44 protein-coding genes and 1 tRNA gene (2 of these 45 running past the window's edge) are annotated in these 57671 nt (G+C 66.8%); 22 read left to right on the forward strand and 23 right to left on the reverse strand.

The genetic code is table 11. The annotated features are described in order from the left end of the window. From AS850_RS05820 to AS850_RS05840, 5 genes are all read right to left on the reverse strand, one after another. On the reverse strand, positions 1-1056 hold the 5' portion of the coding sequence (locus AS850_RS05820; protein WP_216819859.1) for a glycosyltransferase family 2 protein. The gene continues 366 nt to the left of window position 1, outside the view; the window shows 1056 of its 1422 coding nt (coding positions 1-1056); it begins with the start codon at positions 1054-1056; its stop codon lies beyond the left edge, outside the window. A gap of 26 nt (positions 1057-1082) precedes the next feature. Next, positions 1083-2201, reverse strand: a complete 1119-nt coding sequence (locus tag AS850_RS05825; protein WP_119868263.1) for an NAD-dependent epimerase/dehydratase family protein — start codon at positions 2199-2201, stop codon at positions 1083-1085. After that, positions 2198-3583 (reverse strand): UDP-glucose dehydrogenase family protein, encoded by a 1386-nt coding sequence (locus AS850_RS05830; protein ID WP_119868264.1) that lies wholly within the window; start codon positions 3581-3583, stop codon positions 2198-2200. The genes AS850_RS05825 and AS850_RS05830 overlap by 4 nt, the downstream gene beginning before the upstream one ends. After that, a complete protein-coding gene (locus tag AS850_RS05835; protein ID WP_335589185.1) occupies positions 3583-4647 on the reverse strand; it encodes a UDP-glucuronic acid decarboxylase family protein in 1065 nt (354 codons plus the stop codon). Before AS850_RS05835 ends, AS850_RS05830 begins: the two co-directional genes overlap by 1 nt. 406 nt (positions 4648-5053) lie before the next feature. Beyond that, a complete protein-coding gene (locus AS850_RS05840) occupies positions 5054-5512 on the reverse strand; it encodes a winged helix-turn-helix transcriptional regulator (RefSeq protein ID WP_119868266.1) in 459 nt (152 codons plus the stop codon). A 53-nt stretch (positions 5513-5565) separates the two neighbouring features. Between AS850_RS05840 and AS850_RS05845 the strand changes: the two genes are divergently transcribed. Continuing rightward, entirely contained in the window at positions 5566-6786 is a 1221-nt protein-coding gene (locus AS850_RS05845) for an MFS transporter (protein ID WP_119868267.1), read from the forward strand. Between the two features lie 66 nt (positions 6787-6852). On the opposite strand, the gene AS850_RS05850 is transcribed toward AS850_RS05845, so the two are convergent. Both AS850_RS05850 and AS850_RS17035 read right to left on the reverse strand, forming a co-directional pair. Next, a complete protein-coding gene (locus tag AS850_RS05850) occupies positions 6853-7557 on the reverse strand; it encodes a dienelactone hydrolase family protein (protein WP_442856909.1) in 705 nt (234 codons plus the stop codon). After that, on the reverse strand, positions 7503-7682 hold the full coding sequence (locus tag AS850_RS17035) for a hypothetical protein (protein ID WP_442856905.1): 180 nt from the start codon (positions 7680-7682) through the stop codon (positions 7503-7505). The genes AS850_RS05850 and AS850_RS17035 overlap by 55 nt, the downstream gene beginning before the upstream one ends. Positions 7683-7772: 90 nt before the next feature. Between AS850_RS17035 and AS850_RS05855 the strand changes: the two genes are divergently transcribed. Next, on the forward strand, positions 7773-9782 hold the full coding sequence (locus AS850_RS05855) for a primary-amine oxidase (RefSeq protein WP_119868269.1): 2010 nt from the start codon (positions 7773-7775) through the stop codon (positions 9780-9782). Between the two features lie 199 nt (positions 9783-9981). Here AS850_RS05855 and AS850_RS05860 read toward each other — a convergent pair whose 3' ends face one another. Then, positions 9982-10335, reverse strand: a complete 354-nt coding sequence (locus AS850_RS05860) for a hypothetical protein (protein WP_119868270.1) — start codon at positions 10333-10335, stop codon at positions 9982-9984. Between the two features lie 253 nt (positions 10336-10588). On the opposite strand from AS850_RS05860, the gene AS850_RS05870 reads away from it, so the two are divergent. Further along, positions 10589-10662 (forward strand) — tRNA-Pro (locus tag AS850_RS05870). Positions 10663-10858: 196 nt separating this feature from the next. On the opposite strand, the gene AS850_RS05875 is transcribed toward AS850_RS05870, so the two are convergent. Beyond that, complete coding sequence (locus AS850_RS05875; protein ID WP_119868271.1) at positions 10859-12013, reverse strand: tyrosine-type recombinase/integrase; 1155 nt, start codon at positions 12011-12013, stop codon at positions 10859-10861. Between the two features lie 48 nt (positions 12014-12061). Between AS850_RS05875 and AS850_RS05880 the strand changes: the two genes are divergently transcribed. Beyond that, positions 12062-12313, forward strand: a complete 252-nt coding sequence (locus tag AS850_RS05880) for a sulfate permease (protein ID WP_335589186.1) — start codon at positions 12062-12064, stop codon at positions 12311-12313. 313 nt (positions 12314-12626) lie between these two features. On the opposite strand, the gene AS850_RS05885 is transcribed toward AS850_RS05880, so the two are convergent. From AS850_RS05885 to AS850_RS05900, 4 genes are all read right to left on the reverse strand, one after another. Continuing rightward, a complete protein-coding gene (locus AS850_RS05885; protein WP_119868273.1) occupies positions 12627-16121 on the reverse strand; it encodes a DEAD/DEAH box helicase in 3495 nt (1164 codons plus the stop codon). Next, positions 16105-16857: a Hachiman antiphage defense system protein HamA gene (locus tag AS850_RS05890; RefSeq protein ID WP_236940847.1), complete on the reverse strand. Its 753-nt coding sequence runs from the start codon at positions 16855-16857 to the stop codon at positions 16105-16107. Before AS850_RS05890 ends, AS850_RS05885 begins: the two co-directional genes overlap by 17 nt. Before the next feature lie 133 nt (positions 16858-16990). Beyond that, complete coding sequence (locus AS850_RS05895; RefSeq protein ID WP_119868274.1) at positions 16991-18106, reverse strand: helix-turn-helix domain-containing protein; 1116 nt, start codon at positions 18104-18106, stop codon at positions 16991-16993. Between the two features lie 18 nt (positions 18107-18124). After that, the gene (locus tag AS850_RS05900; protein ID WP_123955456.1) at positions 18125-18760 is read right to left on the reverse strand and encodes a hypothetical protein; all 636 of its coding nucleotides are present in this window, start codon (positions 18758-18760) and stop codon (positions 18125-18127) included. A gap of 419 nt (positions 18761-19179) precedes the next feature. Here AS850_RS05900 and AS850_RS05905 point away from each other — a divergent pair, with 419 nt between their 5' ends. The 5 genes from AS850_RS05905 to AS850_RS05925 all read left to right on the forward strand — a co-directional run bounded on the left by AS850_RS05905 (position 19180) and on the right by AS850_RS05925 (position 27279). Further along, positions 19180-19890, forward strand: a complete 711-nt coding sequence (locus AS850_RS05905; RefSeq protein ID WP_119868276.1) for a hypothetical protein — start codon at positions 19180-19182, stop codon at positions 19888-19890. 289 nt (positions 19891-20179) lie between these two features. Continuing rightward, a complete protein-coding gene (locus AS850_RS05910; RefSeq protein ID WP_164088398.1) occupies positions 20180-21730 on the forward strand; it encodes a DUF3375 domain-containing protein in 1551 nt (516 codons plus the stop codon). Continuing rightward, positions 21727-22353: a DUF4194 domain-containing protein gene (locus tag AS850_RS05915; RefSeq protein WP_119868278.1), complete on the forward strand. Its 627-nt coding sequence runs from the start codon at positions 21727-21729 to the stop codon at positions 22351-22353. Before AS850_RS05910 ends, AS850_RS05915 begins: the two co-directional genes overlap by 4 nt. Beyond that, positions 22340-25936, forward strand: a complete 3597-nt coding sequence (locus tag AS850_RS05920; RefSeq protein ID WP_119868279.1) for an ATP-binding protein — start codon at positions 22340-22342, stop codon at positions 25934-25936. The genes AS850_RS05915 and AS850_RS05920 overlap by 14 nt, the downstream gene beginning before the upstream one ends. A gap of 56 nt (positions 25937-25992) precedes the next feature. Further along, complete coding sequence (locus AS850_RS05925; RefSeq protein WP_164088399.1) at positions 25993-27279, forward strand: Wadjet anti-phage system protein JetD domain-containing protein; 1287 nt, start codon at positions 25993-25995, stop codon at positions 27277-27279. A 698-nt stretch (positions 27280-27977) separates the two neighbouring features. On the opposite strand, the gene AS850_RS05930 is transcribed toward AS850_RS05925, so the two are convergent. After that, a protein-coding gene (locus AS850_RS05930) for an IS3 family transposase (protein WP_119870161.1) occupies positions 27978-29125 on the reverse strand; the annotation gives its coding sequence in 2 pieces (ribosomal slippage) (positions 27978-28858 and positions 28858-29125; 1149 coding nt in all). A 41-nt stretch (positions 29126-29166) separates the two neighbouring features. Here AS850_RS05930 and AS850_RS05935 point away from each other — a divergent pair. Then, entirely contained in the window at positions 29167-29664 is a 498-nt protein-coding gene (locus AS850_RS05935; RefSeq protein ID WP_123955457.1) for a hypothetical protein, read from the forward strand. Between the two features lie 542 nt (positions 29665-30206). Here AS850_RS05935 and AS850_RS05940 read toward each other — a convergent pair. The 3 genes from AS850_RS05940 to AS850_RS05950 all read right to left on the reverse strand — a co-directional run bounded on the left by AS850_RS05940 (position 30207) and on the right by AS850_RS05950 (position 36434). Continuing rightward, positions 30207-32114: an ABC transporter ATP-binding protein gene (locus tag AS850_RS05940; protein WP_119868282.1), complete on the reverse strand. Its 1908-nt coding sequence runs from the start codon at positions 32112-32114 to the stop codon at positions 30207-30209. 153 nt (positions 32115-32267) lie between these two features. Next, the gene (locus AS850_RS05945) at positions 32268-32852 is read right to left on the reverse strand and encodes a hypothetical protein (RefSeq protein ID WP_123955458.1); all 585 of its coding nucleotides are present in this window, start codon (positions 32850-32852) and stop codon (positions 32268-32270) included. A gap of 711 nt (positions 32853-33563) precedes the next feature. Beyond that, positions 33564-36434, reverse strand: coding sequence for an LPXTG cell wall anchor domain-containing protein (locus AS850_RS05950; protein ID WP_164088400.1), 2871 nt, complete (start codon positions 36432-36434; stop codon positions 33564-33566). A gap of 419 nt (positions 36435-36853) precedes the next feature. Between AS850_RS05950 and AS850_RS05955 the strand changes: the two genes are divergently transcribed. The 3 genes from AS850_RS05955 (at position 36854) to AS850_RS16275 (ending at position 41813) form a co-directional block, all read left to right on the forward strand. Continuing rightward, positions 36854-37636, forward strand: coding sequence for a DUF5819 family protein (locus AS850_RS05955; protein WP_123955460.1), 783 nt, complete (start codon positions 36854-36856; stop codon positions 37634-37636). 35 nt (positions 37637-37671) lie between these two features. Then, positions 37672-38814 carry an HTTM domain-containing protein gene (locus AS850_RS05960; protein ID WP_164088401.1) on the forward strand — a complete coding sequence of 381 codons (1143 nt, stop codon included), beginning with the start codon at positions 37672-37674 and terminating at the stop codon, positions 38812-38814. Positions 38815-38927: 113 nt separating this feature from the next. Then, complete coding sequence (locus AS850_RS16275; protein WP_123955461.1) at positions 38928-41813, forward strand: hypothetical protein; 2886 nt, start codon at positions 38928-38930, stop codon at positions 41811-41813. 381 nt (positions 41814-42194) lie between these two features. Here AS850_RS16275 and AS850_RS05975 read toward each other — a convergent pair whose 3' ends face one another. Together AS850_RS05975 and AS850_RS05980 are read right to left on the reverse strand one after the other, a co-directional pair. Beyond that, positions 42195-43004: a formate/nitrite transporter family protein gene (locus AS850_RS05975; protein ID WP_119868289.1), complete on the reverse strand. Its 810-nt coding sequence runs from the start codon at positions 43002-43004 to the stop codon at positions 42195-42197. A gap of 55 nt (positions 43005-43059) precedes the next feature. Next, positions 43060-44259 carry a DUF2254 domain-containing protein gene (locus AS850_RS05980; RefSeq protein WP_119868290.1) on the reverse strand — a complete coding sequence of 400 codons (1200 nt, stop codon included), beginning with the start codon at positions 44257-44259 and terminating at the stop codon, positions 43060-43062. 198 nt (positions 44260-44457) lie between these two features. Here AS850_RS05980 and AS850_RS05985 point away from each other — a divergent pair, with 198 nt between their 5' ends. The 4 genes from AS850_RS05985 to AS850_RS06000 all read left to right on the forward strand — a co-directional run bounded on the left by AS850_RS05985 (position 44458) and on the right by AS850_RS06000 (position 49347). Further along, a complete protein-coding gene (locus AS850_RS05985; protein WP_119868291.1) occupies positions 44458-45405 on the forward strand; it encodes an AraC family transcriptional regulator in 948 nt (315 codons plus the stop codon). Positions 45406-45522: 117 nt separating this feature from the next. Then, positions 45523-47331, forward strand: a complete 1809-nt coding sequence (locus tag AS850_RS05990) for an FAD-dependent oxidoreductase (protein WP_119868292.1) — start codon at positions 45523-45525, stop codon at positions 47329-47331. Beyond that, on the forward strand, positions 47328-48431 hold the full coding sequence (locus AS850_RS05995; RefSeq protein ID WP_119868293.1) for a maleylacetate reductase: 1104 nt from the start codon (positions 47328-47330) through the stop codon (positions 48429-48431). Before AS850_RS05990 ends, AS850_RS05995 begins: the two co-directional genes overlap by 4 nt. A gap of 16 nt (positions 48432-48447) precedes the next feature. After that, positions 48448-49347 carry an intradiol ring-cleavage dioxygenase gene (locus AS850_RS06000; protein ID WP_119868294.1) on the forward strand — a complete coding sequence of 300 codons (900 nt, stop codon included), beginning with the start codon at positions 48448-48450 and terminating at the stop codon, positions 49345-49347. On the opposite strand, the gene AS850_RS06005 is transcribed toward AS850_RS06000, so the two are convergent. The 4 genes from AS850_RS06005 to AS850_RS06020 are packed head-to-tail and all read right to left on the reverse strand — an operon-like array spanning position 49344 to position 52693. Beyond that, entirely contained in the window at positions 49344-50120 is a 777-nt protein-coding gene (locus tag AS850_RS06005) for an IclR family transcriptional regulator domain-containing protein (RefSeq protein ID WP_119868295.1), read from the reverse strand. The two genes, AS850_RS06000 and AS850_RS06005, sit on opposite strands and share 4 nt — an antisense overlap. Before the next feature lie 10 nt (positions 50121-50130). Next, positions 50131-51300, reverse strand: coding sequence for a thiolase family protein (locus tag AS850_RS06010; RefSeq protein ID WP_119868296.1), 1170 nt, complete (start codon positions 51298-51300; stop codon positions 50131-50133). Further along, positions 51297-51971 (reverse strand): 3-oxoacid CoA-transferase subunit B, encoded by a 675-nt coding sequence (locus AS850_RS06015; protein ID WP_119868297.1) that lies wholly within the window; start codon positions 51969-51971, stop codon positions 51297-51299. Before AS850_RS06015 ends, AS850_RS06010 begins: the two co-directional genes overlap by 4 nt. After that, positions 51968-52693, reverse strand: coding sequence for a 3-oxoacid CoA-transferase subunit A (locus AS850_RS06020; protein WP_119868298.1), 726 nt, complete (start codon positions 52691-52693; stop codon positions 51968-51970). Before AS850_RS06020 ends, AS850_RS06015 begins: the two co-directional genes overlap by 4 nt. A 152-nt stretch (positions 52694-52845) precedes the next feature. Between AS850_RS06020 and AS850_RS06025 the strand changes: the two genes are divergently transcribed. From AS850_RS06025 to AS850_RS06045, 5 genes are all read left to right on the forward strand, one after another. Next, the gene (locus AS850_RS06025; RefSeq protein ID WP_119868299.1) at positions 52846-54135 is read left to right on the forward strand and encodes a M20/M25/M40 family metallo-hydrolase; all 1290 of its coding nucleotides are present in this window, start codon (positions 52846-52848) and stop codon (positions 54133-54135) included. Beyond that, positions 54132-54935 (forward strand): FadR/GntR family transcriptional regulator, encoded by an 804-nt coding sequence (locus AS850_RS06030; protein ID WP_119868300.1) that lies wholly within the window; start codon positions 54132-54134, stop codon positions 54933-54935. The genes AS850_RS06025 and AS850_RS06030 overlap by 4 nt, the downstream gene beginning before the upstream one ends. Beyond that, on the forward strand, positions 54935-55744 hold the full coding sequence (locus AS850_RS06035) for an alpha/beta fold hydrolase (RefSeq protein WP_119868301.1): 810 nt from the start codon (positions 54935-54937) through the stop codon (positions 55742-55744). The genes AS850_RS06030 and AS850_RS06035 overlap by 1 nt, the downstream gene beginning before the upstream one ends. Beyond that, entirely contained in the window at positions 55741-57225 is a 1485-nt protein-coding gene (locus tag AS850_RS06040; RefSeq protein WP_119868302.1) for an APC family permease, read from the forward strand. The genes AS850_RS06035 and AS850_RS06040 overlap by 4 nt, the downstream gene beginning before the upstream one ends. Before the next feature lie 78 nt (positions 57226-57303). After that, positions 57304-57671, forward strand: the 5' portion of a protein-coding gene (locus AS850_RS06045; RefSeq protein ID WP_119868303.1) for an SOUL family heme-binding protein. The gene runs 193 nt beyond the window's last position; only the first 368 of its 561 coding nucleotides appear in the window; the start codon lies at positions 57304-57306; its stop codon lies off the right edge, out of view.

Genomic DNA, 57671 nt, shown 5'->3' on the forward strand with positions numbered 1-57671 from the left:
GGGGCCGTTGATGCCGAGATCGACGAGTGCGAGGATCCCCACGGTGAAACCGATGGGGTTGAACGCAAGCGACAGACACGGCACGAAGTTGAGCCGGGCCCGGAATCGCTGACCGGGCGTCATCCCCATGCGAGTCAGGGGAGTGGAGAGGCTCTGGAAGAATCCGGCTACCCAGCGCTTCCGCTGCGTGACGCCCTGGCTCCAGGTCGCGGGGACCTCCTCGATCAAAGGCGATTCCACGACTCCCAACCGTCGGCCGTTCGTCCACATGCGCATACCGATCTCCGGGTCCTCGATCGTCAGCCAGGGATGGAACCCCCCGACTTCGAGGAGATCGCCGAATCGGAAGAAGAGACCCTTGCCGAGCACATAGAACGGATGCTTGCCGTGGGCGGACATGTGCTTGTAGAGCGAGGAATCCCACGCGATGTGGTCCATGCCATAGAACGAGGCGGGCCAGCTGCCGAGGAGGTTTCCCGTGATGTTGGTGTTCTGGACGACGTCGTACGACTCCATCCCGATCGCCGCCGTCTGCCAGAAATCAGCCGGCACGACGCTGTCGGCGTCGATGTAGGAGAGGAGCGCGTCTTCGTTGCCGGGCGCGACCTGGTACATGGCCCAGATGAGCTGCCGCGTCTTCTTCGGCGGCAGGGATCGGTCGCCGGCACGCTTGTCCTGGTGCCACCAGTAAGCCTTGGGATTTGCGTCCCAGGCGTTCCAGACGCTGTCCCAACTCGGATCGGTCGTGGCCGGAACGGGGAGCACCTCAAGGAAGGAGAACTCCTCCTGCAGCCGCCGGAGCGACGCGATCGTGTCCGGGTCGTTGTCGTTCGGGATCGAGATGACCCTCAGGAGTTCCTTCGGGTAGTCGGCACGCTGCATCCCCGTGAAGGTCGTCCTCATGGTCGCTTCCAGTTCGTGGAGGACGGGGTAGAAGAGAACGATCTTGGGAAGGGGACGCTGCGGGCGAGCTGCGCGATCGACGAGGTCGACGGGAAGGGAGTAGAACCACAGGGTGACCAGGATGCCGACGAGGTAGACACCCTGGACGACCACCAACGTCCACGAAAGAACATCTCCGTTCATACGGTCAGCCCTCGCTTCTTGAGCTCTTCGTTCGCAGCGCCGACACGATCGACCGCGGTCTGCTCGCTCACCCAGGCGACGAGCTCCTGCACGCCCTGGTCACGGAACCGGTACTCCGGCTCGAAGCCCAGGATCTCCTTGGCGAGCGTCGGATCCGCCCAGCAGTGCCGGATGTCACCGGCTCGATACTCTCCAGTGACGATGGGCTCGATCTCCTCGCGGCCGAGGGCCTTCGCCAGCAGCGTCGCCACCTCCTTGATGCTGATGGGATCACCGATGCCGATGTTGATCGCCTGACCGTTCGCCTTCGCGGCCGTGAGCGCCAGGACCGTGGCGCGCGCCACATCCTTGACGTGAATGAAATCGCGTTTCTGGTTCCCGTCCTCCATGATCACCGGCGGCTGACCATTGAGGAGGCGGCCGCTGAAGATCGCCGCCACACCCGTGTAGGGATTCGACAGAGCCTGGCGCGGTCCGTACGCGTTGAAATAGCGCACCGCCGTGACGTCGATGCCGTAGGCCGCTCCGACCGACAGCACGAGAAGCTCCTGATCCATCTTGGAGATCGCGTACACCGAGGTCGGGAAGAGGGGCTTGCTCTCCGCCGTCGGGACGGGCGAGAGCGCCTTCCCGCAGACGGGGCACTTCGGCTCCCACTCCCGGGCGACCAACTGGTCCTCGGAGCGCAGGCGCGGAGCGACGTCGCCGTGATCGTCGCAGTGGTAGGAGCCCTCACCGTAGATGGACATCGACGAGGCCACCACGATCTTCTTCACGGCGAAGTCGCCGTTGACGAGGATGTCGAGCAGGAGCGCCGTTCCGCCGGTGTTGGCCTCAACGTAGCGAGAGATCTCGTACATGGACTGGCCCACGCCCACCTCCGCGGCGAGGTGGACGATCTGTTCGATGCCGATCAGGGCCTCAGACAGGGCGGTGCGATCGTTCATGTCGCCCAGGACGAATTCCGCCTGTTCCGAGACGTGCTTCGGACCCGCACCGTTGTGGACCTGGTCGACCAGCTTGTCGTAGACGCGGACGTCGTGACCCTGGCCGAGAAGGATGTCGACGACGTGCGAACCGATGAAGCCGGCTCCGCCGGTGACGAGGATTTTCATGCGACTGCTTCTTTCTCGGCCGAGAGGGCGGCCATGTCAAGGGAGGAGGGGGTGTTCCAGGCGGGAGCCGGTGCACGACCGAGCGCGTGAACGGACCATCCGGCCGCGTTCCAGGCATCGACGTCGAGCTGATTGCGGCCGTCGATGACGAGGCGCGCCGAGACGAGGTCGTTCAGGATGCTCGGGTCGAGTTCTCGGTATTCGTCCCACTCGGTGAGATGAACGAGGAGCTCGGCTCCGATGCTCGCCTGCACAGTGGACTGCGCGTAGCTGAGGTGCGGCGCGATCCTGCGCGCGTTCTCGACGGCCGCGGGATCGTGGACGGTGACAAGGGCTCCGCGATCATGGAGGGCCCTCGCGACGAACAGCGCGGGGGAGTCGCGGACGTCATCGCTGTTGGGTTTGAACGCGGCGCCGAGAATGGTGATGCGCCGCCCGCGGACGTCGCCGCCCAGGAGTTCCGCCGCGAGTTCGAGGACTCGATTCCGACGACGCTGATTGACCGCGTCGACGGTGCCGAGGAACTCCAGAGCCTTGCCGACGCCGAGTTCTTCACCGCGAGCCCGGAATGCGCGGATGTCCTTGCCGAGGCAGCCTCCACCGAAGCCGACACCGGCGTTGAGGAAGCGACGACCGATGCGGGCATCCTGCCCGATGGCGTCGGCCAGGGTCGTGACGTCGGCGCCGACGGTCTCGCAGACCTCTGCCATCGCGTTGATGAAGGAGATCTTCATCGCGAGGAAGGAGTTGGCCGCCACCTTGACGAGTTCGGCCGTCTCGAGATCCGTCGTGAAGCTCGGGGTACCCCCGTCGAGAATCGAGGAGTACACGGCACGCAGGATGCCCTCCGAGTCGGCATCGTCGACTCCGAAGACGAGACGATCCGGCGAGAGGGTGTCCTCGACGGCGAAGCCCTCTCGGAGGAATTCCGGATTCCATGCGACCCGGACGTCGACGCCCGTCGGCGCCAGCTCCTGCGCCAGCTCGCGGAGTCTGCGCGCCGTCCCCACGGGGACGGTCGACTTGCCGACGATCAGGCTTCCAGGTGTGAGCCCCCTCGCCAGTTCGGCCACGACGGCATCGACGAACCGCATGTCCGCGGAGTCGGAATCGGCCTTCTGAGGAGTGCCGACGCAGACGAAGTGAACCTCCCCGAACGCGGCCGCCTGAGCTATCGACGTCGTGAAACGCAGCCTGCCGGAGGCCACCGTCTCGTGGAGCAGCTCGGGGAGGCCGGGCTCGAAGAAGGGCGCGTGTCCCTGCTGGAGAGCGGCGATCTTCGACGGATCCGAGTCGACACCGAGGACGTCGTGTCCGAGCGCCGCCATCCCGGCCGCATGGACTGCGCCGAGGTACCCGGTGCCGATGACCGTGATGCGCATCAGGCGGCCGGCTTCGCGAAGTGCCGGTCGACGGAGGATTCGTCGCCCATCTGGCCGCCCTGAAGCGCCGAGGAGGCCTCGTGGACCTCGCCCGGTCGGCTGGCGAACCAGTCGATGGTCCGTTTGAGTCCCTCGAGGATGTTGACGCGCGGAGTCCAGGAGAGATGCCTGAAGGCGAGCTCGATGTTGGGGCGCCGACGAGTCGGGTCGTCCTGTGGCAGTGGGAAGTACTCGATCTCCGACGACGAGCCGGAGAGCGCGATCACGAGTTCGGCGAGGCTGGAGACGGTGCGCTCGGCGGGGTTTCCGATGTTGATCGGACCCGTCTCCCGCGAGTCGAGCATTGCGACGAGTCCGCGGATCAGGTCGTCGACGTAGCAGAAGCTCCGCGTCTGACTGCCGTCGCCGTAGATCGTGATCGCATCATCATTGAGAGCCTGCGCGATGAACGAAGTGACGACCCGACCGTCGTTGGCACGCATGCGAGGACCGTAGGTGTTGAAGATCCGGACGATTCCGACGTTCGTACCACGGGTCCTGGAGTAGGCCATCGACACGGCTTCGGCGTAGCGCTTCGCCTCGTCGTAGACGCTGCGCGGTCCGACCGGGTTCACGTGCCCCCAGTAGTCCTCGCGCTGCGGATGGACATGGGGATCGCCGTAGACCTCGCTCGTCGATGCAACGATGAAACGGGCGCCGTGCGAATCCGCGAGCTCCAGCATTCTCTCCGTACCGCGACTGCCCACCAGGAGCGTCTCGAGTGGCATGCGGTGATAATCGGGCGGTGATGCGGCACTGGCCAGGTGAGCCACGGCGTCGACGTGCCGGCTCGGGGCGACCCAGGTGGTGACATCCTCTTCGACGATGGTGAAATCCGGGTGGTCCAGGAGAGCGGTCAGATTCTCGAGACGTCCGGTCGACAGATTGTCGACGCAGGTGACCGAGTCGCCACGGGCTATGAGGGCTTCGCAGAGATGGGATCCTAGGAATCCCGCTCCGCCGGACACGACAACATGCACAGCTGTACCTCTTCTTCGGGGGAGAGTTCGCGGAAAACGAGACACCAGCCGAAGCGAGGAAGAGTGGGTGTCTCGACCTGGGATCCGCGTCGCTGATGATCGTGAGGCGAGACTAATTGACGCGCGGATTCGTGTGAGAAAAAATCAGGTCGCCGGACACCGAGCGCGTCCGGCCTCACCCGTTTGATGATTTCGACGATTCCGGGTGAAAGTAACCGAACGAACAGGTTCGTCTACTGTTGGACGCCCTGGACACGACGCATCATTCGCCCTGTCCCCTCGAAGGGGGACATTTTCGACAGTTTTCGACGGACGATGGTCGAAATGGACAGATCTTCGGCAGGCGCTGGAAATCCGTACGAAACACTTGGCCCGACCTTATCGGGTGAGGTGGCCATACCGTCGACGGGAAAATCACCCTCGGCGGCGCGAGGCGGCGGCACGGCACTGATCAGACCGCGGCTCCTGCGCTCCGCGTCATCGTCACGTCGCCGGGGGAGACCTCGCGCCCGTCGGCGGTGACGAAGGCGAGACGGACGGCATCGCCGGAGCCGCCGTCGCGGTAGGCGGCGCGGGGCCCGGCTTCGACGGGACGGTGCTTGCCCCCCCAGGAGCCGAGGGCCGCGAGAACGGGGACGAGCTCGCGGCCGGCCTCGGTCAGGAGGTACTCGTCGCGCTCGCGCTCGCCGGGCTCCCGGTAAGAGCGCCGCTCGAAGACACCGACCTCGACGAGGGACGCGAGGCGCGCCGCCAGGACGTCGGGGGAGACGCCGAGCGACGCGCGGAAGTCGGAGAACCGCGTGGTGCCGAAGAAGGCGTCGCGGACGACGAGGAGCGCCCACCGCTCGCCGAGGACGTCGAGGCTGCGGGCGATGCCGCAGGTGGGGTCCGGGCAGGATCGGGGTGCCATGGCACCAGCGTACCTCGGTTGGCAATTCCTATCCAGAGGGGTAGGGTCGCCGCATGCCCGCTCGGAACCGCCTCGCCTTCTGGACCTGCGCCGCCGTCCTCGCCCTCGCGCTGTGGACGAGCGGCGCCGCGACACCGGTCTACCCGCTCTACTCCGCCGACTGGCATCTCACGCCGATCCTCACGACGTCGATCTTCGCCGTGTATCCGCTCGTGCTCGTCGTCGTGCTGCTCGTGTTCGGCGACCTCAGCGACACGGTCGGCAGGAGGGCGAGCATCCTGCTGGGAGTCGCCGCTCAGATCGTGGGGGTCGTGCTCTTCGCGGTCGCGCCCGACGTGGTGTGGGTACTCGTCGGCCGGGCCTTCATGGGGCTGGGCGTCGGCCTCGCGCTCAGCCCCGCGACGGCCAAGATGATCGACATCGCCGGGCCCGCTGCCTCGGCGCGGACGGGCGCGATCAGCACCGCCTCCACCGCCACCGGACTCGTGTTCGCGACCCTCGTCGGAGGCGCGCTCGTGCAGTACGCGCCGTTCCCGCTGCATCTGACCTATTGGGTCCTGCTCGGGGCGGAGCTCGTCGTGCTGGTGCTCGTCTGGCGGCTCGATCGCGACCGTGACCCGGCGGCAGGCCGCTGGCGGCCGCGCGGCATCTCCGTGCCGCGCTCGCTCTGGGGCGCCGTCGTCGCGGCAGCGGTCTGCGTCAGCGCCTCGTACGCGCTCGGTGGCGTCGTGATGTCGCTGGGAGCGTCGATCGGCAAGCAGCTGATCGGCACGGACGACGCCTTCGTCACCGGGTCGATCCTGGCCCTGTCGATGGTCGTGATCGGCGTCGTGGCGCTGGTGTCGCGCCGCATCCCGCTCGTCGTGGCCACGCCCATCGCCCTCGTGGCCACGGGGCTGGCCTTCACGGCCCTCGTCGCGGCGGCGAGCACGCGCTCACTTGCGCTGTTCCTGGTGTTCTGCGTGTTCGCGGGGGTCGGCTACAGCCTCTTCTTCGCCGCCGGGCTCCAGATCGTCGGCCGCTTCGCCCCGGCGCACCACCGCGCCGGGACGCTGTCCGCCGTCTACCTCGCCGCCTACCTCGTCCAGGGGGCGTCGGCTCTGTGGCTCGGGGCGGAGGCGACCGCCGGCGGTCTGCAGCGCGCCGTGGACCTCGGCGCGCCCGTCATCGTGGCGCTCGCGGCGGTGGCCCTCGTGTTCGTGCTGCTCCTCGCCCGCTCGTCGCGCGGCGGGGCGGCCTCCTCCGCCGCGGGAGAGGCCGCCTCCGAGGCGTGACGCCGGTGGGTGCCGACGTGACGTCGCGGCGTGCGGACGTGACGCCGGCGCGTGCGGGCGTGCCGGCTAAGCGACGTGCTCGTCGAGGAACGCCAGGGTGGCCCGCCAGGCGTCGGCCGCGTACCCGGCGTCGTAGGCGTGCGGGTTGCGGTCGTTGAAGAAGGCGTGGCCCGTGCCCGCGTAGACGGTCGGGGTGAAGTCGACCCCCGCCTTCGTCATCGCCGCGGTGACCTCGGGCAGCCCGTCGATCAGGCGTTCGTCCTGATCGCCGTAGAACGCCAGGATCGGGGCGGTGACGTCGCCGAGGGTCGTCTCCTCCGGGGGTGCGCCGTAGAACGGGACCGCGGCCCGGATCCGGGGGTCGGCCGCGGCCAGGGCGAAGCTGTAGGTCCCGCCGAAGCAGAACCCGGTCACCGCGGGTCGTCCGTCGACGCCGGGCTGCGACTCCAGCAGGTCGAGCGTCTTCCGGAGCGACGGGATCGCCCACCGGGCGTACTCGGGCGAGCGGATGGGGGACGCGGCCTCCCGCATCCGAGGCTGGACGGTGCTCTTCGCCTCGTCGTCCTCGCCCGCCATGATCGCGAGGAGCTCCTCGCCGAGGGCGGGTTGCATGCCGCCGCGGCTGAGGATGTCGGGGGCCGCCGCCACCCAGCCCTCGAGGGCGAACCGGTCGGCGATGTCGCGGATGTGGTCGACGAGGCCCCAGATCTCGTGGATCACGACGAGCCCGCCCTTGACGGCGACGCCGTCCGGGGGAGTCGCGAGGTGCACGTCGAAGGGGCCGTCGTTGTCGAGCTGGACCGTCTCTGCCATGTCTCGAGCCAAGCACGCGAGGCTCTCGACGGTCTGGGCTGCGGGGTGCGCTCCGGGCAGCGGACCACGACCGGGGGCCGCATCGGCAGATCCCCGCTCGACGCGCGCCACTCCGGCACGGCCTCCGTCGGAGGTGCCCGCTACGGTCGAGTCACCGTCATCCAAGGAGCCCCATGTCGACGCATCCTCTCGAGCCCCTGTCCGCCTCCGAGCTGGAGCGGGTCGCGGCCGTCCTGAAGCGCGATCGCGGTCTGCGCGACACCGCGCGGTTCGTCTTCATCGAGCTCCACGAGCCGCCGAAGGCCGACGTGCTGGCCTGGACGCCGGGCGAGCCGTTCGAGCGGCGCGGGTTCGCCATCCTGCGCGAGCGGGCGGAGCGGGCCACCTACGAGGCCGTCGTATCGCTGACGAGCGACGCCGTCGTGTCGTTCGAGCGCATCGACGACGTCCAGCCGCCCATCACCGTCGAGGAGTTCGACATCGCGGAGGAGCTCGTCCGGAAAGACGAGCGCTGGCGCGACGCGCTCCGGCTCCGCGGAGTCACCGACTTCGACCTGCCCATGATCGACAAGTGGTCGTCGGGCTACACCGGGGAGTCCGACTCGACCGAGCGGCGTCTCGCTCGGCTGCTCACCTTCGTGAGGAGCGGCGAGCACGAGAACGGCTACGCGCGCCCGGTCGAAGGGCTCATCGTCACGATCGACATGGACACCTGGGAGGTGCTCGACGTCACCGACCACGGGGTCGTCCCGCTGCCCCCGTCGACCGGGAACTTCGAGGCGGAGTTCTTCTCCCGCGAGGGCAACTACCCGCTGATCGAGGGCTACCGCGAGGCGATGAAGCCGATCGAGATCAGCCAGCCGCAGGGCTCGAGCGTCTCGATCGACGGTCACTCCCTCTCGTGGGGTCCCTGGCGCCTCGAGATCGGCTACACGCCCCGCGAGGGCGTCGTGCTGCACGACGTCCGCTACGTCGACAAGGGGAAGACGCGGCCGATCCTCTACCGCGGCTCCCTCGCCGAGATGTACGTCCCCTACGGCGACCCCGCGGCCACGCACTGGAACAAGAACGTCTTCGACGAGGGCGAGTACGGCCTCGGCGTCCTGGCCAACTCGCTCGAGCTCGGCTGCGACTGCGTGGGCGAGATCCTCTACCTCGACGCCGTGGTCAACGACCAGGACGGCGGGGCGATCACCATCCCCAACGGCATCTGCGTGCACGAGGAGGACGCCGGGATCGGCTGGAAGCACACCGAGTACCGCGACGGCCGAGGCGAGGTGCGCCGCAACCGCCGCCTGGTCATCTCGTTCTTCGTCACCGTCGGCAACTACGACTACGGCTTCTACTGGAACCTGCACCTCGACGGCTCCATCGAGCTCGAGGTGAAGCTCACCGGCATCATCTCGACCGGGGCGCTCCTGCCCGGCAGTCTGCAGCCCGGCGACGAGCCCGGCCACGGCACGATCGTCGCCCCGCAGCTCTACGGTCCGCACCACCAGCACTTCTTCAGCGTCCGCCTCGACATGCAGGTCGACGGCCAGCGCAACACCGTGGAGGAGCTCAACTCGGAGGCCGTCCCGGCCGGGCCCGACAACCCGTGGGGCAGCGCCTGGCGGGTCACGAAGACGCCGATCGAGTCGGAGGCCATGTCGGCCAGAGACGCCTCGCCGTCGACGGCGCGCAACTGGCTGGTCACCTCGTCCGACACGGTCAACGGCGTCGGCGGCAGGCCGGCCTACCTGATCGAGCCGGGAGCCGCCGCTCCGTTCTTCGCGCAGGAGGGGTCGCAGCAGCTCAACCGCGGTCGGTTCGCCACGAAGCAGCTCTGGGTGACGAAGTACGACCCGGCCGAGCGCTACGCGGCGGGCGACTACATCGCGCAGGAGCCCGTCGCCGGCGGCGTCTCGCGCTTCGTCGAGGCCGGGCGACCCCTCGTCGACGAGGACGTCGTCTGCTGGTACACCGTCGGGGTGCACCACGTCGTGCGCCCGGAGGACTGGCCGGTCATGCCGGTCGCGCGCGCCGGCTTCCACCTCAAGCCGGTCGGCTTCTTCGACGGCAACCCGATGCTCGACCTGCCGCCGGAGCCGATGGGCGACCACTGCTCGCACCATGGCGGCGGCGGCGGTGTCGGTGACGCCGGCGATCCGCACGAGCACGGGAGCGACGCGCACCACGGGTAGGGGTGGGCTCGGGCATCCTGCGGGCGGCCTCGCGGTTTTCAGGAGTTCGCCGCGGCGGCTCCTGAAGTGCGCGCCGGGCGGGGCTCGATCGCCTGAGGAATGTGTCCCGCAGGGGGCGTGCTCCTGAGTTGCGTTTTTCAGTCCTGAGTTGCGGCGCGGGGCCCGTCGCGGCGCTCGACGGTGCGGCGCGCGTGCGGGGCTAGTGCGAGCCCGGTACGCGCTTCAGGGTGACGAAGGTCGTGGCTCCTGCGGAGAGGGCGATCGTGGTGCCGTCGTCGGAGAAGCGCGCGGTGTACTTCTGGCTGTAGGGCTTCTGCACCACCTGGAGGGTGTACGTGTCGCCGCTCCGGCCGATGATGTGGCACATGCCCGGGGTCCGGCTGGTGACGATCTTCGAATCGCGGTAGAGCATGTTGGTGCAGTTGCCGACGTCGCTGATCGTCTTGTCGCTGGAGCCGTCCGAGGCGGTCCAGACGCCGGCGAGGTTCGGGAAGCTCGGGCTGCACCCGCTGAGCAGGGCGGCGCAGGAGGCGGCTATCGCAACGGCGACCACAGGACGGGCGGACTTCTTCACGGGGCGGCTTTCGTTTCGCGAACTGACCTCCAGCCTAGCGAGCGTCGCCCCGCCATTCGGCTGGTCCGCCGGGCCCCTCCCGGTCGGGTATGCTGTTCAGGTTGCTCCGGTCGAGCAACACCAAGAGCCCTTGCGGGCTCTCGGGCTGTGGCGCAGCTTGGTAGCTCACTTGACTGGGGGTTAAGTGGTTTACCGCTCTCCGGTCGGCCCGAACAACTGAAAAACAATGCCACGGGCTGTGGCGCAGCTTGGTAGCGCACTTGACTGGGGGTCAAGGGGTCGCAGGTTCAAATCCTGTCAGCCCGACAGAAAATCCCTGATGAGAAGCAATTTTCATCAGGGATTTGTTGTTTCTGAACGTCGTTTTCTCTGGTCCCCCTCTGGTCCCCCTGGACAGGCAGGCGTGGTCGACCTGTGGATGACAGAATCCGTCGCGATGCCCTGTCTGTGGATAAGGGGACCAAAAGGGGACCAGAACGGTGGAAACTCACGACTGAGCCGCTCACAGTCCGCGTCCGGTGACTTGCCGTGGCCGTCCTGAAGTGTTCGGGCGGGCGTCTCTGCTGAGGAAGGCGTTGGCTTGTTCTGCGGCGGATGCGAGGTGGCGGTCATCGGGGTGGAGGTAGCCGCGTGTTGTCTCGATTGAGGCATGTCCGAGGATCTCTTGGAGGACGTGGAGGGGGACTCCGGCGTCGGCGAGCCAGGTGGCACCGGTGTGTCGGAGGCCGTGTCGGGTGAGGTTGGGCAGGCCGAGGTCAGCAACGACCTGGTCCCAGCTGGTGGCGTCGCGAACGGTGGCCGTCGTGAGGAAGCCGCCACGCGGACCGACGAGGAGTGGTTCGTCCGATTGCTTGAACGCGCAGAGTCTTTTCAGGACCGGCCGGAGTGGGTCGCGAATCGGCACGCGACGCTCTTTGCGGCTTTTGGTTGGTTTGGTGATGAGGCCGCCCCTGCCAGGGAAGACTTGTCGTCTGATGATGACGAGGTTCTTTGTGAAGTCCACGTCTCCGACTTGGAGTCCGGAGACTTCGGAAGAACGTGCTGCCAGCAGAGCTGCGAGCATCACGAAGTCTGAATAGGACTGATGGACGGTGCCGCAGGCGGAGGCGAGCTGGTTCAGCTTCTGCAGGTCAGGGATCGCGTGCGCGCGCGGGGCAGCATCTTCGGCCGGTTGAACTCGGAAGGCGTTCCGATGGAGACTCCGCTTCGCATGGTGCTTGGCGGGATTGATTGTGATCAGGCCGTCGCGAACGGCTTCGTCGAGCACCCGCACGAGTGGTGGGATGGTGTTCTTGATCGTCGATGCGCCGTACTGCTTCTCCCAGTGATCGATCGTGCGGTCGATCATTCCAGCGGTGATCTGCGTGACGGGCAGATGGCCGAGCGCCGGGAGTACTCGGAGCCGAAGACCATACCGGTAGTTGTCGCCGGTGGAGGTCATATCGAGGCCGCGGGCCCATCGATCGTCGATCGAGGTGAAGAACTCCAGGAGCGTCATGGAGACGTCCATTCCCTTGACCGAAGAATTACGGAGCGTTTCGAAGAATGCCCGTGCGGTTGCCTCGTCCTTCATGATCTCGGTACGGATCACGCGCTGCTTGGTGAGCGGATCGGTCCAGCGTGCCCGCGCTCGGATTCCGTAGGAGCGTCGTTCCATGTCATCTGGGTTATCAGCATCCACCTCCGCAACTTCATGCGCAGGTACATGCCCACCAACATCCTGCTCGACGCGATTCGAACCCGCCGCGGGCTCAAGTGGGGCGTGCCCGCGATGCTCCTCGCAATCCCGTACCTTCTCGCCGCGAGCATCTGCACGGATCTGATCGACGGGGGAGCGTCCCGCTGGCTCTACGTCGTTGCCCTTGTCTGCATCTGGAACGCGCTGAAGTTCATCGTGATCGGTCCGATATGCGTTGGCCTGCTCGTTCAGACGCGGGCAGCGGAATATCGAGAGTGACCGAGCAGAGGTGGGAGCTCAACGATTTCAATGACCTCGCGGCGTTGCCTGTCGCGGCGGTGTATTGAGACGTGGTTGTGACTGAGAAGCTATGGGTCCACTGGCTGCAGCAAGGCAAGGTCGATGAGCGCTACAAGACGAAATTGCTTCGCGATGCAGCGGGGCTGGTCGCCGTCCTGGGTGGTTCCAGTTCGTAACGAGCGATCCATCAAGCTGTCCTGCTCGCCTTGAGGCTTACCTACTGGGCAGTGACCGATCCATAGCCAGAAGATACTAGGGCGACGCGGACAGGAGTTGCAGGTGGAGCGAGTGTTTAGGCAAGAAGATCGGACGGCCCCAGGTAGTCAAGCTCGACGACGTCTCCTGCTCCGATCGCGGTGACTTTCAGCAGGCCCTGACGGCGCGGGTTCAGGCGCGTAGTCAGTACCCCGACTCGCTGGGCATCTGCTGCCTCGAGCACGGTTGTTTCGTCGGAGTGGGAGATCGCTCGGTATGGCTCACCGGGGGTGGTCTGATAGCCAGGCATCCAACTCACCGAAGTCTCGTGCACTTCATGGATCCACGTTCGCTGACGGAGGGCGACAGTGCGGGTGGCGAAGCTCATCCAGAGCTCTCGGGTGGCCGGTGTAGGCCAGGACGCGTCTCTCGTTGCGATTTTTGTTGCCTCGGAGATCATCCACTCGTGTAGCCCGGCTGGGGTCGTGAATGCAGCTTCGGTTGACTCCACCGCGACGAGCGCTCCCGACCTAGAGGCGAAGCCTGCTCGCATCAGCGTCGACGCAGCCCTGTTAAGGGTGCCGGCTTCCACAGCAGCGACGCTCAGTCCGGTCTCCGGACTGGATAGGTCCCAAGGGAATGCGTCGGGGTTGGGGTGCGCTGCAGCTCGGACACGGACGGCTTCGAGTGCCCACGGGAGTCGGTACGCCAGGGTTTCTTCGATGAACTCAACCGTTTCGAGGCTATCGTCGGCCGCGATTTCCGCGACTGGACGCCCTCGCAGCCACCCGACCAGGATCTCTTCCCAATTGTCTGGTTGAGACTTGGGAGTGAAGGGGAAGATCTCGAACACGATATTGGCAAAATGGACTATGGCGTTGATCGCTTCGTCGTTCATGCCGAGTTGGATGGCCGCTTCGGCGGTTTGCAGGTGACGGTTGAGTTGCTCAGCATTCGAATCGAGTTCCCGGCCGGTCGCGAGGCCAACGCCAGCCAGGTAATAGCCACGCCGCTGATCTGGTGTCGTGCTCCGCCAGATAACTCCAGCTCGGGCCACGAGACCTGTCCGCAGGGCGTTGCGCACTGGTTCTTGGTGGCGAGCGATTGTTCGTGCCCACAGCGATGAAGCGAGAACTGCATCGAGCGCGGCGCCGAGATCCTGCTCCGCGACAGAGGAGTCGCTGAGCAGTCCGAGGATCGCGCAGTCCAGGCTCGCGAGTTGGCCCGGCCAGAGCTTCATGGCTTCGCTCGCGGTCTCTTCGTCTTCGGTGGCAATCGCGAGGAAGGGCCAGTCGGCAAGCCCAGTGACGTACTCGGTGAAGTCGTCCCGGTCGACCTCGCCGAGACTGTCGGACATCCTCTGGAGCATGGTGGTGAGGAGTCGGACGAGTCCGCTCTGCATGTCCCGCAGCTGCGAATCTTCGACGAGCCGCTCCCAGTTCTGTCGTGTTCGACGGCTGGGCTCGAACATGGGATGCACCACGAGTCCGGACGAATCGACGAAGGCTCGTCCAGCTCGGCCCACGATGTTGCGGAACTCGGCGGCATCGATGATCTTCCGGTTTCGCCACAGACTATGGACCACTAGCGAACTCGCCGACAGGTTCAATCCCTGCGCCAGCGTGGGGGAGGAGACCGTAATTTTCAGCGCTCCCTGTTGCAGGAGATTCTCTACTTCTTTCCGGTAGGGCCCGGGCAGAGAGCCGTGATGGATGGCGACGCCCATGCGTAGGCAGGCTAGGAGAGGATGGTCGGCCCCGAACCATTCTTGGCCGATGCTGAGGGCGGTGTTCAGGACGGTCGGGTCGCCGTCAAAGACGCTGCGGAGCGCGCCTTGCCGGGCCAGCTTGACGATCAGTTTGGCAAATGCGTTGACCGAGCTCTTCAGCGGGCAGAACACCAGGACGGTCTGGCCGTCATCGACGAGGCGCCAGGCGGTGGCCAGCGTGAGCTCTTGAGCATCTTTCGGGAATGGGAGCTTGCGTTGCTTGCTGGGGACTGTCTCCGCGGTGAGGAACCGGGGGACATACGGTTCTTCACCGCCGACAGTGATGTTCAGCCTGGCGTTGTTATCGCGCCAGACGACTTCTCCGTATCGGAGGACGGTGGGGCGCCAGTCACTGCTGATCAGCCCATCGGGTTCGTCGTCTGTGAGCCAATCGACGAAATCCTTGACCTCGTCGCCCTCGGGCAGGATCGCTGAGAGACAGATGATGCGCCGAGTCTTAGCGTCGGGGCGGCGAAGGAGTCGCTGAATCTGGACTTCGTACCGCACCTCCCGCTCGTTCGCTCCGATCATGTGTCCCTCGTCGAGCACGATCAGTCCGACGTCATTGAGTAGATCCGGATCGTTGCGGAGGGCGAAGTCGAGCTTCTCGGGAGTCGAGACGACAATGTCGCGGTCCTGGAGGATGCTCTCGTCGACATCGCTAACCCCGGTGGTGCCGTACAAGGATGAGATGGTCTTGCCGAGAGGGACGAAGGTGCGTTCCAGAGCGGTCTCGGTCTGTGCGGAGAGCGCGCGGAGCGGGGTGACGAACACCACCCGTTTTCCTTCGGCCAGGGTCGCGAGGATGCATAGTTCTGCGATGCGAGTCTTGCCTGCGCTCGTGGGCAGGGAGAGTACGAGGTTGTCTTGCGTATTGAGCACTCGTGAAGCGGCTTCCAATTGGGAGGGCCAGAGGTCGATCTCGGAGCGTCGTCGGCGGAAGAGCGAGGCGATGAATGTGGCGCGTAGGCGATCCCAGTCGCCAGCGTCCCCGCTTTCCGGACCCGTCGGCAGGACCACATGGAAGCTGGAATCCCAGAGGCCCCGCAGCAGGTGAATCGCCAGCCGATGACACCACCACTGCGGCACCATGCTCAGGGCGGCCGCGCCGCGCATACCCACCTCGAGTCGTGCAATGGCGTCCGTGAGGAGAGTCGGCTCGCCACGTTCGAACGCCAGCATGGCCACGCTGATCGCACCCATGAACGCATCCGTCAATGCCGCATCGACGACATCCAGGACATCGGCCCCGTCCCCGAGGTCGTCGTTGCCGTCATCCGGGGCAAGCGTCGAACGCAACTCCTCGGCAAGGCTCGCGTCCGCGGCCCGTTCGTCCGCGCGGCTTCCGGAGACGAGCATTGTCAGGCCATCCAGGTCGCGGAGCATGAGTAGCACCAGGCATCTCTCGGTGGGGGAGATGTTTTGATCGTTGCGCGTCGCCGTCAGAAGGGAATAGGCCCGCGCTGAGAATCGAGCGAGATGAAAGCTAGCTGCGGCTACCACCCGGTGAAAGCCCAATTCCGGTGTCACCTCTCCTCGGGCGATGACTGATTCGATCGCTGTCGCCGCGTTCTCGAATGCCCGTCGAGATACCTCGGCAGATCCCTCTAGATCGCTCAGCTCCAGTCCGTGCTCCAGAAGCGCATACCCGTAGGAGAGGAGGTCGTGGCTCAGTAGAACGTCAAATGGGGGAGCGTCCTCTGGGAGTACACCTTCGCGCCATATCATTGCGCGTGCCTCTCCGCGCGCAAGAAGCCGCTCACGAAAGCCTGACGTCGTTGCTCGACCGATCGCGGTTTCGAGATCCTCAACGCGTGCGGGCATCGCGGCTCACCTTCTCGAAGACTCGACGGATGAACGCCTGGTGCTCTGGGATCTGCAGCCCCACACCGAGTCGCCGGATTTTGCCCTTATAGGCCTTGGTGTGATTGCGGAGCAACCCGAGAGGGTTGTTGCCAGACAACGTGAACAGCAGGTGCAGTACATCGCCGGGTCGGATACGTCCACGAAGCTGAGCGGCGAGGATCTTGACGTGCAGCTTCGTCTCACCCATTTCGCGCAGACGCGCGGCGACGAACATCAGCGCGTGGGGTGTCGGCAGGCCGTGATCGCTCAGCAAGGCTGTTTCCGCCTCGTCCAGTGTCGAAGTCGAGAGGCTCGCGCGACTTTTCGCCTCGCCCTTGAGGAACTCGAGCTTGTCATCGTCCACCATGCGAACGCCGAGGAGATCGTCGCCGCGCATGGGCATCTCGCGGCTGTCCTTCCACCGCAGGCGTGCGATCATGCGGTAGCCGAGTTCTCGCGCCACATACTGGGTGGCGAGGACCTCTCCGAGTTCGCCCGACCGGGTCCGCTTGCTGACCGGTAGCTTTCCGCTGAGAACCTCTGCCGCCTCCGGCTTGCCGAGCTCGCGTAACACTGCCGCGATCTCATCCGCAGACACATAGTGACGAGGTACAGCGGCAGCGGCCCATTTCACCCCAGCATCAACCGCGACCTCGTCGGCTGGCACCATCCGCACAACCTTGTGAGAACCAATGTTCTCCCGGGTGGTGGTCACCCACGTCTTAATCCGAGCCATCCGAACAATCCTCCAAAATTCGCCAGGTCAAAACGAGTCGTCTGGCCTGTGATCGTCCGAGGCCGGCCGCCGGTAGAGCGGACTGCTCATTCAAGTTCCCACCGTTCATAGGTCAGACCGCCCGCAGGTTCGCTTGGCTGCGTAACCGAGCTTGTGCATCCCCTTCGAGAGAGAACGTCACAAGCCCGAGCATGAGATCCCGCACGTCCTGTGCGCGCACGTCGAGCGCTCGCGCGATCTCGAAGAATCCTGCGCCTTGGCCACGCATATCGTTCATGACCTGCGTTAGGAGGCTGGAGCTTTCGGCGAGTAGGTCGGAGCCGGGCTCGCTTCGTCGGAAGCCGGCCATTGAGAGTTGCTTCGCCAGTGTGCTGTAGGTCCAGTCTGAGATGACGCCTAGTCGATGCGCACGCAGGTTGAGCGCCATTGCACTCACATGCCAGCGTCTCTTGAGCATCAGGATGTCCTCGAGCATCAAGTTGCCGCGGATCGCGCCAAGGACGTCGGCGCGCGGCATTAAGAAGGAACTGGCAAAGTCGTTCGCTGCCTGCTCCTTTTCCTTTCCTGGTTCAACGTGCAATGACCCGCCGTGCATGACGAGGTGCCCGAGTTCGTGGGCGAGGTCGAAACGTAGTCGTTCGGCGGACTTATGCACGTTCAGGAAGATCACCGGTGTCGCCCCGTGCCGGAACGAAAAAGCGTCGATGGCTTGCAGCGGCCCGCCGGCCGAGTAGACCTTCGCGCCCTTGGATTCGAGAAGCTGCAGAAGGTTCTTGATCGGTGCGACGCCAAGACCCCATGCGCCGCGCAGAGCCTCGGCAGCTTGCTCGGGAGGAAGCTCGTCGTCGGAGTCGAGGATGTCCTGGAGCTCTGGAACCTCGGGAGCTGGTGCCCTATATGTCGCCTCAATCCAGTCCGACAGTTCGATCGCCAGCGTTGACAGGCTTCGTGCTGTCGCTTCGTCCTTCTTCGCGAGTCGCGATGTCGCTCGGAAATGGAAAGCATCCGACGGGGGGAGCGCCTTGACTGGGCGATAGAAGAAGTCGACCGGGAAGTTGAGGACGCGGGCGAATTCACGGATAAGCTCGGGACTCGGTGTCTTCTTGGTGTTCTCGGCTTGAGATACCCAGGGCGCGGTCGTGCCCGCTTCCGTGGCGAGCGCGGTTGCGGTCATCTGTCGGATGGCGCGCGCCATCTCAAGGCGTGCGGGAATGAAGGTGGTGCTCATCGCGGGGAACCCGGCGCCTTAGCGCCGTGCGACGGTGAAGCCGAAGCCCTCGTCTTCTTCGGTGTCTTCCTCGAACGAGAACGCACCGAGCGCCAGGTCGAACGGAGGGAAAATGATCCGCTCCGACCAGCTGTCGATCTGCTTACCGGCCATCGAGGTCGGACGGGATAGCTCCAGAAAAACCATGCCGTCACGCTCGTTGTAGAGCAGGATCCAGAGGTACTTGACGTCGATCTCGCCACCGTCGTCGGTCGGCTGGCCGAACATAGCCATCTGGCCGTTCTCGTCGACGCGGCGCGCGAAGGCCGAGCCCTTCGGGTTCTTGGTGCTCGGTGTGCCCCAGGCGATACCAGTGAACTCGTCGCCGCTGCTGGTGATCAGCCCGAGGTTGAGGTCAGTCTGAGAGAAGTAAGGCAGGTTCTGCGGGTCCGAGCGCTTCCAGTCGAGTTGCAGCAGCATGAGTTGCTCGTGAATGACCTCGACGGTGCGGTACCAGCGTGTCATGTTGGGTGCCGATTTCGGCGCACCATTCGAGTAGGTGCGACTCTCCGCAGCGCCCACCGCGACAGCTCGCTCGAAGACAGTCGCTTGGAGACGCATTGGGGACAGGTGGCGCGCGAGATCCTCGCGGGTCTTGGGGGTGTGAATCGCCATGACGGTTCCTCTCTCGCGGCCGGTGGTGAGTCCCACTCTAGCGGGGGAGTGAAAGAATTACCACATCAAGTCAGGTGCGGCGTGTCGAAGCGTTCAGTTCGGAAACGAAGGCTCCTCGCCCAATATCGCAGCAGGAACTGCGTTCACCACGGCAAGCCCGACTCGGGGTCCGGCGATCGTTGGACTCAAGACGCGGGCAGAGTCAATGGTTCGGTACACCACGCGGTCGCCGTCGATCGTGCCCGCGTACTGACCGGAGGTGTGGAAGACGTACCGGCCCTGGATCGTTCCCAAGTAGCTTCCCGATCTGGCAAACAACTGGTTACCGTCTCGTTGCAACGGACGGCCATTCTATGTGTAGAGCTGAGGCATGTTGGCATTCTCCGTCAGGCCTCCGACATTGCGACTGGAGGATTGGTATGCCGTTCACCGAGGAACAGAAGGTTGAACGAGCGCAGAAGCGTCGCATGACGAACGCACTCAAGGAAGAGGCACGCGCGCATCGTGACGAGGCGAGGCGGCAGGAATGGCGCGAAAAGGGGATGTATCTCACTCGCGAGCAGGCGACCGCAGGTGAGATATGTCGTGGCTGCGGACTACCGGTCATCGACAACCTCGGCAGCTGGCCGGGGACGATGTACCTCACGGACGAACAGCGCATCATCTACGACGCGGACCACGAGCGCTACCGCGAGATGCATCCGAACTGTGATGCGCACCGCTGGAGCATGGCCGGTTCACGTGCGACGCATTGTGGCCACTGCTGTCCGCCGATCCCGATGTCGCGCGAGCAGGCAGAGAACATCCAGCGCATCTTTGCCACCGTCTCCGAGCGTCGGGAGGAAGAACTCGATATCTGGGCTCGAACCCTGACATGTGGGCACAGGGTCGAGCAGAGCGTCCACCACACCAACCGGGAGCCGAGCTTCTCGACGCAGTGGTGCCCGGAGTGTGAGATCACCCGAGGCGTCGTGACGTCGGAGAAGGTGGTCGAAGCTGCGGCGCGGATGGCGGAAGCGAACCGCAGGCGCGACGAAAAGGTTGCGCGCGCGGAGCGTGAAGTGAAGGAGGCGGAGAAGGCGGCTGCTGCGGCCCGTAAAAAGCTTGCCGAGGTTCAGGCTGAGCGCTGAGCGGTGGAATCAATAGTTCGGAATCGCGGCCGCTTTTTGTCAGGTGTCGATGCGGATGCTGCGTTCGCCTGACTGTCGACGGTATTGATCAACGCTGCAGTCGGCGAAATAAGGCTGAAGTGGTCGCGCGCCTCCGCGGTTGTGGGCATTGTCCACGCGTCACAGCCAAGCGAACTCGTGACACTCCGTACTTAAGGCCCATTCTTAGGCCGAATTGTCGGTGCCTTACAGCAGACTGGACTTTGAACCTGGGCGTGTCCGATCGCCACCGGACGACGAAGGGGTGCCAGTGACCATCCAGCAACGTCACGATGAACTCCTCAATCTGCGCCGCAACCATCCAGCATGGCGGCTTCTGGCCGCAGACAACGCCGGACTCGTTCTTGGTTTCTGCGATCAGGTTTTCCTCGAACCAAACGTTCGTCAACTTCCCGGACCGATTCTTCTCGAGAAGCTGGATGACCACCTTCATGAACTCCGCAAGCTCGACGGTGACGGAGCCACCACCTACCCGCGCGCTCCCGAGGCGTATCTCGCCGAGTGGGCCGATCCGCAAACCGGGTGGCTGCGCCGGACGTATCCAACCCGCGGGACGGGGAGTGCCCGCGATGCTGTGGACGCCGACATCCCGCACTATGAGCCGACCTCCGCTGTCGAAACTGCGTCGGAGTTTCTGCGCAGCCTCGGCCGACGAGAATTTCTCGGCACCGCCAGTCGCCTTCTTACGGTGCGTGATCTGCTGCGTCAGATCGCCGCCGGTGCTGCTACAGACCCTGAAGTTCGACTCGCCGCGCTGCACCGGCAACGTGCGGAGATAGACGCGCAGATTGCTGACATTGACGCTGGCAACGCGCCGAGTCTGGACCCCACGGCGATCAGGGAACGATACGCCCAAGCCGTTGGTACTGCCCGTGAGCTACTCACCGACCTCCGGGAGGTTGAAGAGAACTTCCGCAGCCTCGATCGCGATGTTCGCCGCCGCGCGACAACCTGGGACGGGCCGCGGGGTGAGTTCCTCGCCACTGTCTTTGGTTCCACTGCCGAGATCGGCGCGTCCGATCAGGGCCGTTCGTGGAAGGCATTTTGGGAGCATCTACTCTCTGCGCGACAGCAAGCGGAACTGCGCGAACTGCTCGTTCTATTGCCCACGATTGATGCGCTGACGGGTGATGACATTTTTCGTCCTGGGCAGCTTGACGACCTCCTTCGCATCGACATCATGATCGCTGCTGATTCCACCCAGTCCACCGTCGCTTCTCTGTCGGCGCAATTGCGCCGCTTCCTCGATGAGCAGACTTGGAGCGAGGGGCGAAGAATCAACGAGGCTATCCGCACGAGCCTCTCCTTGGCACTTGATCTGCGCGATGACTCCACTCGCCCTGGCTATGCTGTTGTGGAACTTCGTCCTGACATTTCGATGCCGACCGAACGCCCGTTGTATACGTTGCGTGAAGCGGTTGCCATTGATTCCACCACCGACGATGTCGAATCCGACTCCGACGATCTCGGCGAGTTGGCCGATCTCCTCGATCTCTCGTGGATCGATATGGAAGCGCTCCGGGTGCACATCTCATCGGTACGCGAAGCCCACGGCGGGACCGCTACGCTGCGGCAGGTGATCAAGGACCATCCTCTCGACGATGGCCTTGCTGAGCTCGTCGGGTACCTGCAGATCGCCGATACTGATGCCCGCGTCATTACCGACCGTGACGAGCTTGTCGACTGGATCGATCAGGGTGGGCGACACCGTGAGGCTCGAGTCCCGCTTGTCCTGTTTGGCCTCACCGACCACCCTGCTGACTCGTCGGATGAGATACACGAGGAGAGGAACAGGCGATGACGGAAAACGCCGAAGTCTCCGTCGCGCTTGCCCACCTGCTTGGCGGGGTCTTATACGCGGAGGACCAGCCCGCCGTGTGGGCGACCGTGTCCACCAAGACCGCACAGTTGCGTGACCACCTTGCCCCCTTCGGGCTGCGCCTTCTCATCGATGATGTCGAGAGCTACGCCTTTTTACGCACCATCGATGAGCTGCCTGAAGGCATGCCGCGCCTGTTTCGTCGTCACAGGCTCACGTTTGGCGCCACCATCCTGTTGATCTTGCTGAGACGGCACCTGACTACTGCGGAGTCGGACGCCACAGCATCTCGGATTGTTGTCACCACCGCTGAGATGGTCGAGTGGCTCCAGCTCTACCACCCCGACGGCACGACCACGGAGAGGATCTCCGGCGACATTCTCGGTGTTGAGCGGCTCGGCTACCTGCGCCGTTTGCGTGGGCACGATGATACCTACGAGATCCGCCGCATCGTCAAGGCGATAGTCACGTCCGACTGGATAGCCGCATATGGCAATCGACTCTTAGTACACGCGTCGGGCGGTGATCCGGCTACAAACCCCGACGAGTTCTCAGGCTCGGACACTCACACTCTGACAATCCGGGGGAGCGATGACGACGACTGAGCGGCGCCTTGACGCATTCAACGAGCAGCCTTCCGAAATTCGTGACCAGGCGAAGTCCAACGCCTCCGCCGCTTCAAACGAAGACCCTTCGGACGGGTTCACGGGGCCGACCGTGGGGGACGCTCACCCAGGGCCCGTCGCTATACAACCGCGCGATGGCATCCGGCTCGAGCAATTTCAGATGCTCAACTGGGGTACGTTCGACCGTTCCGTACAGCGACTGAAGATGTTCTCCGGAAGCACCCTTCTTACCGGCCAGATCGGAGCCGGCAAGTCCACCGTCGTCGACGGCCTCACGACGCTCTTCGCTGACACCAGCCGAGTGACCTTCAATCTTGCTGCCGGCGCGGATCGACGAGAACGCAACCTCGCCACCTACGTTCTCGGAACATACGGACGCACTCGCGACGAAGACACGGGAACTAATAAAGCTGAGACCCTGCGCACCGCCAAAACCGCCTACAGCGTCCTACTGGCACGCTTCACCGGCCTTCCTTCGCGTGCAGCAAGCGACACAGCGGCTGTGGACTTGCGCACGCCGAAGCAAACGGGTCAGCTGACTGCTGGTGTCGTGTTCTGGTTCCCTGAAAACAGTCTCAACCCGAACAAGCTCTACTTCACCTGCCCCAGCCACCTCGACATTACCGAGCATCTGATTGGCCATCGAGATCACAGGGCGGTCCGTGCCGCACTCCGCGACGCCGGCGCAGAGCTATTCGAAAACAACTACCGCAGCTATCAACGCAGCCTATGTCGACAGCTCAACTTGTCCTCCAACGCGCTCAAGCTTCTCGTGCAAACCATCTCGATGAAGCAGGTCGGGAATCTGACTGGGTTCGTCCGTGAACACATGCTCGACGAGACCACTGCTCCCGCGGAGATCGCCAAGATCCTCGACCACTACGCTGATCTGCTTCGCGCACACGAACTTGTGCAGGAAGCCCGACGGCAACTCGAAAGGCTCGAAGCACTGCGACGCGACGCTGACGCCTACGACCGCGCCATCACCCGCATTGACTCCTCCCGCGATGCCGAACACGCTGTACAGCACCGGGCCGAGCAACTGCGCGCCACCATGTTGGAAGAAGCACTCGCGCATGTAGAGAGCAATCTGCCTGGTCTGCGTGCCAACCGCGATCAGCTCGCGGAGCAGGTCAGGCAGGCGGCCGCCCGATTCACACAGAACGAAGTTGCCATTGCGACGAACGGCGGCGCAGTCCTGCGAGAGGCCGAGCGTGAACTTGAGCTTGCTCAAGAGAGCCTACAAAACGTAGCGTCAGCGGCAGCCGACCTTCAGCGTCTAGCCGCCACTCTCGACGTCGCACCCTTGGCAGGAATCGCCGATTACCCCCGCTTCACCTCCGACGTGGACAACGCGGCGATCGCGCTCACCGGTGGCGTGTCTGCTATGCGCGACCAGGTGTTCGAGACGGAGAGAGCCTTCCGTGAAGCAAACTCAGTCCTTAGTCGTGCACACGAGGAATATCAGGCCGCAGGCCTGGCCGCCAGCAACGTTCCTCAAGAGCAGCGGCAGATGCGTGATCGCATTTGTGCTGAGCTCTCCCTCCCTACCGCTGATTTGCCGTACGCGGCCGAGCTGCTAACGGTGGCTGCCGACGCCCAGGAATGGGAACTGGCGGCTGAGCGGCTTCTTCGGCCCTTTGCCTTGGCGCTGCTCGTCCCACCGCACCACTACGAGCGCGTTGCAACCTGGGTCGATGCGAATGACTTGCGAGGGCGCCTTGAATACCATCCTGTGCCGGCCGGTGCGCCGGTTCCCGCCTCGGTAGACATGCGCACAATGGCCTCCTGTATCGAGGTGCGATCCGACACGTTCGCGACTGCCTGGCTGACCTCGGAGATCGCACGCCGCTATGACCACGTCCGCGTCGATGCCGCCCCCGACATGCGCGGACACCGCCGTGCGGTCACCAGAGCAGGGCAAACGAAGGACGGTTCGCGGCATGTGAAGGACGACCGGCGCCATCTTGTCGGTCGGAGCAACTACGTGCTTGGCTGGGACACGGCAGTCCGTCGCGAGGCGATTGCGGCCGCCATACCGGGCCTTGAACAAACAGTCACTGATGCCAAGAGCGTCGCCGACGCTGCAGCCATTCGGCAGAATCAGCACGGTGAGCGAATCCACGCGGTGCGCCAGATCCGTGAACGGTTCTCAGACCTACCTGCAGTTGACGTCGGTGCAGCACACGATCGAGTCCAGCAGTCCGAGGAGATGGTCGCCTCGTTCGCTTCCGACGCCGACCTCGCGCACTTTCTGAAGGTCAAGTCGCGACTTGAAGGTCAGATGAAGGATCTCGACGAGCGCCGCTCACTGGCGGAGAATGCAGTTGGCGCAGCCGAACAGACCAAAACCGAGCACGTCGCCGCCGTTACCCGCGTCCAAGCCCGCCTCGAACATCTCTCTCAACCCGACCTCGATGACAACGCGACCGAGGCGCTCACCGAAGCGATCGCGGAAGTACCTGGCCCCGGTAGCCTCGACCAGATCGGGAGCTGGCAGCGGGAGGTCAGCGCCCACCTCAGTAACCGCGCCGAATCTGCGCGGAACACTCGTGAACGCGCTGGTCAGCGTCTTGTAGGCCATATGAAGGATTTCGCGAAGGAGTGGCCTCTCGTAGTCGGTGAGATCATCACGACCGATCCATCCTCGCGCGTCGATTTTCTCAACATGCGTGATCGACTCGAACTCGACGACCTACCCCGCTACGAAGACAACTTCCGGACCGAGCTCGAAACTAACGCCATCCACCATCTGGCACGGTTCAGCGTCGGACTCGAGCAGGAGTCTCGCAAGATCGCCGAACGCATCGACGTGATCAACAACGCGTTGCACGACATCAACTATCGACCAGGCACCTACATCAAGCTCGTTGCCGACCCCACAACCGACGCCATGGTTCGTGACTTCCGCAACCAGCTCGAAGCGATCACCGGCGACACGATGCTCGGTGATGACGAAACCTACGCCGAAATCCGATTCCTCCGCGTCAAAGAGCTCCTCAACCGTTTCGCAGGACGCGAAGGCTTCACGACCGCCGACCAGTCCTGGACCGCCAAGGTTACTGACGTCCGCAACTGGTTCGTTTTCTCCGGCTCCGAACGAGCCCGCCTCGACGACGCCGAGATAGAACACTACGAGGACTCGGGCGGTAAGTCCGGTGGGCAAAAAGAGAAGCTCGCCTACACGGTCCTCGCCGCCTCCCTGTCCTACCAATACGGCCTTGCCGGCGGGCGAGCCAACGCATTTCGGTTCGTGATGATCGACGAAGCGTTCGGCCGAGGGTCCGAGGAATCTACCAAGTTCGGACTTGAACTGTTCAGCCGCCTCGGACTGCAACTTCTCACCGTCACCCCGCTACAGAAGATCCAGGTGATCGAGAACTACGTGGACGCTCTCGCCTACGTGAGACCGACAGACACCCGCAGTCAGCTGATCAGCATGCCAATCGAGGAATACCGCGCCAAGCGCAGAAGGCACGGCGCTCGGGCATCAGAGAAAGACCCATATCTTCCCGCCGAGAACGACAGCAGCCATGACGGCCCCACCGAAGGTTCGTCATGACGTCCACACGACTCGCTCGCAGCGATTCGCCCACGGGACCTCGAGGCTGGTCGACTTTGGCTACCGTCACATCAGCCGCTCGCAAACTATGGGATCGCGGCGCCATTTTGCGCGAACTCAACCTGCCGCCCGAGGAATGGGTGTCTTTTCCGCACCGCGTCCGCCTTTCAGGGCCGTCCGCAGCTGACCTCGTCGAGTATCGTGCAGATGCCCAGGCCTGGTCACGGACACTCAACGACAGCGCTGCGAACGCCGAATGGAATCTGGTGACCAAACGTATCCGCGCAGGCGTCCTCGGCATGCAGACTATTCCCACGGCTGCGATCATCTCCACGCCGACGGTCGCACTCAACCTACTCGGCCGCGCACAAACCGCTGACGCCAGTACATATCGCGAGCTACTCGCTGCCACTGAAGTACTCGATTACCTCGCGCGAGAAATTGCACTTCGACGCCCCTTTGACGTCCTCGCGGCTGGTGATGAATGGCCCATCTTGGTGAAAGTCGCTCAGTGGCTTCTCGCGAACCCCCGGCCCGGCATCTACGTCCGCCAAGTACCAGTGCCCGGTCTCCACACGAAGGTCATCGAGCAACACAGACCAATACTGACGAGGCTCCTCGATACTGTGCTGGCGGCAGCGGACATCGCGCCCCAACACTCAGATTTCGCCCACCGGTTCGGCTTCATCAACGAAGCCCGATCGGTGCGGATCCGTGGAGACCGAGGTGTGCTCGGCCTACCTTTACAGGGAGCCGAGCCGACGTCGCACCTAGAATCCGATGCTGCGCCTGCCGCCCGACCTGCCCTGGTGCATCCGACACTTGGCGTTCTTCTCACCGACGACTCGCTTGGTGACGTAACTTGGCCTGTCACGGCACTGGCCGCCCTAGACGCGCCCGCAGTCGGAGTGCGTGAACTCGTCGTCGTGGAGAACAAGATCTCCTTCCTCACCACGCCTCACCAGCCAGGCCGACTCATACTGTGGGGCGCAGGCTATGGAGCAGACCAACTCCTCCACGCGCTGGAATGGCGCGATCGGGTAGCCGTGACCTACTGGGGTGACCTTGACACGCATGGGCTTCACATCCTCGACGCTGTCCGGGCCCGCGCGCCTCAAGTGCGGAGCGTGCTTATGGATTTGGATACCCTCGAAGCCCACAAGCCGTACTGGGGTCGTGAAGGTCGTCAGCGTGCAGGGGCACTGATTCACCTCACCGAAAGCGAGCAACTTCTCTATCAAGCGCTGCTCCACGGTGAGTTCGGCGAATCCCTGCGGCTCGAGCAGGAGTACATCGGCTACGAGCGCGTGGCGTTCGCGCTGTCGACACCAAGTAGCCGGTAGCGGGGGCCAGCTCGGAACCGACTCCTGACGAGCGCCCAGGCGTAGTCGTTTCCGATCTTGCGGAACACTCCTCAGTTCACATACCGACTAGCCAGAGCCCCTGACGAATGCACCGTTGCCACAAGCGTAAGCCGCCCCAGGGAGAACGTGCAGCATACGCAGCACTGCGCACCGGAGGTCATGCATTCCAGGCTAGGCCACACCTTCGACGGTAGTTTGTCCTGTTTGCCACGAATGGTAGCTGTGGGCGCCGGGGGGTCGGCTCTTCGTCTGCGGGGGCCAACGGAGGCCTATGTGCCTCAGAGAGCGGGCTTTCCTGCACGCCAGGGTATTCGCCGTAATCGAGGTAGAAGGTGCCGTCATCGGTCAATGACGCCGCCCACCCGGTACCGCGACCTTTCACAACGACTAGTTCACGATTGTGTAGCGCTCGTGCAGTGATCCGGTGGGCCCAGTCCTCATAGACACCGGGGGCACACCCGTCGCGCACCCAGATCAGTACTTCGATCTGGGTCGGATTCAACGGCAGGTTGCGACCACCCATACTTCAATCTTTCCAGAAGCAGGTGCGGACGCGGAGAGGAGCGATGTTGGCCCAACAGGCGCGACAACGGCAAGGCGCGAATGCGCGCCACCAGAATCGCTGGTGCATGCCCGGGGCTGCTGATGTTTTGTTTTCCAGGTGAGTGTTGCTGGTTTCAGGCCACCGCAGTGGCTCTTTGGGAGAGTAGCTCGAACTCGATCGGTGTGAGCCTCCCGAGGCCTCGCTGGCGTCGCTTTCGGTGATAGGTCCGCTCGATCCAGGTGACGATCGCGAGCCGCAGCTCCTCCTTCGTGGCCCACCGTCGCCGGTCGAGGACGTTCTTCTGCAGCAGCGAGAAGAAGGACTCCATGGCCGCGTTGTCGCCACACGCACCGACCCGGCCCATCGACCCGGTCAGCCCGTTCGACTTCAGGGTGCGGACGAAGACCTTCGACCGAAATTGAGAACCTCGATCCGAGTGCAAGATCGTGTCGACGGGTCCGCGGAGACGGATCGCGTTCCGCACCGCCGACACGGCAAGCCCTGACGTCATCCGGTCGCTGATCGAGTAGCCCACGATCCGGCGCGAAAACATGTCCTTGATCGCACATAGGTAAAGCTTCCCGGTGTCGGTCCGATGCTCCGTGATGTCCGTGAGCCACAGCTGGTTGATGCGGTCGGCACGGAACTGGCGAAGGACGAGGTCGTCATGCACTGGTGGGCCGGCCTTGCGTGTCAGGCCCCGTTTCTTGGCATGCAAAGACCACAGCTGTTGCTCGGAGCAGAGTCGCCACACGCGCCGCTCGGACGCGGTTACACCCAAGTCGGCGATCTCGTCGGCGACGAACCGATACCCGAACTCGGGGTCGTCGCGGTGGATATCGAGGGCGAGGTTTGTCAGGTGGGTGTCATCCCAGTCCCGCTGCGAGACAGGGTGGCGGCGCCACTTGTTGAAGCCTTGGGTGGAGAACCCCAGGACCCGGCAGGTCACCGTGACGGGGATCCCGTCACCGGCAAGGTCGAGGACCAGCGGGTAGATCATTTTGGGGGCAGCTCCCGGGCGAAGAACGCCGCCGCCCGCCTCAGGATCTCGTTCTCTTGCTCGAGGAGACGGTTGCGTTTCTTCAGCTCCCGCAACTCTTCAGCGTCGGCTTGTTTCAGCCCGGGGCGGACGCCTTCCTCGACGTCGGCCCGTTTCAGCCAGTTGGTCAGTGTCCCCTCGCTGATCCCGAAATCCTTCGCGATCTGAGCAAGTGGTGCTTCGTGCTTTCTCGCGACGGACACGACGTCGCGACGGAACTCTTCCGGATAGGGCTTTGCCACAATGGCCATCCTTCCAGGAGGACAAAATCCTCACAGGCTAGATGGAAACTAAACCCTCAGCAGTCCCGCTCGCCCCGAACGAAGGGTTCATCCCAAGCTTCGGAATTCCCAGCGCAACAAAGAAGACGTTCGACATCAAGTTGGAGACCACCCACCGCAACGGCGAAGCCAGCGGCCCGCCCCAAATGATGCTGTCTGCGGGCAATCTGAACACCGCAGCACTGTCCCTGTTCCTCGCGCTCCACCTCGCCGTCGAACCGATCGTCCCGTGCCTTGTCTTCGATGACCCCGTCCAAGCAATGGACGAAGTACATGTGGCACAGTTCGCTGGACTCGTCCGCCTGCTTTCGAAGCAGAACGACCGGCAAGTCATAATCGCCGTCCACGAACGCGAACTGTTTGATTACTTAGCTCTCGAGCTCAGCCCGGCCTACGAAGGCGACGAGCTCATCACCATTGAACTCGGCGAACGCGCAACCGAGGAAGATCAAGGCATCACCCGCCACCTCTGGGCGCCAGACGCTGCGATAGCCAACTAGCTTCGATCTGCGGGGAACCTCGTCGGATTTTCGGACGATCTGTTTCAGGAAGGTGGGCACTGGAACCGTGCACGCGAGTGCTCGTTCACCGTCCCTTTGACCTGGTCAACTCAAACACCGACATGGCGTGGAGTTCTTGGCCGGTTGACCTCTGCGAAGTCCCAGACGCTATCAGTGGCATCCCTGCCGCGCCCTTGAAGAAGGGGACCAAAAGGGGACCAGAATCATGCAAATGATGCGTTTCATGACTTGCTCTGCATGATCTGAGGCCCAGAATCACGCGGTAGTCGAGCCAAACGGAGCCATGCTGATGCCTGGGGGTCAAGGGGTCGCAGGTTCAAATCCTGTCAGCCCGACCATGCAGAACGGGTCGCCTTCGGGCGGCCCGTTCTGCATTTGCGAGGGCTGACAGCGGGGTCCCCGTCGCCGGTTCCGACGCGTCGCGGAGCGACGTGTCGGCCGTGCCGATGGGGCGCAGCCCGACCGCAGCAGAGGGACCGCCTCCGGCGGTCGGCCTTTCACACGGCTCACCCCCACCGCACTCAGCGACCAGGTCGACTCAGCGCTTCCTCGTCGGCCGCGACGTCTTTCTGCACCGCGAACTGGGTCCGGTGCAGTTCCTCGTACCGGCCGCCCGCCGCCAGCAACTCCTCGTGCGTCCCGCGCTCCACGATGGAGCCGTCCTCGACCACGAGGATCAGGTCAGCGCTGCGGATGGTGGAGAGGCGGTGGGCGATCACCATCGCCGTCCGGCCCTGGAGCGCCTCGCTGAGGGCCGCCTGCACGGCGGCCTCGGACGTCGAGTCCAGCGCCGCCGTCGCCTCGTCGAGGATGACGACGCGCGGCTGGGCGAGCAGGAGCCTCGCGATGGTCATGCGCTGACGTTCGCCTCCGGAGAGGCGATAGCCCCGCTCGCCCACCATGGTGTCCAGCTGGTCCGGCAGGGATCGGATGAGCGGCTCGAGCCGCGCCCGGCGCACGGCGTCCCAGACCTCGTCGTCGGTCGCCTCCGGCCTCGCCAAGCGGAGGTTCGAGAGGATGGTCTCGTGGAACAGGTGGCCGTCCTGCGTGACCATGCCCAGGCTGTTGCGCATCGACACGAAGGTGACGTCGCGGACGTCCGTTCCCGCGAGGCGCACGGCGCCGCTGTCGACGTCGTAGAGGCGCGACAGGAGTTGCGCGATCGTGGACTTGCCGGCACCGGACGTCCCGACGAGGGCGACGGTCTGCCCCGGCTCGATCCGGAAGGAGACGCCGTGCAGCACCTCTTCCCCGCCGCGGGTATCCAGCGTGGAGACCTCCTCGAGAGAGGCGAGGGAGACCTTGTCCGCGGACGGGTAGGCGAAGCGGACGTCGTCGAACTCGACGGACACGGGGCCGTCGGGGACGGCGACGGCGTCGGGCTTCTCCGTGATGAGCGGTTCGAGGTCCAGCACCTCGAAGACGCGCTCGAAGCTGACCACCGCGCTCATGATCTCCACGCGCGCGTTCGCGAGGCTGGTGAGGGGTGCGTAGAGGCGGGTGAGGAGGAGTGCCAGCGTGACCACCTCACCGGTGTTGAGCTGACCGGCCAGGGCGAGGACGCCGCCGAGCCCGTAGACGAGTGCGAGAGCGAGGGCGGAGACGAGCATCAGGGCGGTGAAGAAGACGAACTGCAGCATCGCGGTCCGGACTCCGATGTCCCTGACCCGGGCGGCGCGGACGCGGAACTCCTCCGCCTCCTCGTCGGGACGGCCGAACAGCTTGACGAGCGTGGCGCCGGGTGCCGAGAAGCGCTCGGTCATCTGCGTGCTCATGGCGGAGTTGTGATCGGCGGCCTCGCGACGCAGCGCGGCGAGGCGGCTGCCCATGCGGCGCGCGGGGATCAGGAAGAGGGGGAGCATGACCACGGCCAGAACCGTCACGAGCCAGGACGTGCTGAGCATGACGATCAGGGTGAGGGTCAGCGCCACGAGGTTCGTGACCACGCCGGACAGGGTGCCGCTGAAGGCCTGCTGGGCACCGATGACGTCGTTGTTGAGGCGGCTCACGAGGGCGCCCGTCCGGGTGCGGGTGAAGAACGCGATCGGCATCTTCTGAACGTGGTCGAAGACGGAGGTGCGGAGGTCCAGGATCACGCCCTCGCCGATCCGCGCCGAGAACCAGCGCGTCACGAGTGACACTCCCGCGTCGGCGACGGCCACGAGGGCGATGACGACGGCGAGCCACACGATCGTGGCGACCTCGCCCTTGGCGGTGATGACGTCGACCACCTGGCCGGCGAGAACCGGCGTCGCGACGGCGAGGAAGGCTCCGACGACGGAGAGGGCGATGAAGATCAGCAGCTTGGACCGGTAGGGCACCGCGAACGTCATGATGCGCCGGACGGACTCCCGGGAGATGCCGTTCTTGCCGTCCCGGGCGGAAGAGATCTTGTAGAGCGAGCTCCAGGCCGCGCCTTCCATGCTCATTGCGGTTCCTTCCGTGGGCGGATGGCCCAGCTTAGAGGGCTGGGTGCCGGAGCCCTGCGGTGCGGCTGCCGAGTGACGGGCGATTCGCCGGTCGGTGCCACGGTCGGCGTGGGTCGGGCCCGACGGGGGCACGAAGGCCACCCGGACCCCCCGTCATCCGGACACGTCTTTGAGAAGCGACGCCAGGAGACGCGGGATCTGCGATCGATTCCGCGGCGAGGCGAAATCATCCAGGGGCAAGGGGATGGTGGCGCCCGCATATCGGGCGATCATGCTCAGATTCCCCGGCCAGGGGTCCTGTGTCGAGATGGGGGCCGGCGATGACACGAGTTCGATGGCGGAGAGCGTTCCCCTCCCGAAGACGTACCCGTGGGTCAGTAATTCGCCCGAGTGCGACGGAGTCAGAACGAGTCGGACAACCCGTCGAGGCGTGAAAGCGACGATCTGCCAGTCTCGGTCCTCCAGCAGGGAACTCGTCACGTAGTCGAGCTCTTCACCCTGACTGAGCGCGAGGAGAGCTGCCACCGTCGCCAATTGCCATTTCGGAATCGACTCGTTCTCGATGCACTGGGTCGACCACGCGGACTTGGTGGAGGACTCCGTGATCCTCTTGTGAATCTGAACTGCCTGTTCTCGAGCGGATGGCGTCGACGACATCAAAAACCTTTCCAGATGGATCTCCACGCCGAGGCGTGCACGAGGACCACCCGATCCCTGTCTGCCGAGTCCCTCGATCATCGCTCGGCGGTGGTGAGCGCCGCCGCGGCGAGAGAGACGGTCAGGGTGAGGTGGTGATTCATGACACGATCACGCGCGTGACATGCGGTGACGTGTCCGAGTGAACACCACACGGACGGCGGACATCGACACTGTGATGTCCTCGTATGGCGCGGAATCCCGAGAGTGACGCATCGGGATTCGTTCCGTGAGAAGAGCGCTCGCCCTTCGGTTGTTGCTAGGTCGTCTACCTTCCGACCGATGAGAGGAGGCGATCCTGCTCGGGGTGGTTGGCTCCCCGTCTTTTTGACACTTTCGAACACATCATCATGACTCCCGATCCGGGCCCCCAGATGGCCCTTGTACCCCATCCGGCCTTCGCGGCTTCGTGTAGGTGTGCGAAGGATGTCTTCTTCCAGCGTGAAGCGCAAGCAATATTAATCTGCGGCACACGCGCTCGATCGCTCTTGGGGGAGACGCATGGAGCCGCGTCCCGTTACCCGCGCCGCGCTTCTGCCCCGGAATTCCGGGAGAGAGGAGCATCTCCCGGGTTTTCCGTCTCCCGGTCGGGGTCGAGACAGGTTCCTGTGTGTGTCCGAAAAAAACTTGTCTCTGCTGCCCGCGATATTCCGTCGAAGGATACTGCTGTGCAATGCTCAGTTTCAACTGGGGTACAGGAATCAGGTCGTCGTTCGAGTATCGGCGATGGCAGAGATCGGGGCCGCGATGACGTCAGCGCGGATCCCGTCGCCTCCTGATGAGGAGGACGGCGCCGAGTCCGAGAAGAAGCAAGGCTCCGATCGCCAGCGGCGCGACTCCTCGGGATCCGGTGAACGCCAGAACAGGTTCGTTCGGTGGCGCCGGCTGGGGAGTCGGGAGTCCTATCACGGGAATCGAGGCCACGAGGCCCGTCCGATTGTTCTCCGGGACGGGGTCGTCGGTCAGGCTCGTCACCGTGGCACTGTTGCGGAGGATGGTCCCTGCGACGACGGCCGAGCTCACGCCTGTCGTCAGGATGACCGTCGTCGTCTCGCCGGGGAGCAGTGATCCGAGCGAGCATTCGGCGACGTTTCCGATGGTCGAATTGCCGGAGGGGACGCAGACCGAGGGGACCGAACCCGTGAACGTCAGACCCTGTGGCACGGCGTCGGTCGCCAGGACGTCCTGCGCGGTCGATGGCCCGCGGTTGGTCACCGTGATCGTCCAGTCGGTGCTCCCGTCGGCAACCGGAGCCACCATTGCAGCCGACTTCGTGATGGAGAGGTCGGCTACAGGGTCGACCAGGGGTTCCGGGGGGAACACCATCTCCGACGGGCTGATAGTCCCGGATGTGGACATGGATCCTGAAGCCACGTTGCCGAGATCGGACCCGTCACCGATGTAGCTCGGATCGAGCCGGACGGTGAAGGTGAACGATCGTTTCCCTCCGGGGGCGAGAGGTGGTCCGACTCCGGCGCAGACGACCCGTTGTCCCTCGGCGGTGCATCCCGACGCGGATGACTGGAAGAGGATTCCCCCGGGGAGGTTGTCGATGGCACCGACGTCGGCGGCCGCTGAAGGGCCCTGGTTGGCGACGGAGATGGTGTAGGTGAAGCTCTCTCCCGGGACGAGCGAGGTCGCCGGAGGGATCAGGGACACGCTCTGATCCGTCGTGAGGTCGGCGCGCGGAGCTGCCAGTGGCGGAGGGGGAGCGGGTGCCGACGGGGGTGAGGCGCCGGGCGTCGTCGACGTTCCGGATGCCACGTTGAGGAGGTCCTCACCGGTACCGGTGTAGGAAGCCGCCAGCTTCACGACGAAGGTGAACGCGGTCGATTCACCGACCGCGAGACGCTCGCTCGAGGCGCAGGTGACGAGCTGTCCCGATGCCGTGCACCCGTCTCCGGACGACACGAACGCGAGGGGGTCGGGAAGTCGATCCGAGGCGCCCACGTCCGTGGCGTAAGACGGCCCGCCGTTCCTGACGGTCACGGTGTACGAGTAAGTCTCGCCGGGGGCGACCGAGGCACCGGTCCCGATCACGGCGGCGACCTTCGTGGTCGTCAGCGCTGCGCGGGGAACGATGGTCGGTGGGAAGACCGTGGGTGAGGATGTCGACGTGCCGGGCGTGCGGGACGTCGCGGTGGCGATGTTGCCGAGGTCGGTACCGTCTCCGACGTAGGCGGGGTTGAGCCGCACCGTGAACCTGAAGCTCCTGCCCTCTCCGGGAAGCGTCGCGCCGTTCGATGTGCACCTCACCTCCTTGCCCGTTGCCGAGCAGCCGTCGGGAGACGAGACGAAGTCGATTCCTTCTGGCAGCGCGTCGGAGACTCCGACATCCGTCGCCGTGGAGGGCCCGGTGACGCCGGCTCGGAGCGTATAGGTGAAGTCCTCGCCCGGGGCCAATTCGGTGGCCGAAGGAAGGAGAGCCGCTGACTTGGTCGTCGTCAGCGAGGCGTCCTGTTCGATCTGCGTCGAGACGGACCCTCGGTTGTTGGCGAGGTCGGTGTCGGCGCGGTCGACGGGGGCGGTCACGATCGCCGTGTTGGTCAAGGCTTGCGGCGCCAGCGAGGGATCTGCCCTTCCACGGATCGAGTAGACGACGGATGCACCGCCGGGAAGGTCTGCCGTGGTGGCTATGTCCTGGCCTGTTCCGGCATCGCTGGCGCACGTTCCGCCGTCGGGAGAGGTGCAGGTCCAGGTGACGCCCGTGATTCCGGCGGGGATGGCATCGGCGATGGCAGCGCCCGTGACGGGATACGGACTCGCGTTCGTCGCCGTGACGGTGTACCCGATGTCCGTTCCGGCGACCGCGGTTACAGGGCCGGTCGTGGTGATCGCCAGGTCGGTCGGGACGTTCACCCGAAGATCGTCGATCTCGTGAGCGTTCGTCGCATCTCCTGTCGATCCCACGAATCCCAGTCGGAGCGTCGGCGGAAGAGCGGCTTGGTCGGGACCGGTGACGACCAGGTCTTTGAAGACGGGCTGCAGGCTCGTACCGGGACCTGTGTTCGAGAAGACGTCGAGAGCGATCGTCCCCGAAGGATCGGGTTGGACGATGACGCGAATCGTTCTCTCGCCGGCGCGGGAGCCCGTGGCCACGGAACCACCCGGCGCGACGGCTCCAGCGAGGTATCGGTAGCCGGATGTCCCGGTGCCTGAACCGCGTACCGCGATGCTGTTGCGGCTCTGACCGGGCCCCGTGCCCAAGAAATTCGGATCGCTGAAGGCGCCGTACTCGTCCAGACCGATTCCGACGAACGCCCCCGCCACACCAGGCTGATTACAGGGTGATCCGGTGGCGTTGTTGTTGACGCAGGCGTAGCCGAGACCCGCTCCGGGTGGTCCCACCGAGGCCGAGGCGGCCCCATCGGCCAGGAAGAACGACAATCCGTTGCCGCCGGATCCGCCATAGGTGGCGTATTGGAAAGTCACGTCGAGCCCGAGGCTCGAATCGAAGGCGTCGTCGGTCGTCCAGGATCCTGCCTGGGTCCGGGCGGAGGTGGTGAGCGACAGCCACCCGCCGCCCGTCGTGGCGGAGCCCGAGAGAGTGCCTCCGGCGGCGGAATCGAATGTCGTCTCAAACGGGAATCGGATCGCGGCTCGGGCCGATGAGGGGACAGCCAAGGCACCGATCATCAGCAGCGCACTCGTGACGACGACTGCTAACAAGCGATGGGTGAACGAGGCTCGACCCCGACCGGTCCGACCTGATTGGGTCACTTGTGAGCTCATGATGATCCCCTCGAACGTGTATTTCGCGAATCGGTATGTCTCGAACCAGCGGCAGTGCCACACCCACGAGAGGGGTGTCCAGGCACGCCGAGGAGGCGCTGAGGGCACGTCACCAGGCAGGCACCTGCCTCGGTTCGGATGACGCCCGATGCGTCGGGATGACTATGACACCGTGGCCGTCTGTGTCAAGAGCTGAGGCGGAAAACCTTGTTGTCGATTTCGGTGTTGACACGTCGTTTCGGGGGTGCCTACGTTGTGGCCCTCTCGCTCGACCTCTCTCGGGCGACAGGGGAGAGAACGGGCGGTCGAGCATGGAACACGGTCTGTATCGAGGCAGGTCGAAGACGGCGGTGCGAGTATTCGCGGTTGCGGCCGCGGCTCTGGCCGGCTGGCACATCTTCGCCCAGTTCCTGTGGATCGCGCCCCCCTCCCAACTTCGAGCGGTGGTGCCGGGAAACGCCCTGGAGCGCTATGAGATTCCGCTGTTCGGCCAGTCCTGGTCTGTCTTCGCCCCGGATCCGATCAACGGTGACTATCACTTCCTGGTGAGGGCGATCGTGCCGGATGGAACGAAGACCACCGTGACGAATTGGATCGACGCGACCGTCGCCGAGCACTCCCTGGGTCTCCACAACCTCCTCCCTCCCCGGGCTGCCAACCTCGCGGTCGAGCAGGCCTCCCGATACAAGACGGCCTACGACCGCCTGAATCCGGGACAGCGAAAGGCCGTCGGATACGGGTACTACCTCGGATCGACGTGGAACGCCCGCTACGCCCAGTCGATCACGGTCCTGGGCGGCAAGAACGATGCCTCGACTGCGGCGACGAGAACCTTCCTCGCGGAGGCCCTCCACACCGACTCGTACGCAACCCAGGCGGCCAAGGCTATCTGGGGATCGAAGGTGACGTACGTCCAGTTCCAGATCTATCGCCAGAACATCATCCCGTTCGCCGACCGGGATAAGGCGGGAGCGGTGCGCCCACCCAAGCAGATCGCGGCGACCGGGTGGCGAGGGCTGCATGAGTACGCAGGTCAATCGTCGGGTGACTTCGCAGCCGTCTTCGCGCCTCTCGCAGCGGAGGGGAGGCGCTGATGTTCGCACCCCGGCGCCGTCTGCCCGTGAGAATCGTGCGAACAGCGGGAGACCTGCTCGCGAGCCTGCTCTCCCTCGTCGGGCGACTCGTCACGAGAGCTCTTCGATTCTCGGAATCGTGGCTCCTCGGGCGGAAGAAGGCCCGCTATGGTCTCGCCGTCACCAGGATCATCGTCGGCCTCGTCGCATTCGTGCAACTCGCCGCCAACTGGTCGACGCGCTCGTACACCTGGGGTCCGGGCATGGCGTGGACGAGCCAACTCGGGTCTCCCGCCAGCGATCTTCCCCACGTGTGGTTCTTCTCGTTCTTCGACTCGATCAACGAATCCAGGGCGTCCTTCACCGCGGGCTACCTCCTCCTGGCCGCTCTGGCTCTCGTCATCGTGGCCGGCTGGCGAACGAAGATCGTCCTCCCGATCTTCCTGTGTCTCTGGGTGGGGTTCATCGACCTGAACAGCCTCGTGCACGACCAGGGAGACAACATCTACCGGATGCTCCTGATCTACCTCGTTTTCGCCGACACGTCGTCTCGATTCTCGGTCGACGCCCTGCTCCGGTCGCGGACCCCGGCGACGCTGCGAAACGCGACGCGAGCCGGAGCCCGATACGAGCCCTTCTCGAACATCCTCCACAACCTCGCCATCGTCGTCGTCACCATGCACGTCAGCTTCATCTACATGTCGGGCGCTCTGTACAAGGCCGAGGGTCAGACCTGGCAGAACGGCTACGCCATCTTCAATCCCCTGCACGTCATGAGATTCAGCAACTGGCCGGAACTCGCTGACTTCATCACGTCTCTCGGGCCTCTCGTCGTTGCCCTCTCGTGGGGGACCATCGTCATCCAGATGATGTTCCTCCCGATGCTCCTCAACCGGGTGACGCGCATCCTGGCGCTGATGGGGATCTTCGGATTCCACCTGGGCATCGCATTCTTCATGGGCTTGCCCTTCTTCTCGTTCGCGATGGTCGCCATCGACTCGATCTTCATCCGCGACGCGACATGGCGGAAACTGCGGACGGCGATCCGACGTGCCTGGCTGAAACATGCTGATCCTCCGCTCGTGGACTCCCGACCTGTGCTCGACGCCTCCGGACTCCCGCTCCCCGTCCCGAAGTCTCGCGTGACGGAGAAGGTCCCGGAGGCGAACGAGCCCGCCGCCGATCTGGTTCGGCTCTGAGGCACCGATCATGCCGAGCCCCTCCGAACGATCTCGCCCAGCCGGCAGCTCATCGCCGTGCATCCTCATCGACACACCCACGTATCACTCGCAGAAGTAAGGACGCCTAGACCGTGTCAACACACATGATGAAGAGCCGCCGGATGCGGCCGTGGGCCGTGCTCGTCACCGCCTCCGTTGCGACGCTCACGATCCTCGGGCCGAGCTGGGCGAACGCAGCCGGGACGGGTGCGGTCGAGACGAGACGCATCATCACGAGCATCGCCCCCACGACGGGCATCCTCGACTCCAACGACGGTGCCGGCAACGCGCGAGTCACGGCGCAGTATCCGACTGCCGCCGAAGCCTTGGCACAGGCGTCGAGTCTCACGGTGCCCGCGGGCACCGAGATCGGCCCCATCACGAACGCTGCGGGTGAATGCCTCTACATCTCCGGATGGCAGGTGCTGACCCTGCCCGGGAACTTCGCGGCGATCGTCGGCAAGGTCGGTTGGGTCAACTGCGCGTCCGTGGTCGAGTCGTCGACCTCCTCCGGGCAGTGGCAGTCGCTCGCCACGTTCAACGGATACCCGCGCTACGGAACACCCTCCCTGCGCGCGCCGAACCCGAGTGCTCCAGCCACAATCTTCACGGGGAGCTATCTGTCCCAGGGTGGCGCTCTCATCGGCGGGGCCATTCCCAATGCCGTTCCCTCAGCCCCGGATCCCGATCCGGGAAACGCCAATGCCGCCGCGTCAGCGGCGGCTGCGGCGCAAGCCGACTCCAATTCCAATGCCGTCGCGGAGGCGGCTGCCATAGCAGCTGCCCTCGCCGACGCTTCGACGACGGCGTCGGCCGCGGCGGACACCACCGCGAACGCGGCGGCACAAGCCGCCGGGACGCAACTGGCCGATGCGTCGACGGATGCGTCGAGCACCGCGACGACGGCAGCGAATGCGGCGGCTCAGGTCGCGGCGAACGCGGCGGCGAATGCGGATAACACGTCGAACACGAACGCGGCGGCGTCGTCGACGGCGACGGCGAACGCGTCGTCGGCGGCGGAGGCTGCGGCGTTGGCGAATGCGAGCACGACGGCGTCGAGTACTGCGGGCACGGATGCGAACGCGGCGGCGGCGGCGAATGGGAACGCGGCAGCGTCGGCGGCGGCGTCGGCGCAGGCGGATTCGAACGCGAATGCGGGCGCTCAGGCGGCGGCGGTCGCGGCGGCGTTGGCGGATGCGACGACGACGGCGTCGGCGGCGTCGGATGCGACCGCGGCGGCGGCAGCGCAGGCGGCGGCGACCGCTCAGGCGTCGACGGATGCGTCGAGCACCGCGCAGGCGACGGCGAATGCGGCGGCTCAGGTCGCGGCGAACGCGGCGGCGAATGCGGATAACACGTCGAACACGAACGCGGCGGCGTCCTCGACGGCGACGGCGAACGCGTCGTCGGCGGCGGAGGCTGCGGCGTTGGCGAATGCGAGCACGACGGCGTCGAGTACTGCGGGCACGGATGCGAACGCGGCGGCGGCGGCGAATGGGAACGCGGCAGCGTCCGCGGCGGCGTCGGCGCAGGCGGATTCGAACGCGAATGCGGCCGCTCAGGCGGCGGCGGTCGCGGCGGCGTTGGCGGATGCGACGACGACGGCGTCGGCGGCGTCGGATGCGACCGCGGCGGCGGCAGCGCAGGCGGCGGCGACCGCTCAGGCGTCGACGGATGCGTCGAGCACCGCGCAGGCGACGGCGAATGCGGCGGCTCAGGTCGCGGCGAACGCGGCGGCGAATGCGGATAACACGTCGAACACGAACGCGGCGGCGTCCTCGACGGCGACGGCGAACGCGTCGTCGGCGGCGGAGGCTGCGGCGTTGGCGAATGCGAGCACGACGGCGTCGAGTACTGCGGGCACGGATGCGAACGCGGCGGCGGCGGCGAATGGGAACGCGGCAGCGTCGGCGGCGGCGTCGGCGCAGGCGGATTCGAACGCGAATGCGGCCGCTCAGGCGGCGGCGGTCGCGGCGGCGTTGGCGGATGCGACGACGACGGCGTCGGCGGCGTCGGATGCGACCGCGGCGGCGGCAGCGCAGGCGGCGGCGACCGCTCAGGCGTCGACGGATGCGTCGAGCACCGCGACGACGGCAGCGAATGCGGCGGCTCAGGTCGCGGCGAACGCGGCGGCGAATGCGGATAACACGTCGAACACGAACGCGGCGGCGTCGTCGACGGCGACGGCGAACGCGTCGTCGGCGGCGGAGGCTGCGGCGTTGGCGAATGCGAGCACGACGGCGTCGAGTACTGCGGGCACGGATGCGAACGCGGCGGCGGCGGCGAATGGGAACGCGGCAGCGTCGGCGGCGGCGTCGGCGCAGGCGGATTCGAACGCGAATGCGGGCGCTCAGGCGGCGGCGGTCGCGGCGGCGTTGGCGGATGCGACGACGACGGCGTCGGCGGCGTCGGATGCGACCGCGGCGGCGGCAGCGCAGGCGGCGGCGACCGCTCAGGCGTCGACGGATGCGTCGAGCACCGCGACGACGGCAGCGAATGCGGCGGCTCAGGTCGCGGCGAACGCGGCGGCGAATGCGGATAACACGTCGAACACGAACGCGGCGGCGTCGTCGACGGCGACGGCGAACGCGTCGTCGGCGGCGGAGGCTGCAGCTCTGACGAACGCGAGCACGAACGCCTCGGGAACCGCGAGTCCGGACTCGGCACAGAGCCGCAGTACCGCCATCTCGGACGCGATCGCCACGGGCGCCTCGCAGGCGTCGTCATCGGCATCAGCGACATCCACTTCCAGCGCGAACGGAGCGGGGACCGTCGACCCGGCGGCGGCCAACGCCGCCGGGAGCAGTTCCGGAAGCGGTGGCGCCCTGGCCTTCACGGGGTCGAGCGTCCCGTTCCTGGTCGCCGGCCTGGCGGTAGGTCTCCTCGGGCTCGGTCTCGCGATCGTTTCCCTGGATCGCAGGCGACGCTCGCGCGGAGTGGTCTCCGCAGGGAGAGACGAGGCCGAGGATGTGTTCTAGGCGGGCATGGTCGTCCGCCGGTCTGCTCGGAGAAGCCCGGAACACTGGGCCGGTGATCACGATCGTCCATCGGCCCAGCTCCGGCCGGGTCGCCCTCCACCGCCGAAGGATGACGGACTCTTCCGAGCAGTCGAAACCGCCACCCGGATCCGGGTGACATGGATGTGGCTGGAATGCGGGCCTCGCTCCGGCGCGCCATCTCAGGCGTCAGAGAGTCGCGGATCCTGCGAGCGGAATCTCGGGTAATGGTTCCCTTCCAGCCACTTGCGAGGATCTCTCCCGACCGGGAGCCTCGCGCCCCCGCCGACACCATCTGGGAGTGTCGGCCTGTCCCCGACCGGGAAGGATCTCGCACGATCCGATCCCGGTCGGGGACTCTCCTCACCCGTTCTCGCGCCGCCGCTCGTCGACGAGGTCCTTGGTCCGCAGGAGCCGGAGCGCCGTCACGAGAAGCAGCCCGCCGAGGATGTTGAACAGCAGCGTGTAGCCGAACCACCCGAGCCACTGCCCGTAGGTGATGTCGGTGCCGGCCTGGATGGCGCCGAAGATCAGCAGGGAGTCGAGGATCGAGTGGAAGAGCTGGAGCCCGGCGAGGAGGAATCCGCCGACGACCGCCGCCACGATCTTGGCGGGGTCCGACTCGGTGCCCTGCTGCATCCGGGTCATCAGGGTGATCGTGCTCCCGCCGAGGACCGCGAGGACCACGGTCTGGAGGGAGAAGGGCGCGTCGACGAAGTGGTGCGCCGACTCGGCGAGGGTCTCGTGCCACTCGGGGAAGGCCTGCACGATCAGCCACATGAAGAGCCAGCCGCCGGCGAGATTCGCCACGAGCGTTCCGGCCCAGAGGGTGATCAGCTGCCGGACGTTCCCCTCGCGGGCGACGAGGGCGGCGATCGGGAGGAGGAAGTTCTCGGTGAAGAGCTCGGAGTGGGCGAGCAGGAGCGCGATGAGTCCGACGCTGAACGCGAGCCCGGCGAGGAGGTGGTTCCCGGTCTCGGTGAGGACCGCGAGCAGGGCCATGATGCCGACGCCGACCTCCAGGCCGCCGAAGAAGCCCGTGATCAGGATGGTGCCGAGGGTCCGGTGCAGCCGTTCGGCTCCGGCCTCGACGGTGCTGTCGAAGGAGTCCTGGAGGTCGTCCTCGATCGGGGCGTCGGAGTCGCCGAGTTCGCGTCGTTTCTCTTCGCTCATGGTGCTGCTCCTCGGGAACGGGTGATGTCGGGGTCGGCGCCGGGATCGTCGGCGGCTAATGGAGGGTGTCGAGTGCCCGGTCGAGGACGGTCGCGGTGGAACCGCTCGCCGACTGGCGCAGGCGTCCTGCCAGGCGCCGGGCGGCGTCGACGACGAGCGGATGGTCGAGGCCGTAGACGGCCACGCCCTCGAAGAGGTCCTGCAGCAGGTCGTCGGGAGCGGGCCAATGCAGGTTCACGCGAACGGTACCGTCCTCGTCCGCGAGGGTGGTCGCCGCCGCGGGCCTCGTCATGAGGGGCACGAGCGCCGTTCCCGCGAGGTCGAGCGCGGTGACGGCGGTGTAGGGGTCGTTGGTCCCGGACGCGAGACCTCGGACGGCGATCTCGACGAGTTGCTGCAGGGCGAAACGGACGTCCTGGTGGGGAGTGCGACCCGTTCCGATCGTGATGGCGGACTTGACGCTGCCGGCGACGTCGGCCGCCCTGTCCGCGGGTCGGACCCGGACCAGGGGATCGCCCGGGATCACGAACTCGCCGGGCATCGCCGCGACGTCCAGGACGCATCCCGCGCGGGTGGCTGCTCGTCGCAGTCCGACGAGATCGACATGCTGGACGTAGCCGTCGCTCTCGGTGGCCACCGCAGCGGTGTCGGTCGAATCGATGTCGACCGCGTCGACGGTGCGCCCGTCCGGGCGAGCGGGATAGACCGAGTCGATGGCGCCGATGAGGTCCGCCTGCACTCTTTTCTGCAGCGTGGAGATCTGGACGGAGTCGGCGATGTGGTGGATGAAGAACACCAGCACCGCCACGTCCAGGATGCCGATCAGGACGGCCGTGTGGACGGCGATCGTGGGCACGAACCCGGAACCGCCGTCGGACTCGGAACGAACCGAACGGAGGACCACCAGCGCGTAGAGGAAGGTCGACGTGAAGACCGCGAGGACGAGCTGGTTCGCTCGATCGGCCAGGAAGTTCCGAACGAGTCGGGGGCCGTACGTCGAGGACGTCGTGGCGAGCACCGAGATCGTGATCGAGAACGAGGTGCCGGCGACGGTCAGCATCGACGTGCCGATGCTCGAGAGGATGCTCCGGGCGGCCGACGCGCTCAGGGCGTCGAGGAAAGCGACACGGGTGCCGTCGTCGATCAGTACCCGGTCGACCGCCACCAGCGCCTCGGCGAGGACGATGGAGAGGAGCCCGAAGACGGCCGGGAGGAACCAGAAGGACTCCCGCGCGCGCAGGAGGAAGGAGCGCACTCAGGCCACCCGCTCACGGGACGACCGGTGCGGCGACGGTGGGAGCATGCGCTCACTGTAGGGCGGACGGAGGACGGGCGCCCGATCGCCCCGCGGGCGGCACGACGTGACGTCTCGCACGCGCTGACCTACAGTGACACGGGAGGGCGTCCCCAGGGAGGGGCGGTCCTCCTCCCGACACAGCGAAGTGGGCGTTCCATGCAGGCAACGACGTTCTCGACGCGTCACGTGACGTCCGGGGATCCGGTCGCGGAGTGGGAGGCGCACAACGCCCGATCGCTCGTCGGTCTCTCCTGCCTCACCCCGCGCTCGGGCCGCTTCGACGCCGTCGAGACGAACGCCCGGCTCGGGTCGTTCGACGTCGCCCACGTCGTCGCCACACCGCACGCCGTCGCCCGCCGGACGAGTCACATCGCCGGCGCCGCGGCCGGGGACTCCGTTCTCTACCTGACCCGTCGGGGCTCGTCGACGCTGACCAGCCGCTGGGGGAGCATCCGGCAGGATCCCGGTTCGATCACCCTCTGCCCGATCGCCGAGCCGTTCTCCCGTCGGTTCGCCGAGGGGGTCGACGAGCTCGTCGTCCGGATCCCTCACGCGGTGGCGGAGACCGTGGCGTCGTCCGAGTCGCCCGCTCGGGTCCGCCTCGTGGACGGCGGCCGACGCTCCGGGACGACGCCGGCGTCCCGCTCGCTGGACCGCTTCCTCGGCGCCGCGCTGGCCGCGCCCGACCGCGCGAGTGCGACCGAGACCGCGGCCGAGCTCACCACCCGGCTGCGGCTCCTGCTGACCCCCGGTTTCGACAGGAGCGCCGAGGGGCGCCGCTTCGTGATCGTCGACCACGTCGACGAGCACCTGCACGACCGCGAGCTGACCGTCGAGAGCGTCGCCGCGAGCCAGGGCCTCTCCGAGCGGCAGGTCAGGCGCCTCTTCGCCGGAACGGGAGCGGGCCTCGCCGAGACGATCCTCGGCCGCCGTCTCGACCTCGCCCACCGGATCCTGCGGGGCGAGGAGGACGGCCCCGCGACGGTCGCCGGTGTCGCCGATCGGTGCGGCTTCGCGTCGCACGCCCATTTCACCCGGGCGTTCCGCGCCCGGTTCGACCGGCGCCCCGTCGACGTCCTGTCGGAGCGCCTCGCCGCCGTTTGATCATTCCGGACATCTCGCGCCGGATCCGGCCGGTTCCGTCCGCCTCCACGCCCGCGCAGGCGATACTCGTCCGCGAGACCACGACGACGTGGCCCGAACGCGCGAAGGGCTGTTCCCATGGCGACTTTCCACGACGGCATTGCCGACACCACCCTCCCCGACGACCGGGGCGGGCCGGTCCTGACCGACGTCCTGATCGTCGGATCGGGACCCGCGGGTGCGTCCGCCGCCCTCGCGCTCTCGACGCTGGGCATCGCGAACACGATGATCACCAAGTACCGCTGGACCGCCAACACGCCGCGCGCGCACATCACGAACCAGCGCTCGATGGAGTTCTTCCGCGACATGGGCATCGAGGAGCAGGTCAAGGCCGAGTCGACCCCGCACGAGATGATCGGCGACACCGTCTTCTGCACGTCGCTGGCGGGGGAGGAGATCGGCCGGATCCTGACCTGGGGCACCAGCCCCGCCCGTCACGCGGACTACGTGGCCGCGTCGCCGACCCTCAACTGCGACGTGCCGCAGAACTACCTCGAACCGATCCTCGTGCGGAACGCCACCGCCCGCGGGACGCAGACGCGCTTCTCGAGCGAGTACCTCTCCCACACGCAGGATGCAGACGGCGTGACGGTGCAGGTCCTCGACCGCGTGACCGGCCGACCGTACGAGGTCCGGGCGAAGTACCTGATCGCCGCGGACGGGGCGCGCTCCAGGGTCGTCGCCGATCTCGACCTCCCGATGGAGGGGCGCATGGACATCGCAGGATCCATGAACATCACCTTCACCGCCGACATCCGGGAGCTCGTCGGCCACCGACCGAGCGTCCTGTACTGGGTGATCCAGCCGGGGTCGAACGTGGGAGGCATCGGCGCCGGCCTCGTGCGGATGGTCCGGCCGTGGAACGAGTGGCTGATCGTCTGGGGCTACGACATCGACGGTCCGGAGCCGCGCGTGGACGAGGCGGCCGCGACGGAGATCGTCCGGAACCTCCTGGGGGTGCCCGACCTCGAGGTGACCATCACCGGGACGTCGCTCTGGGGCAACAACGAGATGTACGCCACGCGCCTCCAGGAGGGGCGGGTGTTCGCCGCCGGCGATGCGATCCACCGGCACCCGCCGTCGAACGGTCTCGGCTCGAACACGTCGGTCCAGGACTCCTACAACCTCGCCTGGAAGCTCGCGGCCGTGATCCGCGGGCAGGCCGGCGAGGAGCTGCTCGACACGTACACGGCCGAGCGCGCACCCGTCGCCCGGCAGATCGTCCGGCGAGCCAACAAGTCGGGCCGGGAGTTCGGCGAGCTCTTCACGGCGCTCGGGGTCACCGATGCCAGGACGGAGGACGAGATGCGCGAGCAGATCGAGGAGAGGAAGGCGAACACCCCGCGCGGCGCCGCCAAGCGGAGGGCCATCACCGCCGCCATGGACCTCAAGAACTACGAGTTCAATGCGCACGGCGTCGAGCTCGGCCAGTTCTACGCGTCGAGCGCCGTCCTCTCCGACGGCTCGACGAAGCCCGAGCCGACCCGCGACCCGGAGCTCTACTACGAGACGTCGACGGTGCCGGGGTCGCCCCTGCCCCACGCCTGGGTCGGGGACTCCGCCCGGAAGCGCTCGACGCTCGACCTCGCTCCGAGCACCCGGTTCACCCTCTTCACCGGCATCGCGGGCCAGGCGTGGGCGGATGCGGCACCGGAGGTGGCGCGCGAGCTGGGCGTTCCCCTCGCCGCAGTCGTGATCGGGCCGGGGAGGGAGAACACCGACCTCTACTTCGACTGGGAGCGCCTGCGCGAGATCGACGAGGACGGCGTCCTGCTGGTCCGCCCCGACAAGATCATCGCCTGGAGGTCCACCTCCCTGGTGGACGATCCTCGCGACGCCCTCCTGTCCGCCCTGTCGACGATCCTCAGCCGGGCGTCCGATCGATGACGCTCTCCTTCACGCACGAGACCCGAGCCGGTCGAGTGCTCTTCGGCGCCGGTCTGGCCGTCGAGAACGTCGTCGCGGAGGTGCAACGGCTCGGCGCGGCCCGGGTGATGGTCGTCACCTCGGGCTCCCAGGCGGCGCTCGCCCGCTCCCTCGCCGACGTCATCCCGGTCGCCCTCACCTGGACCGACGTCGTGCAGCACGTCCCGCTCGAGACGGCGGCTCGGGCGCGACGAGCGGCGACCGAGGCGGGGATCGACGTCGTCGTCGCCGTCGGCGGAGGCTCGACGACCGGTCTGGCGAAGGCTATCGCGCTGACCACGGGCATCCCGATCGTCGCGGTCCCGACCACCTACGCGGGATCTGAGGCCACCGACGTCTGGGGCCTGACCGAGGACGGTCGCAAGACGACCGGCTCCGACCCGCGGGTCCTGCCGGTGGCGATCGTCTACGACGCGCAGCTCACGCGGGACCTCCCGGTCGGATTGTCGGTGGCGTCCGGCCTGAACGCGATCGCGCACTGCGTCGACTCGCTCTGGGCGCCGCGAGCCGACCCGATCAACGCCGCCCTGGCCACCGAGGGGATCCGGGCGCTCGCCGCAGGGCTCCGCGCCGTCGTCGCGACGGCCGACGACGCGGACGGCCGGGACCGGGCGCTCCTCGGCACCTACCTCGCCGCGACGGCGTTCGCCTCGGCAGGATCCGGGCTGCACCACAAGATCTGCCACGTCCTCGGCGGGACCTACGGGCTGCCCCACGCCGAGACGCACGCGGTCGTGCTGCCGTACGTGGCGGCGTTCACCCTGCCGGCCGCCCCGGCGGCCGAGCGTCGGCTCGCCGACGCTCTCGGCGCCTCGACCGGTCTCGGGGGTCTCGAGAGCCTCCGGCGCGACCTCCACGCTCCGACGGCTCTGCGCGACCACGGGTTCTCCGAGAGCGACATCCCGGAGGCCGCGCGCCTCATCGTGTCGGCCGTTCCGCCGTCGCACCCCCGCCCGGTGACGGAGGCCGTGCTCCGCGTGCTCCTGCGTGCCGCGTGGGCCGGAACCCCCGCGGACGACTTCGCGCACTCGGCGGACCTCGAAGCCGCCGTGAACCTCTGACAGAAAGGACGCCACCATGCTCGACGACGACACGCGGGATGCCCAGACGAAGCGGGAGGACGACCTGGTCGACACCGTGGTCGCCTCGTTCGCCGCGGCTCCCGATCCGCGCCTCCGGGAGGTCATGCAGTCTCTCACCCGGCATCTGCACGCCTTCGTCCGCGACGTCCGTCTCACCGAGGCCGAGTGGAACGCGGGGATCGCCTTCCTCACCGACGCCGGCCACATCACGGACGACCGGCGGCAGGAGTTCATCCTCCTGTCGGACGTGCTCGGCCTCTCGATGCAGACGGTCGCGATCAACAACGAGGCCCACGGCGACGCCACCGAGGCGACCGTGTTCGGGCCCTTCTTCGTCGGCGACGCGCCGCTGATCGAGAACGGCGGCGACATCGCCGGGGACGCCCCCGGGGAGGCCTGCTGGGTCGAGGGGAGCGTCCGCGACACCGAGGGAGCCCCGATCCCCGGTGCCCGCATCGAGGTGTGGGAGGCCGACGAGGACGGCTTCTACGACGTCCAGTACTCCGACGACCGGGTCGCCGGTCGCGCTCACCTGTTCTCGGACGAGGAGGGCACCTTCCGCTTCTGGGGGCTGACGCCGACGCCCTACCCGATCCCCGACGACGGTCCCGTCGGACGGCTCCTGGCCGCCGTCGGACGATCGCCCATGAGGGCGTCGCACCTGCACTTCATGGTCTCGGCGCCCGGGAGACGTACGCTCGTGACGCACATCTTCGTCCGGGGCGACGAGCTCCTCGCGAGCGACTCCGTCTTCGGCGTGAAGGAGTCGCTGATCATGGACTTCGACCGTCAGCGGGCGGGAGCGACGACGCCCGACGGTCGGGACCTCGGCGGGGCTCCGTGGTCGCGGACCCGGTTCGACATCGTCCTCGCGCCCTCGGCCGAGGAGCGCTAGGCCCCGGGACCCCGCTTCGTCGAGTCGCTCAGCGTCGTCGCCACCTCGAGCAGGGCGGGCAGGATGCGCTCCCGCATCGTCTCGAGCGACGTCGACGTCGACGTAGAGACGTTCACGGCGGCGAGCACGCGCCCGTCCCGCGCGCGGACCGGGGCCGCGATCGATCGGAGGCCCGCTTCGAGCTCGCCGTCGACCAGAGCCCAGCCCTGGCGCCTCGCGAGCAGGACGGCGTCGCGGACGAGGGCCGGCGAGGTGAGCGTCTTCGGCGTGAACGCCGTCGGCCTGAGCCGACCGAGACGCTCGTCGAGCTCCTCGTCGGTCAGCCCCGCGAGGAGCACGCGCCCCATGGACGTGGCGTGCGCCGGGAAACGCGTGCCGATGCTGATCCCGACCGACATGATCCTGCGCGTCGGCACCCGGACCACGTAGACGATGTCGTCGCCGTCGAGGACGGAGGCCGAGCTCGACTCCCCGACGTCGCGGGAGAGCGCCTCGAGGAGCGGCTGGGCGACCTCGGGCAGGCTCAGGCCGGAGAGGTAGCTGAACCCGAGCTCGAGCACGCGCGGGGTGAGGACGAACGTGCGACCGTCGCTCGCCACGTAGCCGAGGTCGACCAGCGTGTGGAGGAACCGGCGCACCGTCGCGCGGGCGAGACCGGTGCGCGTGGCGATCTCGCTCAGCGTCATCTCCCGGTGATCGGCGTCGAACGACGTGATCACCGTGAGGCCGCGCGCGAACGACTGGACGGGGGCGACGGTCGACTCGGGCGGCACGGCGTCGAGGCTATCGCTCGAGGACGACGGCGAGCCCCTGGCCCACGCCGATGCAGATGGCGGCGACCCCGATGCCGCCTCCGCGACGTTCGAGGGCGTGGGCGAGGTGGCCGATGATCCTGCCGCCCGATGCGCCGAGGGGGTGGCCGAGGGCGATGGCCCCGCCGTCGACGTTGACCTTCTCCGGGTCGAGGTCCGGCCAGAGGCCGAGGCAGGCGAGGCTCTGCGACGCGAAAGCCTCGTTCAGTTCGACGAGGTCGACGTCGCTCCACGACTTGCCGGCCCGCGCCAGGGCCCGGTCGGCCGCTTCGACGGGGGCGATCCCGAAGACGTCGGGGTCGATGCCGGACACGCCGCGACCGATGATCCGGGCCAGCGGTTCGCCCGGGAGGGCCCCTTCGCCGCCGATCAGGAGCATCGAGGCTCCGTCGTTCAGCGGGGAGGAGTTGCCGGCCGTGACGCTGCCCGTCGCCCGGAAGGCCGGCTTCAGAGCCCCGAGCGCTTCGAGCGACGTGTCGGCGCGGATCCCCTCGTCGCGCGTCAGGGAGGTGCCGGGGACGAGGACGATCTCGTCGTCGTAGCGACCCGCGTCCCACGCCTCGGAGGCCCGGCGGTGGCTCCGCAGCGCGAAGGCGTCCTGTGCGTCGCGGGAGATCGAGAACCTGTCGGCCAGGATCTCCGCGGTCTCGCCGAGGGGGATCGACCACCGGGTCGGCATGGCCGGGTTGACCATCCGCCAGCCGAGGGTCGTCGAGTGGAGGGTCGCCGGGGCGGGGGAGTACGGCCGATCGGGCTTGAGGGCGACCCACGGGGCGCGGCTCATCGACTCGACACCGCCGGCGACGACGAGGGTCGCGTCACCGGCCTCGATGGCGCGGCTGGCCTGGATCACGCTCTCGACGCTCGAGCCGCAGAGGCGGTTGACCGTCGATCCGGGGACGCTCGTCGGGAGGCCCGCGAGCAGGACCGCCATGCGGGCGACGTCGCGGTTGTCCTCGCCGGCCTGGTTGGCGTCGCCGACGATGACGTCGTCGAGGCGCGCCGGATCGAGGTCCGGGTGGCGATCGAGGAGGGCGCGGAGGGTCGAGGCGGCCAGGTCGTCCGGGCGGACGCCGGCGAGGCCCTTACCGAGGCGCCCGAAGGGGGTTCGGACGGCGTCGTACACGAAGCTGGCGGTCATCGGTCTTCTGCTCTCTCGTCGTCGGTCTCGCTGGGGTCTATCAGGGGCAGACCCGTGAGAGCACGGAGCTCGTCGACGGTGGCGTCGCCGAACACGCGGCGCACGACGAGCCCCGCGTCGGTGACGTCGAAGACGGCGTGATCGGTGTAGATCCGGTCGACGCAGGCCACTCCGGTCAGGGGGAACGTGCACTCCGCGACGATCTTGGGGGTTCCGTCGCGGGCCAGCAGATCCGTCATGACGAAGACCTGCTTGGCGCCGATCGCGAGGTCCATCGCGCCGCCGACGGCCGGGATCGCGTCGGCTCTCCCGGTGCTCCAGTTCGCCAGGTCGCCGCGCACCGAGACCTGGAACGCGCCGAGGACGCACACGTCGAGGTGCCCGCCGCGCATCATGCCGAAGGAATCCGCCTGATGGAAGTAGGAGGCGCCCGGCAGAGCCGTGACGGGGATCTTGCCGGCGTTGATGAGGTCGGGGTCGATCAGGTCGGCCTCGGGCTCCGGGCCCATGCCGAGGAGGCCGTTCTCCGTGTGCAGGACGATCTCCCGGGCGGGGTCGAGGAAGTTCGCCACCCGGGTGGGCGCGCCGATGCCGAGGTTCACCACGGAGCCCTCCGCGATGTCGCGGGCGATGACGGCGGCCAGGTCGTCGCGCGAGATCCGGCCGCTCACGCCAGGGCCTCGCGTCCGGCCCCGGTCACGAGTTCTCCGTCGCGAAGCCACGGGCGTTCGCCGAGTTCGACCACCCGCTGCACGAAGATCCCGGGCGTGACGATCCGCTCCGGGTCCAGATCGCCGAGGGGCAGGATCGCGTCGACCTGCGTGATGGTCACGGCGGCGGCCGACGCCATCATCGGGCCGAAGTTGCGGGCCGTCTCCCGGTAGACGAGGTTGCCCCACCGGTCAGCGAAGCGGGCGCCGACGAGGGCGAAGTCCGCGTGGAGCGCGTGTTCGAGGACGACGTCGCGGCCGCCCACGACCCGCGTCTCCTTGCCGTCCGCGAGCGGTGTCCCGAAGCCGGTCGGGGTGAAGAACGCGGGGATCCCGGCACCGGCGGCGCGGATCCTCTCCGCGAGCGTGCCCTGGGGGACGAGCTCGAGTTCGATGTCGCCGCTGCGGTACAGACCGTCGAAGACCCACGAGTCGACCTGGCGCGGGAAGGAGCAGACGATCTTGCGGACGCGTCGGGCGGCGAGGAGGGCGGCCAGCCCGGTGTCGCCGTTGCCCGCGTTGTTGCTCACGACGGTGAGGTCGGTCGCGCCCTGGTCGAGGAGCGCCTCGAGGAGAGCGACCGGCTGACCCGCGAGGCCGAACCCCCCGACCATGACGGTCGCGCCGTCGGGGATGTCGGCGACGGCGTCGGCCGGCGTCGGCACGGTCTTCGAGATCGTCATCGTTCTCCTTCTTTGTTCGCCTGGCGAACAGGCGTGCGCCTGACGAACATCGGAGTCAGCGTAGCAAAGCCCCGGTGTAACAGTCATGTTTCGTGTCTTCCGCTGAGAAGCCGGAGGGGTCTATTTTCTAACCACTAAAGATTGGTTGTTTAGTGAAAGCCGCACTCTCCGCTCTCGACGACGCGCTCGAGACCCACGCCCCCGCAGCCTTCGAGCTGCTCGAAGACCTCGTCCGTGCCGACAGCACCGTGGGCCGCGAATCCGCCGCCGAGGAGGTCCTCGCCGACGCGCTCGCCGCCTCGGACTTCGAGCTGGAGCGACTCGCCGTCCCGGAATCGATCGGCTCCGATCCGCTGGCCGGGATCCCGCCGATGTCGTACGCCGGTCGCTACGACCTCGTCGGTCGCCGCGCCGGCTCGGTCCCGGGAGCCGCGAGCCTGCTCCTCAACGGTCACATCGACGTCGTCCCCGCCGAGGACGCCGGCGGCTGGACGTCTCCGCCCTTCGAACCGACCCGCCGCGACGGCTGGCTCGTCGGACGGGGCGCCGGCGACATGAAGTGCGGCTTCGCCATGGGGCTCCTGGCCCTCCGCGCTCTCGACGAGACCCACCCCGGCTGGCAGCGGGGCGCCCTGACGGTCCTCGCCGTCATCGAGGAGGAGTGCACGGGCAACGGTACGCTCGCGGCGGGCCGGGCCGGGGTCCTCGCCGACGCCGCCGTCCTCCTCGAACCCACCGAGCTCGAGATGCTCCTCGCCGGAATCGCCATCGTCTGGATCGAGATCGAGGTGGAGGGCCGCTCCGGACACGCCGAGGCGGCCGGTCGGTCGGTCAACCCGATCCTCGCCGCGGCTCCCGTCCTCGAGGGGCTCCGGCGGCTGGAGAGCCGGATGAACGACGAGCACCGCGGCGTCGGCGCCGATCCTGCGTTCTCGACGATCGAGGCGCCCTACACGGTGAACGTGGGCACCTTCCGCTCCGGCTCGTGGGCGTCCAGCGTCCCCGAGGTCGCGCGCATCGGCGTGCGGGTCGGCCACCCCGCGGCGTGGACGGCCGAGCGCACCGTCGACGAGGTCCGGGCGGCGGTCGCCGACGCGTCCGGCGACGACCCGTGGCTCCTCGCCCACCCGCCGACCTACCGGCTGAACGGCTACCGGGCGGAGCGGTACGCGCAGGATCCCGGCCACCCGTTCGTCCGTCGGTTCGCCCGGGCGCACGAGGCGGCCCACGGCGTCACGCCCGCGGCGGTTCCGATCGGCTCGACGACGGACGCCCGCTACTACCTGAACCAGTTCGACACCCCCGCGCTGGCCTACGGCCCGCGCACGCGCAACATGCACGGGGTCGACGAGGCGGTGGAGCTCCGGAGCATCGTGGAGGGTGCCCGGACGCTCGCGCGGTTCCTCCTCGATCACCTCGGCGCCGGGGAGGCACGGTCGTGAGCGATCAGCGGCGGCGGCGCGACGACGTGGCGGCACTCCGCCCGCTCGTGGCCGAGACGGCGGCGGCGCGGATCGCCGACCGCTTCGTGACGGCGTTCGCGCTCGGGCAGTTCGTGGTCGGCCAGCGGCTGCCGACGCTCCCGGAGCTGTCGACGATGCTCGAGGTGAGCCAGTCGACCGTGCGGGAGGCGATCTCCCGCCTCGCGGCCCTCGGCTACGTCCGCGTCCAGCGCGGACGCGGGGGCGGCACCTTCGTCGTCTCGCAGTGGGGGCCCGCGTCGGACTCGGGTGTCCGCCGTGCGCTCGGCGAGAGCTGGGGCACGGTCAAGGAGACCCTCGACTTCCGATCGCTCATCGAGCAGCAGATCGCGAGGACCGCCGCCCAGCGCATCCTGCCCGAGGACGAGGAGCGCATCCGCGCCGCCGCGCGGGCCTACCGCGACGCCGGGACCGATCGCGACGCGTCGCGGCTGGCCGACCTCGAGGTGCACCAGGCGATCGCCGCGGCGACGCACAACTCGCAGCTCGCCGAACTGAGCCTCCGGCTGCAGCACGAGGTGGGTCTCGGCTTCCACGGCGAGCCGTTCAGCGAGGACGTCCGGAGACGCGCCGTCGATCAGCACACGGTGCTGGCGGCGGCCGTGCTCGAGCGTCGCCCGGAGGACGCCGAGCGACTCGCCCGCGAGCACTTCGCCCTGACCGAGGAGCTGCTGACGGCACTCCACGACCGCACCACCGCACTGAACCCGGACGACCCGCAGATCCTGCGGAACCCGCAGAACCCGAACGAAGGAGCCTGATGCCCACCGCATCCGTGAACGGAATCGAGATCGACTACCTCCTCGAGGGGGAGGGGGAGCGGACCGTCGTGCTGGTCAACGGCCTGGCCGACGAGAAGGAGACCTGGGCCTACCAGACACCGGCGCTGCTCGAGGCCGGCTACCGCGTGCTGACCTTCGACAACCGGGGCGTCGGAGCCACGTCCAAGCCCGCGGGGCCGTACACGACCGAGCTCCTCGCCGACGACACGAAGGCCCTCGTCGACACCCTCGGCATCACCGACTTCCACCTCCTCGGGGTCTCGATGGGCGGGATGATCGTCCAGGAGTACGCCCTCAAGCACCCCGCCGACCTCCGTTCGCTGACCCTCGCGTGCACGTACGCGGCCCCCGGTCCGTTCTGCTCCCGGATGTTCTCGATGTGGGAGGACCTCGCCCCCGTGATGGGCGTTCCCTTCGTCATGCGCGACGTGACCCTGTGGGCGTTCACGCTCGACTTCTTCCGGACGAGGGAGGACGAGCTCGCCGAGTTCGAGACCGGCATGAAGCACCTGAACATGCCGACCCCGGCGTATCTCGCGCAGCTCTCCGCGATCCAGACGCACGACACGACGGCCCGCCTCCCGGGCCTCGCCGTGCCGACGCTCGTCCTCGCCGGCGACGAGGACATCCTCATCCCGACCGCCCTCTCCCACGACCTGCACGAGCTCGTCCCCGGCTCCCGCTGGGAGACCACCCGGGGCGGTCACGGCTGCGTCTGGGAGCACCCCGACGACTTCAACACCACCCTCCTCCGCTTCCTGACCGAGATCGAAAGGACCACCCCGTGACCGACGCGATTGCCGAGACGGAAACGCTCAGCTCCAAGAAGCTGGGTCTCCTCGGCGTGCTGATGCCGGGCGTGGCGCAGATCGCGCCCGCCTTCAACCTGTTCTTCACGACGGCCGTCATGGCGTCCCTCGCGGGGCCGTCGGTTCCGCTCGTCTTCCTCATCTCGATGGTCGGCATGCTCGCGACGGCGCTCAGCCTCGCCCAGTTCTCGAGCATCTACCCGAGTGCGGGCTCCTTCGTCACCTACATCAGCCGGGCCCTCGGAGCGCGGGTGGCGACGGCGATCGGCGTCATCACGATCGTCGGCTACATGATCACGTTCGGCGGCATCTACATCTTCGCCGGGCAGTACATCGTCGCGAACGTGTTCGGGGTGACGACCGCGGGAGCGGGAGTGAACCTCCTCACGGTCGCCATCACGCTCGTCTACGGCGTCATCGTCACGGTGCCCGTCATCATTGGGCTGCAGTTCGGCGTGCGCGTGACCGTGGTGCTGTATCTGATCGAGGTCGTCGTCCTCCTCGTCATCAGCCTCGCCGTGGTGCTGCAGGGCGGCGCCGAGGGGCTCTCCGCGGTGCCGTTCACCTGGCCGAAGGGCACGGAGGCGTCGAACATCTTCATCACGTTCGGCCTGGCCGTCGTCGCGTTCGGCGGTTTCGAGGCCTCGGCGCCGCTGGCGGAGGAGACGGACAACCCGCGCCGCAACGTCCCGATCGGCCTCGTCGGATCGGTCCTCATCTCGGGGTTCCTCTACGTGCTCGGCTCCTACGCCGTCATCTCGGCCTTCGGCGTGAACCACGTCGGCGACTTCGCGAAGGACCCCAACCCGTTCGCCACCGCGACCGTGCGCTTCCTGCACGTGTCGAGCAGCTTCGCGGTCCCCTTCCTCGTGGCCGTGTTCCTCGTCAGCCTCACCTCCTCCTACATCTCCGCGAACACGCAGACGGCCCGCGTTCTGTTCGCCGGTGCCCGCGGGCGGCTCTGGCCCGCCGTCCTCGACCGGACGCACCCGCGCTACAAGACCCCGTGGGTCGCGGGCATCGCGTTCGTCGTGCCGAGCCTCGTCATCGGCTGCGTCATGCAGTTCGTCGACCCGGCGGAAGCGGGCAGCGTCCTCCCGACGCTCGGCATCTTCGGGGTGGTGATCATGTACTTCGTGGCGAACCTCGCCCTGATCGTCCAGTTCTTCCGCCTCCGCCGGAGCGGCGTCGCGAAGAACCCGCTGCTCTGGGTGGTGTCGCCCATCGTCGGCATGCTGGTGCTCCTGATCCCGATCTGGGGCAACCTCCGCCCGGGCCAGGGCGGCACGTTCGACTTCATGCCGCTGCTGTCGCTGCTGCTCGTGGCCGTCGGCGTGGTGTACACCGTCGTGCTGGCGATCACGCGTCCCGGCGTGCTGGCGGCGGCACCGGCCCTGCTGGAGGGCGCGGAGGCGATCGAGGGCGACCCCGTGCCTCCTGCGACCCGCCTGTCGGTCTGACGAGCGCCGCGCGGGGCGGGCGGTGTCCGCCGCCCGCCCCGCCGCGGCCGCACAGCGACCCGGCGTAGCCTCCGCACCATGACCGAGCAGCAGCCCTACACCGTCGTCCGCGAGGAGCCCTCGTTCGAGGTGCGCCGCTACCCGGAGCACGTCGTCGCCGAGGTCACCGTCAGCGCGGACTTCGACGACGCCGGCAATCGGGCGTTCCGCTTCCTGTTCGGCTACATCAGCGGGTCGAACGCCCGGAGCGAGAAGGTCGCCATGACAGCCCCGGTCGTGCAGGCGCCCGCCTCTGAGAAGATCGAGATGACGGCGCCGGTCGTCCAGGCACCGGGGCAGGATCCCGGGAGCCACGTCGTCGCGTTCGTCCTCCCCGCGACGCTGACCGAGGCCACGGCTCCCGTTCCCACCGACCCGGAGGTCTCCCTCCGCACGGTGCCCGAGGC

Source organism: Frondihabitans sp. 762G35, assembly GCF_002074055.1.
Classification (GTDB): Bacteria; Actinomycetota; Actinomycetes; order Actinomycetales; family Microbacteriaceae; genus Frondihabitans.

What these genes read in the sequence shown, in the direction of transcription:
- AS850_RS05825 (WP_119868263.1), bottom strand. Translation starts at nt 2,201, where the DNA reads ATGAAAATCCTCGTCACCGGCGGAGCCGGCTTCATCGGTTCGCACGTC.
- AS850_RS05830 (WP_119868264.1), bottom strand. Translation starts at nt 3,583, where the DNA reads ATGCGCATCACGGTCATCGGCACCGGGTACCTCGGCGCAGTCCATGCG.
- AS850_RS05840 (WP_119868266.1), bottom strand. Translation starts at nt 5,512, where the DNA reads ATGGCACCCCGATCCTGCCCGGACCCCACCTGCGGCATCGCCCGCAGC.
- AS850_RS05845 (WP_119868267.1), top strand. Translation starts at nt 5,566, where the DNA reads ATGCCCGCTCGGAACCGCCTCGCCTTCTGGACCTGCGCCGCCGTCCTC.
- AS850_RS17035 (WP_442856905.1), bottom strand. Translation starts at nt 7,682, where the DNA reads ATGCGGCCCCCGGTCGTGGTCCGCTGCCCGGAGCGCACCCCGCAGCCC.
- AS850_RS05855 (WP_119868269.1), top strand. Translation starts at nt 7,773, where the DNA reads ATGTCGACGCATCCTCTCGAGCCCCTGTCCGCCTCCGAGCTGGAGCGG.
- AS850_RS05875 (WP_119868271.1), bottom strand. Translation starts at nt 12,013, where the DNA reads ATGGAACGACGCTCCTACGGAATCCGAGCGCGGGCACGCTGGACCGAT.
- AS850_RS05880 (WP_335589186.1), top strand. Translation starts at nt 12,062, where the DNA reads ATGCCCACCAACATCCTGCTCGACGCGATTCGAACCCGCCGCGGGCTC.
- AS850_RS05885 (WP_119868273.1), bottom strand. Translation starts at nt 16,121, where the DNA reads ATGCCCGCACGCGTTGAGGATCTCGAAACCGCGATCGGTCGAGCAACG.
- AS850_RS05895 (WP_119868274.1), bottom strand. Translation starts at nt 18,106, where the DNA reads ATGAGCACCACCTTCATTCCCGCACGCCTTGAGATGGCGCGCGCCATC.
- AS850_RS05900 (WP_123955456.1), bottom strand. Translation starts at nt 18,760, where the DNA reads ATGGCGATTCACACCCCCAAGACCCGCGAGGATCTCGCGCGCCACCTG.
- AS850_RS05905 (WP_119868276.1), top strand. Translation starts at nt 19,180, where the DNA reads ATGCCGTTCACCGAGGAACAGAAGGTTGAACGAGCGCAGAAGCGTCGC.
- AS850_RS05915 (WP_119868278.1), top strand. Translation starts at nt 21,727, where the DNA reads ATGACGGAAAACGCCGAAGTCTCCGTCGCGCTTGCCCACCTGCTTGGC.
- AS850_RS05920 (WP_119868279.1), top strand. Translation starts at nt 22,340, where the DNA reads ATGACGACGACTGAGCGGCGCCTTGACGCATTCAACGAGCAGCCTTCC.
- AS850_RS05935 (WP_123955457.1), top strand. Translation starts at nt 29,167, where the DNA reads ATGGAAACTAAACCCTCAGCAGTCCCGCTCGCCCCGAACGAAGGGTTC.
- AS850_RS05940 (WP_119868282.1), bottom strand. Translation starts at nt 32,114, where the DNA reads ATGAGCATGGAAGGCGCGGCCTGGAGCTCGCTCTACAAGATCTCTTCC.
- AS850_RS05945 (WP_123955458.1), bottom strand. Translation starts at nt 32,852, where the DNA reads ATGATCGAGGGACTCGGCAGACAGGGATCGGGTGGTCCTCGTGCACGC.
- AS850_RS05955 (WP_123955460.1), top strand. Translation starts at nt 36,854, where the DNA reads ATGGAACACGGTCTGTATCGAGGCAGGTCGAAGACGGCGGTGCGAGTA.
- AS850_RS05975 (WP_119868289.1), bottom strand. Translation starts at nt 43,004, where the DNA reads ATGAGCGAAGAGAAACGACGCGAACTCGGCGACTCCGACGCCCCGATC.
- AS850_RS05985 (WP_119868291.1), top strand. Translation starts at nt 44,458, where the DNA reads ATGCAGGCAACGACGTTCTCGACGCGTCACGTGACGTCCGGGGATCCG.
- AS850_RS05990 (WP_119868292.1), top strand. Translation starts at nt 45,523, where the DNA reads ATGGCGACTTTCCACGACGGCATTGCCGACACCACCCTCCCCGACGAC.
- AS850_RS05995 (WP_119868293.1), top strand. Translation starts at nt 47,328, where the DNA reads ATGACGCTCTCCTTCACGCACGAGACCCGAGCCGGTCGAGTGCTCTTC.
- AS850_RS06000 (WP_119868294.1), top strand. Translation starts at nt 48,448, where the DNA reads ATGCTCGACGACGACACGCGGGATGCCCAGACGAAGCGGGAGGACGAC.
- AS850_RS06010 (WP_119868296.1), bottom strand. Translation starts at nt 51,300, where the DNA reads ATGACCGCCAGCTTCGTGTACGACGCCGTCCGAACCCCCTTCGGGCGC.
- AS850_RS06020 (WP_119868298.1), bottom strand. Translation starts at nt 52,693, where the DNA reads ATGACGATCTCGAAGACCGTGCCGACGCCGGCCGACGCCGTCGCCGAC.
- AS850_RS06035 (WP_119868301.1), top strand. Translation starts at nt 54,935, where the DNA reads ATGCCCACCGCATCCGTGAACGGAATCGAGATCGACTACCTCCTCGAG.